The following is a 43,851-nucleotide window of genomic DNA, read 5'->3' on the forward strand; positions in this document are numbered from 1 at the left end:
CTGGCCGAGATGGCGGCGGGCGCGGCGCAGGCGTGGCTCGATCCCGCCGAGCCGAGTCTGCTGATGATCGGCGACGCGTTCGCCGAACGGGGCGAGGCCGCGAAGGCCGCCGCGCGGGCGATGCGCGACGCGGCGTGACGGCCCGCGCAAAGCCTGCCGAAGCGGTGCGTAATGATGGCAGGACGTCGTGTTGAGCGGTAACGGTGGGCCGTAGCGGCAAGCCGTAGCGGCGAGCCGTAACGGCGAGCCGAAACAAAAAGCGCCGGCGTGTGAACTGCCCCACGAAAGTGGACAGTCGAAGGTCGGGTGCCGGAGGGCTGAGTCCTGTATTGCACGGGACCCAGCCCTTTTTGTTTATGGCGCTGCGGCGCGCCTACGCGCCGTCGCCGGCCTGATCGAGGCAGTAGCGCGCGATCGCGTCGAGCACGCCGTCGTCCTCGCCGACCGCCGTCGCGCAGCGTATCTCGACGCCCGGATGCGCGGCGCGGCACGCGTCGATCAACTGCGGCAGGTCGCGGCGGATATGTCCGCCCTGGCCGAAGAACACCGGCACCACGGTGATGTGCGTGCAGCCCGCCGCGGCCTGCGCGGCGATGGCCGCGTCGAGCGGTGGCGTCATCAGTTCGAGAAACGCGAGCGACACGGGCGCGTCGCCGCGCGCCGCGCGCAGCCGGGCGGCGAGCCGCTCGAACGGCTCCGCCCAGCGCGGATCGCGCGCGCCGTGACCGAACAGGATGATGCCGTGCGAATTCATCGCGAATGCCTCACGAACCGGCGCTCAATGCCGGTCGACCCACTTGAGCGCGAACAGGCCGAGCCCGAGGTAGAGCAGGCCGGGGACCGCGGCCGTCAGCGGCGCGGGCCAGGTGTTCAGCATGCCGACGTGCGAGAACAGCGTGTTGAGCAGCTGGAAGCTCATGCCGAGCATGATGCCGCCGAACACCTTGACGCCGACCACGCCCGCGCGCGTGTGCAGGTACGCGAACGGCAGCGACAGCACCAGCATCACGAACACTGCGAACGGATACAGCAGCTTGCGCCACAGCGCGATGTCGTAGCGCTGCGTGTCCTGCTGATTCTCCCGCAAGTGCTGGATGTAGCGGAACAGGTTGATGATCGACATGCGTTCCGGCGACACCAGCAGCACCGACAGGATCTGCGGCGTGAGATCCGAGCGCAGCCGGTATTCGGACATCGTCACCTGCTTCGACGCGTACACCGGATTCAGCGAATCGGCGGGCTGGCCGGCGGGCGCGATCGACGACAGCGCGGTATCGGTGACGCCCGTCAGCAGCCAGTGGCCCGGCGGCTCGTAGCGGCCGGTCTGTGCGATCCGCACGTTCTGCAGCTGGAATTTCGAATCGAACTCGTAGATCCGCACGTCGCTGATCGTCGAATCGGGCGACAGCCGGCCGACGTTGACGAAGCGCGTGACCTGCTCGCCGTTGTCGCGCGCGGCGAGCGTGTCCTTCACCCAGACGCCCGACACGAAATTCGACGACACCGACGAGCCGAGCGCCTGGAGCCGCACGCGCTCCGACAGCTGGTCGGAATACGGCCCGACGAACTCGCCGATCAGGTAGGTGATGATCACGAGCGGCACGCCGATCTTCAGCAGCGAGCGCAGCGCCTGGCCGGTCGCGAGGCCCGACACGCGGAAGATCGTGAATTCCGAGCTCGCCGCCATCTGCGCGAACACGTAGATCGCGCTGATCAGCGCCGCGACCGGGATGATCTCGTAGAAGCGCGACGGCGTCTGCAGCGCGACGCGCAGCACCGCGTAGCCGAACTTGTAGTTGCCGTGGCCGACCGTGTTCAGTTCGCTGATCAGGTCGAAGAAGAAGAACAGGCCCGAGAACGCGAACAGGATGAAGATGAACGCGACGTAGATCTGCCGTGCGAAGTATTTTTCATAGAGCCGCATCGGTCATGCCCCCGTCGAGCGGCTGAACAGCGCGCGTGAAATGAGCGGGCGGTTGCGTACCCGGAGCCAGAAGATGAAGCCGACGATCGCCGCGACGACCACGTGCAGTCCGACGAGGCCCACGCCGAACGACAGCTTGCCCTGCTCGATCTGCGCTTGCACGACGTTGAGCAGGTTCGAATAGGTCAGGTAGATCAGTACTGCCATCACGAGGTTGATCGTGCGGCTGCGGCGCGGGTTCTGGTACGCGAGCGGGATGCCGAGCACCATCAGGTTGAGCGCGATCAGCGGCAGGCCCGCGCGCCACGCGAATTCGGCGAGGTTGTCGGCGGTCGGGTTGCGCAGCAGGTCGAGGGTCGGCGTGCTGTTGGTGGCCGTCACGTTGACGAACGGCTTGCTCTGGATCTTCACGCCGTAGCGTTCGAACTCCATGATCTTGACGTTCGGCTGGCCCGGCGTGCCGTCGTAGCGGCGGCCATTCTCCAGCACGATGAAGCGGTCGCCGTGGCTGCTCGTCTCGGTATGGCCCGTTTGCGACACGATGACGTTGACCTTGCCGTTCTCGGTCGACGTCACGAACACGCTCTGCACCTTGCTCTGGTCGGGCGACATCTTCTCGATGAAGAAGACGCGGTGATTGGTCGCGGATTCGCGGAACTGCCCGGGTGCGAGCAGCGAGATCTCGTCGCGCTGCTGGAAGCGCGCCTTGATCAGCTTGCTCTGCTGGTTCGACCACGGCCAGCCGACGAATGCGAAGAACGCGATCAGCAGCACGATCGGCGTCGCGAACACGCCGATCGGCTTGATGAGGCGCGTCAGGCTCACGCCCGACGCGAGCCACACGACCATTTCGGAATCCCGGTACCAGCGGGTCAGCACGAACAGGATCGACACGAACAGCGTGACGACGAGCATCACGGCCAGATAGCCGATCACGGTGAGGCCGATCAGCACGAGCACGTCCTTCGGGTCGATTTCACCGGACGCGGCGAAGCCGATGATGCGGATCATCATCGTCGTGAGCATGATCGTGAGCAGCACCATGAAGACGGCGCCTGCCGTGTACGCAAGCTCGCGCTGGAGGGAGCGTTCGAAGATCATTCTTGATGAGAAGAGGGCGGGAGGCGGAGCGCGCGTGGGCCGGCGCTCACGCCGCCACGGGAAAAATAGCGGATAATTGCGGCTTTCATCCTTAGCCCAGATTTTATCCGAGGACAAGCGCGATGGACTTTAGCATAAAAGGCTGTGATTGGAGCAAAGGGGAGTCCAAGGGCTTCCTGACCGGAAAGTCCGACTGCATCGTGCTCGGCGTGTTCGAGGCGCAGACCCTTTCGGGCGCGGCGCTCGACATCGATGCGGCGACCAAGGGCCTGATCTCGCGCGTGGTCAAGGCCGGCGACATGGACGGCAAGAGCGGCAAGACGCTGTTCCTGCACGAAGTGTCCGGGATCGGCGCGTCGCGCGTGCTGCTCGTCGGGCTGGGCAAGCAGGATGCTTTCAACCAGAAAGCCTATGCGGAGGCGGCACGCGCCGCCTGGCGCGCGCTGCTGGCGACCCGCGTGGCGCAGGTCACCTTCACGCTGGCGCAGCTGCCGGTCGACGAGCGCAGCTCCGACTGGGGCGTGCGCGCGGCGATCCTCGCGCTGCGCGGCGAGACCTATCGCTTCACGCAGCTGAAAAGCAAGCCGGAACCGGCGCCGCACGGGCTCAAGCGCGTCGTGTTCAGCGTGGATCCGGCTGACGAGAAGGCGGCGAAGGTCGCCGTCAAGCAGGCGGCCGCGCTCGCTAACGGGATGGATCTGACCCGCGATCTGGGCAACCTGCCCGGCAACGTCTGCACCCCCGCCTATCTCGCGAAGACCGCGCGGCAGATCGCGAAGGACTGGAACCTGAAGGTCGAGGTGCTGGGCCTCAAGCAGATCGAGGCGCTCAAGATGGGCTCGTTCCTGTCGGTCGCGCGCGCGTCGGTCGAGCCGCCGCACTTCATCGTGCTCCATTATCAGGGGGCGGCGGCGAAGGCCGCGCCGGTCGTGCTGGTCGGCAAGGGCATCACGTTCGATACCGGCGGCATCTCGCTGAAGCCGGGCGAGGGCATGGACGAGATGAAGTACGACATGTGCGGCGCGGGCTCGGTGCTCGGCACGCTGCGCGCGGTCGCCGAAATGGGCCTGAAGATCAACGTCGTCGGCATCATTCCGACCTGCGAGAACATGCCGGCCGGCAACGCGACGAAGCCGGGCGACGTCGTCACCAGCATGAAGGGCCTGACGATCGAGGTCCTGAACACCGACGCCGAGGGCCGCCTGATCCTGTGCGACGCGCTCACCTATGCCGAGCGCTTCAAGCCGGCCGCGGTGATCGACATCGCGACGCTGACGGGTGCATGCATCATCGCGCTCGGCCATCACAACAGCGGCCTGTTCTCGAAGGACGACGCGCTCGCGGGCGAGCTGCTCGACGCGTCGCGCGAGGCGGGCGACCCGGCGTGGCGCCTGCCGCTCGACGACGAGTACCAGGAGCAGCTCAAGTCGAATTTCGCGGACATCGCGAACATCGGTGGCCGTCCGGCCGGCAGCGTGACGGCGGCCTGCTTCCTGTCGCGCTTCACCGACAGCTACCCGTGGGCGCACCTCGACATCGCCGGCACCGCGTGGAAGAGCGGTGCGGCGAAGGGCGCGACCGGCCGTCCGGTGCCGCTGTTGACGCAGTTCCTGATCGACCGCGCCGGGCAGTGATGGCGGGAGTCGGGACAGCACTGCGGCGCGGGCGTAACGGGCGATGACGCGGATCGATTTCCACACCAACGTCGGCGATTCGCTCGCCTACGCGTGCCGGCTGCTGCGCAAGGCCTACCAGGCCGGGCAGCCGGTCGTCGTGCTCGCGGAGCCGGCGCGCCTGCGCGCGCTCGACGAGCGGCTCTGGACGTTCTCGCCGCTCGATTTCATTCCGCATTGCGGCGTCGACAGCCCGCATGCGGCCGAGACGCCGATCGTGCTGGCCGCCGATCTCGAAAAGGCGCCGCATCATCACGTGCTGCTGAACCTCGGCGCGGCGGTGCCGGCGCAATTCGCCCGCTTCGAGCGCCTGCTCGAAGTGGTCGGCAACGAGCCGGACGAACTGACCGCAGGCCGTGACCGCTATCGCTTCTATCGCGACCGCGGTTATGCGCTGAACAACTACAAGCAAGGCAGCTAGCCGATTCCGTCGACGGAGCAATCACGTGGCGCAAGCCGAATCATCCTCGATCCCGATGCTGACCGACGTGCTGGAGACCGGCAAGCCGGTGCTCGCGCGTGAGCCGGCCGCAGCGGGGCAGCCCGACATCTCGGCGATCCCGGTGCTGAGCGACGTGCTGGCGGCCGGCAGTCCGGCGCCAGCGCATGAGCCGGCCTTGGCGGCAGCGCCTGACGACGCGGCGATCCCGGTGCTGAGCGACGTGCTGGCGACCGGCAGTCCGGCGCCGGCGCTTGAGCCGGCCTTGGCGGCAGCGCCTGACACTTCGGCGATCCCTGTGCTGAACGACGTGCTGGAGACCGACAGTCCGGCGCCGGTGCATGAGCCGGCCTTGGCGGCAGAGCCTGACGACGCGGCGATCCCGGTGCTGAGCGACGTGCTGGCGACCGGCAGTCCGGCGCCGGCGCTTGAGCCGGCCTTGGCGGCAGCGCCTGACACTTCGGCGATCCCTGTGCTGAACGACGTGCTGGAGACCGACAGTCCGGCGCCGGTGCATGAGCCGGCTGTGGCAGCAGCGCCTGACGCTTCGGCGATTCCAGTGCTGAGCGACGTGCTGGCGGCCGGCAGTCCGGCGCCGGCGCATGAGCCGGCCTTGGCGGCAGCGCCGGACGCCTCGGCGATCCCGGTGCTGAGCGACGCGCTTGCGCCCGGCAACCCCGCCCATGCGGCGGTTGCGCCGGCGGCGGGTGGCGCGGCCGAGGCGGATGTCGTCGTCGAGGCGGTGCCGACGCCGCACGTGCCTGCCGTCGAATTGCAGCCGTCTGCCGTGGTGGCCGAGGAGGTCGCCGTGATGGCCGCGCCCGTCGCGCACGACGTGCCGCCGGCGTTGACGCCGGAGGACGCGCAGCATGTCGCCGAGCGGCTGCGCGACCGGTTGACGACCTACCTGACGGGCGAGGGGCGCGAAGCGATCGAGGCCCGCTGCCGTGACGCGCTGCACGACCACACAGCGTGGCTCGTCAGCCAGATCACGCGCGAAGTGGCGCTCGCGCTCGAAACGGAAGTGATGGAGTGGGTGCGCGACGCGATCGACGTCGAGATCGCCCGCCGCAGCGCTGGTTGACACGCGGCGTGCTCGCCGCGCGAGCGTTATCTGACGGAGAGCACCCAATGCGCGAGCGCGTGCGCTTCGGTGCCGGTCAACTGCGTGTTCGCGGGCATCGGGACATTGCCCCACACGCCGACACTGCCCTTCACGATCGTCTGCGCGAGGTAATCGCCGGCGTCCGCGCGCGCGGCATATCTGGCGGCGATATCGTGGAACGACGGTCCCATCAGCGGCTTGTTCACCGCATGGCAGGCCATGCAGTTCTTGCGTTGCGCGAGCGTGAGGCCGTCGGCCTGCTCGGCGTGCGCGGCGGCGATGCTGCCCATGAGCAGGGCCACGAGCGCCGCGCGCAGTATCGTTCGTTTCATGGAGGTCTCCGCCGGCGGATGCGGCCGGGTTGGCGGTGCGCGCATTATAAAAGCAAAGGGGGCACGAGGTCGTCGCGTTCCCCGTTGCATTTGATCGAAGCGGTGCTGGCGGCCAGCCAGGGCCGTGCCCCGCGTGCACCGGCTCTGGCCGATGTCGGCCCGCGACCGCGCCCTCGTGCCGTTGCACGGGCAAGCGCCGCGCACTGCGCGGGTACGCCGCTCGCGATCTTTTCGCTCCGTTTGGCGCCCGGCTTTTATGACATCATTACGGCCTGCTACGCTGAACCCTTCACCACTAACCCATGATCATTCACCCGAATTTCGACCCTGTTGCGATTCACCTGGGGCCGCTCGCCGTGCGCTGGTACGGGCTCATGTATCTCGTCGCGTTCATCGCGGCGATCGTCGTCGCCAGGCTGCGCCTGAAGCTGCCGCACGTCGCCGAGCAGGGCTGGACCGTGAAGGACATCGACGACATGATGTTCTACGGCGTGCTCGGCACTGTGCTCGGCGGTCGTCTCGGCTACGTGCTGTTCTACAAGGCCGACTACTACTTCTCGCATCCGCTCGACATCTTCAAGGTATGGGAAGGCGGCATGTCGTTTCACGGCGGCTTTCTCGGCGTGACGCTCGCGATGACGCTGTTCGCCTGGCAGCGCAAGCGTCATTGGCTGCAGGTCACCGATTTCGTCGCGCCGATGGTGCCGACGGGGCTCGCCGCCGGCCGTCTCGGCAACTTCATCAACGGCGAGCTGTGGGGCCGCGTGACCGATCCGGCCGCGCCGTGGGCGATGCTGTTCCCGGGCGCGACGCGCGACGATGCGGCCTGGCTCGGCGCGCATCCGGAGCTGGCCGCGAAGTGGCATCTGGTCGACGTGTTCATGCAATACCAGATGCTGCCGCGCCATCCGTCGCAGCTCTACGAGATCGTGCTCGAAGGCGTCGTGCTGTTCCTCGCGATGTGGTTCTTCTCGCGCAAGCCGCGGCCGATGGGCGCAGTGTCGGCGCTGTTCCTGATCGGCTATGGCCTCGCGCGCTTCACGGTCGAGTTCGCGCGCGAGCCGGACGATTTCCTCGGGCTGCTCGCGCTCGGCCTGTCGATGGGGCAGTGGCTGTCGCTGCCGATGATCATCGCGGGCATCGCGATGATGGTCTGGGCGTATCGCCGCCGCGCCGCTTCCGCGACGGCGTGACGCAGTTGCCGCGCACGCGCCGCATCGCGCGGGAAAAGCAAAACGCCGGCTCGCGCCGGCGTTTTTCATTGCGGCGATGCAGCCGTCACTTCATCTGGACCGAGCCGTTGACGGTGACCGACACGGTCGCCTTGCCGCCTTCGACGGCGATCGGCGCGCTCATCTTCGCGCTGTCCATTGCGGGCGCAGCCATCGCCATCACGCGCGGATACGGCTGCACGTTGCGGCCGCCGCCGACGTTGACGTCGCGAATCGAGTACGCGTTATAGCCGAACGCTTTCGCCGCTTCGTCCGCGCGCGCGCGGAACGACCGGATCGCTTCCGTCGTGAGCTTCTGCTCGGCCGCGCGCTGCGCTTCCGGCGACAAGGAGAATTCGACGTTCGACACCTGCATCAGGCTGGAAAGCTGACCGGCAAGTTTCGAGGCGGCGGCGAAATCGCGCGACTCCAGCACGACCTCAGTGCGCCCGCGCCATGCGGAGATCTTGCCGTCGCGGTCGGTGGTCGGATAGACGGAGAACGTTCCGGTGCGCGCGGTCACGCCCGCGGCGCTCTTCGCCTGCGCGAGCGCGGCATCGGCGCGCTGGTTCAACGCGGCCGTCAGGCTGCCGGGATCCTTTGCCTGTTCTTCGTAGAACAGCGTGATGTGGATCACGTCCTGCGGCACGTCCGCGCTCGCCTGCGCGGACAGCGACAGCACGCCGGCCGGCTGCGGGAAATGCGGGTTGACGGATTGTGCCTGCGCGGCGGCGGGCGCGATGGCCAGCGTGGCGGGTACGGCAGCGGCAAGAACGAGCGACAGCGCGAGTGCGGATTTTCTGGTCATTGTTGGACTCCTTGTGCGAGGGCGCGCACGCGGATCGCGCGTGCGCGACGCGGGCAGGCCGCGCTTGAGAAAGAACCTTGGCCGGCGGGATTGGCCGGCCGCGGTTGCTTAGGCCATGCGATTTCGCTGCGAGTTCCGAGCCGGCGGCACAGGTTAACCAAATTTGACGTTTGCTCGGGCGTGCTGACTTCTTACTTCATCAGCCGCTCGGTGATGAAGTGCCACTCGGTTCGCGTGACGGGCGTGATCGACAGGCGGTTGCCCTTCGCCAGCACGCGCATGTCGGCCAGTGCGTCGTGCTCGCGCAGCGCGCCGAGCGGAACGAGCGGCGACTTTTTCACGAAGCGCACGTCGACGAGCAGCCAGCGCGGCGTTTCCGGCGTCGACTTCGGATCGTAATAGGGACTCTTCGGATCGAACTGCGTCGGATCGGGGTAGGGCGTCGACGCGACTTCGGCGAGGCCCGCGATGCCGGGCTCGGGACAGCTCGAATGATAGAACAGCACGCCGTCGCCGATCTGCATCGTGTCGCGCATGAAGTTGCGCGCCTGATAGTTGCGAACACCGGTCCACGGCAACGTGCGTTGCGGCGCGTTCGCGAGATCGTCGATGCTCGCTTCGTCCGGTTCGGACTTCATCAGCCAGAATTGCATGGATCGTGATCGACGCAGAAAAAAGGCCGCCGCAAATGAAAACGGCATCGGGAATCGCCCGATGCCGTTGGATAGGTCCCCGCCTTGGCCGCTAGGCCGGCATCCTGAACCGGGGTTCAGAATTGGTCGCAGTTAGCAGCACATCGGGTACGTCAGACAGAGTGACGCGCGCGCCCGTGCTACAAATTTCCGCAACCGTGCACATGGCATTGGTTCAAGGAATATATGACCTTGGCGAACCAGGCAGGGAAGCTGACTGAACTGTGAATCTCGCGCTCAATTTGAACACCGTTGGCCGTTCAGATCAAGTGGAATTCGCGCGAGGATTCGAGGTTACTGCGTCTCGTGCTGTGCGAGCACCGCACCGAGTTGTTCGTTCATCTGGTGCATTGTACGCCGGATTTCTTCCGCCGGAAACGCTTCACCGTGACGCACGCTCTGTTGCAGTTTCAGCAACTCCGACGCGAGCGACAGCGCTGCCATCACGGCGATGCGATCCGTGCCGCGAACCGAGCTGTTCGCGCGGATCTTCGTCATTTCGGCGTCAACGCGCGCCACGGCCTCGACCAGCGCCGCTTCCGTCTCCGCCGAGCAGGCTAGCCGATAGGGCTGGCCGAGAATCGACACTTCGATCTGCTTGGTGGTCATGCATGTTCTCCGTGGCTGGCCGCGTCGTCGTCATTCGCGTGCGCCTGCGCGTCCAGCAGGTCGGGCCCGGTGTCGGCTTCCGCCGCGCCCTTCGTCGCGCGCGGCAGTTTTTCGAGAATCGCGTTCAGCTTCACCTGCGCATCGTCGATCTTCGACGACAGCGTGTCGCGCTCGGCCGCAAGCGCATCGCGCTCCTCGCGCAGCCGGGTGAGCTCGGCGCGCACCGTTTCCGATTCCGCGCGCAGTTGCGTGACCTGCTCTTCGAGCACGATCCGTTCCGAGTGGTAGCGCTTGTTCAACGCGATCAGCCGGCCAATATTTTGAGATAGGGTTTCGAGTTCGTTGAGCATGTGCTGCGTCCTCTAAAGACCCAGCATTTTAGCGCGGAATATCCTGTAATCCGACATCTGTAACGTTTCTAGTCGTAACGCATCGCCTTCTTGTCGCGAAAGCGCGGCGAACGCGCCGAATGTGCGGCGTCCGGCCGCGGCGGGCGTTGGCCGGGCGTTCCTTGACGCTCGCGCGCCCCGCTCCTAAACTGGCGCCGCCTCGGTGCTCGCGCGGGTGACGCGCGGTTAAACGGGAAGCAGGGTGCCGGCTCCGCCAGGAGCGGCCAACCTGCGCTGCCCCCGCAACGGTAAGCGGCCGCATCGGATCGATGCAGGCCGGCTCGGGTGCGTGTCGCGTGCGGTGTTGCGCACGATACGCAGGCCACTGCGCGATTCATGCGCGGGAAGGCGAGCCGGTGTGCCGCCAGCCCGGATACCGGCCGAGGCGGGGAGCCCGCGCGCGGGCTTCGTGACGCGCGGCCTGCGGGGAAGCAGGCGCGCAGTTGCTCACGGGATTTTCTTCGATGCTGACCCCAATCGCCCGCACAGCGCTCGGCGCGCTATGCGGGCTGCCGCTCGCCGCCGCCGCGCAGGCCGCGGCCGCCGCCGACGCGGTGCCAGCCGGCGCGAATGCCGACGGTGCCGCCACGCTTGCCCCGATCGTCGTCACCGCGCAGCGCGGCCCGCAGGCGCTTGCCGACGCGATTCCACAGACAACCGTATTCGACCGGCAGGACATCGCCGCGCATGCGGGCGCGGACCTGCCGAGCCTGCTCGCGTTCGTGCCGGGTGCGCAGATCGTGCGCAACGGCGGGCCGGGCGCGAGCGCGAGCCTGTTCCTGCGCGGCGCGCAATCCACCGAGTCGCTCGTGCTGATCGACGGCGTGCGGATCGATTCGGCGAGCCTCGGGCAGGCGCAGATCAGCCAGCTGCCGCTCGACCAGATCGAGCGGGTCGAAGTGGTGAACGGCAACGTGTCGTCCCTGTACGGCTCGGGCGCGATCGGCGGTGTCGTCCAGGTCTTCACGAAGGACGGCGGCAATCATCCGCCGCGTTTCAACTTCTCGGTCGGCTACGGCAGCTATCACACGCAGACGCAGCAGGCGGGCGTGTCGGGCCGGCTCGACGACGACGGCAGGACGACTTTCAGCGTGTCGCTCGCGCGCGCGAAGGACGATGGCTTTTCCGCGCTCGATCCGGCGAAGCAGCCGAACGCGAACCCGAACGCGAACGGCTACCTGAACGAAAGCGTCGCGGCGTCGCTGCGGCATCGTTTCGACGGGAGCTGGGATGCGGGCGTCAGCTACTTCCAGTCGAGCGGCAACAACAGCTTCGACGATGCGTGGGGCGCGCCGACCGACCTGAACAACCTGTACTCGAAGGTGCAGCAGGTGCGCGCGTTCGCGAACGGCACGGTGCTCGACGGCTGGACGACGCACCTGAGCATCGCGGCCGGCAACGATCGCAGCCAGTCGCGGCTGAACGGCGCCTACACCAACCGCTTCGACACCGACAATCGCCAGTACACGTGGCAGAACGATTTCCGGCTCGCGCCCGATCACACGATCCAGGCCGGCTACGAGCATCTCGACCAGCAGTTCGCGTCGGACGTGTACTCGGCGCCGCAGCGGCACGTGAATTCCGGCTGGCTCGGCTATACCGGGCGCATCGGCCGGCAGCAATTCCAGGCGAACGTGCGGCGTGACCAGTATTCGGATTTCGGCGGCGCGAATTCCTGGTATCTCGGCTACGGCCTCGATCTGACCGACCGCTGGAAGATCACGGCCAGCTACTCCGACGCGTTTCGCGCGCCGAGCTTCAACGACCTCTATTACCCGCTCGCCGGCAATCCGTCGATCCGGCCCGAGCGCAGCCATTCGGTCGAGGCTGCGCTGCAGTACGCGTCCGATGCGCTCGGCGTGCTGCGCGTCACCGCATTCCAGACGGACTACACGGACCTGATCGACTACCGCCCAGACGCGAGCGGCTTCTACTATATTGCGCAGAACGTCGGCAAGGCCAGGGTGCAGGGCCTCGAAGGCTCATGGCAGGGGCACGTCGGCAAGACCGACGTGCGGGTCGCGGCGACCTTGCAGAATCCGGTCGACGAAACGCAGAATCAGGATCTGAACCGCCGCGCACGGCGCTTCGCGTCGTTCGCGGCGAGCCGCGCGTTCGGCGGCTGGCGGGTCGGCGGCGAGTGGCTCGTCAGTGGCGCGCGCAACGACTCCGGCAACACCCTCGGCGGTTACGGGGTCGTCAATCTTTCCGCGCGCTACGACATCACGAAGGCGTGGTACGTGAGCGCGCGCATCGACAATCTTTTCGACAAGGACTACGAGCTTGCCTACGCGTACAACACTCCGCGGCGCGGCGCCTATGTCACGATCGGCTGGCAGCAGCAGTAAGCCGGCGCGGTGCGGGCGTGCACGCGCCGGGCGGCACGCCGCATGAGCGCCGCCCGCGCCGCGGCGATCTGGGCCGCGCTCGCGGCCGCGGTCGCCGCGCTGTTCGTCGCGTCGCTGACCCTCGGCAGCGTGCCGATGTCGCCGCTCGACGCGCTTGCGTCGCTGGTGCCGCATGCGGGCGCCGACGCGCTGCTCGGCGACATCGTCCGCACGCTGCGGCTGCCGCGCGCGCTCGCGGGTTTCGCATGCGGCGCGCTGCTCGCGCTCGCCGGCGCGCTGCTGCAGGTGCTGTTGCGTAATCCGCTGGCCGAGCCCTACGTGCTGGGCGTGTCGGGTGGCGCGGCCGGCTTCGCGCTGGTCGCGATGATCGCCGGCAGCGCGTGGTGGCTCGTCGATGCGTCGGCGTTCGCGGGCGCGCTCGTGTCGATGCTGCTCGTGCTCGGCCTCGCACGGCGCGAACTGTGGCGCGGCGAGCTGCGCGACGCGTCGCCGCGCCTGCTGCTCACGGGCGTCGTGATCGCGGCGGGGTGGGGCGCGCTCGTCACGTTGCTGCTGTCGCTCGCGCCCGATGCGCGGCTGCGCGGCATCATCTTCTGGCTGACCGGCGATCTGAACGGCGTCGCGCCGCCGTGGTTCGCGTGGGGCGCGCTCGCGCTCGCCGCGCTCGTCGCGCTGCCGGCCGCGCCGCAACTGAACGTGCTGCTGCGCGGCGACGCGACGGCGCTCGCGCTCGGCGTGCCGGTCGCGCGGCTGCGCGTGCGGATCTATCTCGTCGCGTCGCTGGCCGCCGCCGCCGCAGTCACGACCGCGGGCACGATCGGCTTCGTCGGCCTGGTCGTGCCGCATGCGCTGCGGCTCGCGTTCGGCAACGACCAGCGCATGCTGCTGCCCGCCGCGATGCTGGCGGGCGGCGGCGGCGTGATGGCGGCCGACCTGCTGGCGCGCACCGTGATCGCGCCCGCGCAGCTGCCGGTCGGCGTGATGACCGCGCTGGTTGGCGTGCCGGTGTTCCTGTGGATGTTGTTGAGGAGGCCGATGCGATGAGCGCCCGATCCACCGATGCCGGCTTTGTCGCGGTCGGCCTCACGCTCGCGGCCGGCGCGCGCACGTTGCTGAGCGGCTTCACGCAGGCGTTCCGGGCTGGCGAGATATGGTGCGTCGCGGGGCCGAACGGTGCGGGCAAGACGACGCTGCTCGCAACGCTCGCGGGGCTGCAGGCGCCGGCTGGCGGGCATGTCGTCGTCGACGGCCGGCCGCTCGGCGCATGGCCGGGCGCGCGACTCGCGCAGCGTCGCGCGCTGATGCCGCAGCAGTTGCACGACGCATTCAGCGCGACCGTGTTCGATACCGTGCTGCTCAGCCGCTTTCCGTATCTCGGCGGCTGGGGCTGGGAGCGGCCCGAGGATCGCGACGCCGCGCGCGCGGCGCTCGCGACGTTCGGCCTGTCCGAATTCGCCGGGCGCGACGTGCTGTCGCTGTCCGGCGGCGAGCGGCAGCGCGTCGCGCTGGCGGCCGCGCTGTGCCAGGGCGCGCCGCTGCTGCTGCTCGACGAGCCGCTCGCGCATCTCGACCTGCATCACCAGATCGACTGTCTGACCGCGTTGACCGCGTGGCTCGACGCTGGCGCGCGCACCGTGCTGTTCTCGTGCCACGACCTGAACCTCGCGCGGCGCTTCGCGACCCACGCGCTGCTGCTCGACGGCCGCGGCCGCGCATGGGCGGGCCCGGTGGCCGACGTGCTGACGCCCGAGCGCGCGAGCGACGCGTTCGGCTATCCGCTCGTGCTGATCCGCGACGGCGGCCGCGACGCGTTGCTGCCCGCGTGGCCGGAGCGGCGATGAACCTTTTTCTGCTGTCTTCCACTGACGACGCGCGGCGGCTGCCGCGCACACCAGGCGACCTTCCGATGAATCCGACCTTTTCCCTGCCCGACGTCGCGCCGCTCGATGCATCGCTGCGCGCCGGCCTGCAACACGCGATCGACCACAAGACCAAGCCGCCGGGCAGCCTCGGCCAGCTCGAGGCGCTCGCGCTGCAGCTCGGCATGATCCAGCGCAGCGGGCGTCCGTCCGTGCAGCGTCCGGTGACGATCGTGTTCGCCGCCGATCACGGCATCGCGGCGGAAGGCGTGAGCCCGTATCCGCAAGCGGTGACCGCGCAGATGGTCGCGAATTTCCTCGCAGGCGGCGCGGCGATCAATGCGTTCTCGGGCGTCGCGAACAGCGAACTCGAGATCGTCGATGCGGGCGTCGCGTCGCCGCTGCCCGTGTCCTCGCAGATGATCTCGCTGCCGGTCGCGCGCGGCACGCGCAATTTCGCGCACGAGGCGGCGATGACGCGCGACGAGCTGCATGCCGCGCTCGCGGCGGGCGCGGCGCGCGTGCGTCATCATGCGGCGCTCGGCACGAACGTGATCGGCTTCGGCGAGATGGGCATCGCGAACACGTCGTCCGCGGCCTGCCTGATGAGTCGCCTGCTTGGCGAGCCGATCGACGTGTGCGTCGGGCGCGGCACCGGCCTCGACGATGCCGGCCTCGCGCACAAGCGCGCGGTGCTGGAGCTCGCGCTCGCGCGTCATCCGCAGGCGAGCGCGCCGCTCGACGTGCTCGCGACCTTCGGCGGCTTCGAGATCGCGATGATGACGGGCGCGTTCCTCGCGGCGGCCAGCGCGCGGATGACGATCCTCGTCGACGGCTTCATCGCGACCTCGGCGTTGCTGGTCGCCGACGCGCTCGCGCCGGCCGTGCGCGAATACTGCGTGTTCTCACACGCATCGAACGAGGCGGGGCACCGGCGCATGCTCGCGCATTTCGATGCGCGGCCGCTGCTCGCGCTCGACCTGCGGCTCGGCGAGGGCACCGGTGCGGCGCTCGCGCTGCCGCTCGTGCGCGCGGCGGCGGCGTTCCTCAACGGGATGGCGAGCTTCGAATCCGCCGGCGTGGACGATCGTGACGCCTGAGCGCGCCGGCGGCATGCGCGCCGAGTTGCGCTACTTCTTCGTCGCGCTCGGCTATTTCACCCGCGTGCCGGTGCCGCGCCGGATCGGCTACGCGGCGGGCGACCTGGATCAGGCCGCGCGCTACTTCCCGCTCGTCGGCGCGTGCGTCGGCGCATGGGGCGCGCTCGTCTACCTCGCGGCGCTGCGCATGTTTCCGGCGTCGATCGCGGCGGGGCTGTCGATGGCCGCGACGCTCGTCGCGACCGGCGCGTTCCACGAGGACGGGCTCGCGGACAGTTGCGACGCGTTCGGCGGCGGCTATACGCGCGACGACGTGCTGCGCATCATGCACGACTCGCGGATCGGCACGTTCGGCGCGGTCGCGCTCGTGATCGCGCTCGGCCTCAAATGGCAGGCGCTCGCCGCGCTGCCGCCGCTGCGCGCCGCGTGGACGCTCGTCGCCGCGCATGCCGCGAGCCGCGCCGCGGCCGTGAGTCTGCTCGTATCGCTCGATTACGTGCGGCCCGAAGGCAAGGCGAAGCCGGTCGCGCAACGGATGCGCGCGCGCACCTGGCTCGTCGCGGCGGCGTTCGGCCTGCCGTGGCTGTTCTGGCCGGACTGGCGCGCGGGGCTCGCCGCGCTCGGGGTGCTGATCGTGTTGCGCGCGTGCGTTGCGCGCTATTTCGTGAAACGGATCGGCGGCTACACCGGCGACTGCCTCGGCTTCGCGCAGCAGCTGAGCGAGCTTGCGATCTATCTCGTGGTGCTGGGATGGACCTCGTCCTGATCCGGCATCCGGCTGTCGATGTCGCGCCCGGCGTCTGCTACGGCCGCAGCGACGTGCCGCTCGCCGCGCCGGCCGACACGGGGGCGCAGGCGGTGCGCGAGCGGCTCGCGGGCCTGCGCGCGCCGCTGCCGGCGTGCATCTGGTCGAGCCCGCTCACGCGGTGCGCGTCGGTCGGCGCGCGGCTCGCGCAGACGCTCGGCGTGCCGCTGCGACGCGACGCGCGCTGGCAGGAGATGGATTTCGGCAGCTGGGAGATGCAGCGCTGGGACGACATCGATCGCGCGGCGCTCGATGCGTGGGCGGCCGACCTGATGCATGCGTGCGCGCATGGCGGCGAGAGCGTCGCGCAGTTCTCCGCGCGCGTCGCGCAGGTGCTCGATGTCTCCGTGCAGGCCGGTGCGCCGCAGTGGGCGGTCACCCATGCGGGCGTGATGCGTGCGTTCGCATCGCACGCGCTGGGCGTGCCGCTCGATGCGCTGCTCGCGCGGCCCGTGCCATTGGGCGGCATCGTCTGGCTGCGCCGCGACGCCGCGCGCGGCATCTGGGAGATCGTGCACTGGGACGCGTGAGCGTGCGTCAACGTGTCAACGTGCCGGCCGCCGCTTGCGCGCGATGTCGAGATCCTCGCACAGCGCCGCCGCGCCCTGCGCGATGCGCGGCGCCGGACGCGTCAGCAGGTCGCCGTCGATCGCGAACAGGTTGCCGCGCGCGACCGCGGTCAGCGAGGGCCACGCCTGCCAGCGCGCGAGGCTGGGCAGCGTGTCGTTCGCGGGTGTCGCACCGGCGCGCGTCGTCACGATCGCTTCCGGATTCGCCGCGAGCACGGCTTCGTCGGAGACGGTCGGCACGAGCGGTTCGAGCGATGCGAACACGTTGCGCCCGCCGCACAGGCGAATCACGTCGCTGACGAGATGCGTGCCGTTGAGGGTCATCAGCGGCCGGTCCCATACCTGAAAGAACACCGTGACGGGCGCGCGCGACGCATAGCGCGCGCGCAGCGCGCCGATCTCGCGCCGGAACGATGCGGCGGCCGCATCGGCGACGGGCTGCGTGCCGAGCAGCATGCCGAGCTGGCCGAGCGTCGCCGCGACGTCGTCGAGCTGCTTCGGCTCGCTGAAGAACAGCGGGATGTGCAGCGCGCGCAGCGCGTCGGTCTGCCGCTCGGCGTTGCCATGACGCCAGACGACGATCAGGTCGGGCTTCAACGCGGCGATGCGCTCGAGGTCGAGCGCCTTGTTGTCGCCGACGCGCGGCACGGCCCGCGCGGCGGGCGGATAGTCGCTGTACGTGACCGTGCCGACCAGCTTCGCGCCGCCGCCCGCGGCGAAGATCAGCTCGGTCGCGTGCGGTGCGAGACTGACGACGCGTTGCGCGGGTGCGGCGAGCGTGACCGTGTGTCCGGTGTCGTCGCGCGCGCTGACGTCCGCGTGCGCGTGCATGGCGCCGCCCAGCGCGAGCAGCGCGGCGGCGAGCGGGGACATGAGCGGGCGGCGCAGGGTCATCGTGCGTCAGCGCGCAGCGACGGCACGCATTGCGCGAGCGCATCCGACAGACGCTGCCATTCGTGTTCGCAGCCCGGCAGGCCGACGCGCACGCTCGACGGCTGCGCGAAGTAGCGCGTCCAGATCCCGTGCTTCGCGAGCGCGTCGTGCAGCGCCGCGGCGCGCGGATCGGCGGTCCAGCTGAACAGCGGCGTCGCGTGGACGTGAAAGCCGTGACCGCGCAACAGCGCCGCGAGCCGGTCGCCGTCGGCGGCGAGCCGCGCGCGCGCCGCGGCCTGCCACGGCGCGTCGGCGAACGCGGCGGCCACCGCGTGACGCGCGGGGCCGCTGACGGTCCACGCGCCGAGCGTGTCGCGCAACGTGGCGATCAGCTCGGGGCAGGCCAGCACGAAGCCGGCGCGGATGCCCGCGAGCCCGAAGAACTTGCCGACCGAGCGCAGCACGACGAGGCCCGCGCGATGCGTGTGCGCGGCGAGCGACCCGCTCGCGCCGGTATCTGCGAATGCCTCGTCGACGATCAGCGTGCCGCCGCGGGCCGACAGCTGCGCGTGCCAGCCGAGCAACCGGCCGGGCTCAACGCGTTCGGCCGTCGGATTGTTCGGGTTCCCGACGATGACGTGGCGCAACGATGCCGGCAACGTGTCCGATGCGATGTCGAGCGGCTCGATCGCATGACCGTGCCGCGCGAAGGCCGGCGCGTATTCGCCGTATGCGAGCGCGGCGACGCCCGCGCCGCCGTGCGACAGCAGCGCCGGCAGCGCGCGGATCGCGGCCTGGCTTCCGGCGACGGGCAGCACGTGCGCCGCGTCGGGCGCGCCGTAATAGCGGGCGGCGCAGGCGGCGAGGCCGTCGCCGTCGTCGGGCAGCCGCCGCCACGCGTCGGCGGGCACGGGCGGCACCGGATAGCCGGCCGGATTGATGCCGGTCGACAGGTCGAGCCATGCGTCGTGCGGAATGCCGTGGCGGCGTGCGGCTTCGTGCAGGTTGCCGCCGTGTGCGATGCGTGTGTCGGACATGTTATGCGCCCATCACGAGTGCGGCGCCGGCGACGAGCAGCGCGAGCCACAGGGCCAGCGTGCGCGCGACGAGCGACAGCGCGGCGACGATGTGCGCGGCGCTGGCGGGGGCGCCGGCGCCGAGCGAGGGACGCACCTCGACCGTGCCGTGATAGACGGCCGGCCCGCCGAGCTGCACGTTCAGGCTGCCCGCGCCTGCGGCCATCACCGGGCCGGCGTTCGGGCTGTCCCAGTGGCGCGCCTGCGTGCGCCAGCAGCGCCACGCGGTGGCCGTGTCGCCGAGCAGCGCATAGCTCGCGGCGGTCAGGCGCGCGGGGGCCAGATTCAGCACGTCGTCGATTCGCGCCGCCGCCCAGCCGAAACGCAGAAAACGCGCCGTGCGGTAGCCCCACATCGCGTCGAGCGTGTTCGCGAGCCGGTACAGCAGCGCGCCGGGGCCGCCCGCGACGACGAACCAGAACAGCGCGCCGAAGATCGCGTCGTTGCCGTTCTCGAGCGCCGATTCGACGGCCGCGCGCGACAGCGCCGCTTCGTCGGCGGCACGCGTGTCGCGCGACACGATCCGCGCGGTCAGCGCGCGCGCGCCGGGCAGGTCGTGCCGGCGCAATGCGTCGGCGATCGGCGCGAGGTGATCGGCGAGGCTTTTTGCGCCGAGCGCGAACCACAGCAGCGTGACGTGCAGCGCGGCGGCGAGCGGCGCGGGCAGGGTGGCTGCCAGCCAGAACGACACCGCCACCGGCGGCGCGACGGCGACGAGCCACGCGGCGATGCCGGCGAGGCGGCCGAGCGTGCCGGTGTTCAGCGCGCGTTCGAGGTGGGTGGCAATCCGTCCGAATGCCACGAGCGGGTGCGCGTTGGCCGGCTCGCCGAGCTTGCGGTCGACGAGCGCGCCGATCACCGCGAGCATCGCGACGGCGGGCAGCGACAGCATCAGCATGGCGAGGCTCCCGGCTTGATCGCGACGGGCAGGCCCGCAACCAGCAGCGTGACGCGCGTTGCGCGCGCCGCGACGCGCTGGTTGAGGCGGCCGAGTTCGTCGACGTAGCGGCGCGTCATCGCGCCGAGCGGCACGACGCCGAGCCCGATCTCGTTGCTGACGACGATCAGCTTCGCGCGCGCGCGGCACAGCGAGCCGTCGAGCGCATCGACGCGCTGCGCGCAGGCCGCGTCGTCGAGCGGCTCGCCGTCGGCGGGGCACAGCAGGTTGGTGAGCCACAGCGTCAGGCAATCGACGAGCAGGCACGCGCCCGGATCGTCGAGCCGCGCGAGCGTGCCGGCGAGGTCGAGCGGCGCGTCGGCGAAGCCCCACTCGGCGGGCCGCCGCGCGCGGTGATGCGCGATGCGCTGCGCGAATTCGTCGTCGAGCGCGCGCGCGGTCGCGACATAGGTGACGGGGCGGCCGCTGTCGGCGGCAAGGCGCTCGGCATACGCGCTCTTGCCCGAGCGGGCGCCGCCGAGGACGAAGGTGAGGTCGTGCGGAATCATCGCGTGATTGTAACGGCGCGGGCGATAATGCGGCCTTCGCTTTGCCATGCCTTTGACACGATGAATGCACCCGATGCGCGGCCGGCCGGCACGCTGATGATCCAGGGCACGACCTCCGACGCGGGCAAGAGCACGCTCGTCGCGGGCCTGTGCCGCCTCGCGCGCCGCGCGGGCGCGCGCGTCGCGCCGTTCAAGCCGCAGAACATGGCGCTCAACAGCGCGGTGACCGCCGACGGCGGCGAGATCGGCCGCGCGCAGGCGCTGCAGGCGCTCGCGGCCGGCGTCGCGCCGCATACCGATTTCAATCCGGTGCTGCTCAAGCCGACGAGCGACCGCGGCGCGCAGGTCATCATCCACGGCAAGGCCCGCGCGAACCTGAATGCGCGGGCGTATCACGACTACAAGCCGGTCGCGTTCGACGCGGTGCTCGAATCGTATGCGCGGCTGCGCGCGGCCTACGACACCGTGATCGTCGAAGGCGCAGGCAGCCCCGCCGAAATCAACCTGCGCGACGGCGACATCGCGAACATGGGCTTTGCCGAGCGTGTCGACTGCCCGGTCGTGCTCGTCGCCGACATCGACCGCGGCGGCGTGTTCGCGCATCTGGTCGGCACGCTCGCGTGCCTGTCGGACAGCGAGCGCGCGCGCGTGCGCGGCTTCGTCATCAACCGCTTCCGCGGCGATTTCGGGCTGCTGAAGCCGGGGCTCGACTGGCTCGAGGCGCAGACCGGCAAGCCGGTGTTCGGTGTGCTGCCTTACCTGCACGGGCTCACGCTCGACGCCGAGGACATGTTGCCCGCGCAGGCCCGAAGCGGCGCCGCACATGAAGGCGGGGACGTGCTGCGCGTCGTCGTGCCGGCGTTGCCGCGTATCAGCAACCACACCGATTTCGATCCGCTGCGCGTGCATCCGCAAGTCGAGTTCACGTACTGGAAGAGCGGGCCGGTGCCCGCGGCCGACCTTCTGATCCTTCCCGGCTCGAAGAGCGTGCAGCGCGACCTGGCCTGGCTCAGGGCGGTGGGCTGGGAGGACGTCGTCAAGCGGCACCTGCGCTATGGCGGCAAGGTGATCGGCATCTGCGGCGGCATGCAGATGCTCGGCCGCGCGCTCGACGATCCGCTCGGCCTCGAGGGCGCGCCGGGCAGCGTGCCGGGCTTCGGTCTGCTCGATTTCACGACCACGCTGCAGCCGGACAAGACGCTGAAGAACGTCGCCGGCCGTCTCGCGCTGCCGGGCGGCGCGGCCGTGCGCGGCTATGAGATCCACATGGGCGAGACGCGCGGCCCCGCGCTCGCGTCGCCGGCCCTCGCGCTGGCGGCCGACGGCGAAGGTGAAGGCGAGGGCTGCGAGGGCGAAGGCAGCGCGGACAACGCGGGCGGCACGCGCGCGGACGGCGCGTTGTCCGGCGACGGGCAGATTCTCGCGACCTACGTGCACGGGCTGTTCGACGCCCCCGATGCGTGCGCCGCGCTGCTCGCGTGGGCCGGCCTCGACGGGGCCGCGCGGATCGACTATCCGGCGCTGCGCGAGGCGTCGCTCGAGCGGCTCGCGGACACGATCGCCGCGCACGTCGACCTGCCGGCGCTGTACGCCGCGTTTCGCTGATGCGGGCCTCGCATTTTTCGCTGCGTGACGTACAACCAAAGCAGGGCGGAAGTCCGCCCGGAGGAGCGCGATGATGAAGGCTCGCTGGTGGTGCGTGTTGTTGGCGGGATGGCTGGCGTGGACCCCGGTTCATGCGTGCGATTCGTACAGCCCGGGCAGTGACAGCGGCACGTCGTCCAGCCATTCCGGCCCCCCGCAGGGCCGGGGCGGCTATTGACCGGATCGGGAGCGGGGCATGTGCAGTCATGCCCCTTTTTTTGCTCAAATTGATTCCAATAGGGCGTCAATTTAAGAAGGTTGACGTATTTATCGGCGATTTTGGTTTGAATTGGTGCGTGTCATCCCGACACATTTCGCATGGCATCCGACATGAACCCGAGCCGCTTGAACGATTTTGCGGCCACGCCGCTGCGCGTCGCGCTCGACGGGCAGGCCGCCGTCGCCCGCCAGGTCGCCTGACGCGGCGCCATCCCGCGGCAGCCTCGCGGCCGCCGTGCGGTTCCGGTCGCGCCGCATTTCCCGATATCATCGCTCCCTGCATCCGCATTCTGGCGGCGCCTGCCCGACGGCCGGCGCCGCACGGCTTTTCCGGGAGAATTCATGACGGTGATCGTAGTGGCGAATCCGAAGGGCGGCGTGGGCAAGAGCACGCTGTCCACCAATCTGGCCGGTTATTTCGCGGCGCAAGGCGCGTGGGTCGCGCTCGCCGATCTAGACCGGCAGCAGTCCGCGCACGCGTGGCTCGACCTGCGCCCGGCGACGCTGCCGCTCATCGAGAGCTGGCAACTGGAACCGGATTCGTCGGCGAAGCCGCCGCGCGGCCTCGAATACGCGGTGATCGACACGCCGGCCGGCCTGCACGGCAACCGGCTCAATGTCGCGCTCCAGCTGGCCGACAGGGTGATCGTGCCGCTGCAGCCGTCGATGTTCGACATCCTCGCGACCCAGCATTTTCTCGAGCGTCTGGCCGGCGAGAAGGCGGTGCGCAAGGGCAAGGTCGAGATCGGGATCGTCGGGATGCGGGTCGATCCCCGCACGCGTTCGGCCGAGCAGCTGCACCGGTTCGTCGAGGGACTGAAGCTGCCGGTGCTCGGCTACGTGCGCGACACGCAGAATTACGTGCAGCTCGCCGCGCACGGGCTGACGCTCTGGGACGTCGCGAAGAGCCGCGTCGAAAAGGATCTCGAGCAGTGGCGCCCGATCGTCGAATGGGCCGAGCGCCGGGCGTGACCGTGCGCGCCGGCCGGGTGGCCGGGACGACGCACGCGCACTGATTCGCGGCCGCGATGAAAAACACCCCGGGGGCGGGATCGCCGTTCGGGGGGGCGGTTCTTCGGATCGGGCCTGGCAGGCCGGGGCACGCCGGCCGCGTCGCGCACCGGCCTATGCGCTGCGCGACTTACGACCAGCTTTGCGTCGGCACGTGGTCGCGGCTGCCCTTGATCTTGTTGTTGTCGTCGACGAACACGAGGTCCGGCTTCCAGCCTGCCTTCAGCTCTGCCTCGTCGACCACCGCGAACGCGGCGATGATGACGAGATCGCCGAGTTGCGCGCGGCGCGCAGCCGAGCCGTTCAGCGAGATCATCCCGCTGCCGCGCTCACCCTTGATCGCGTACGTCGAGAAACGCTCGCCGTTGTTGATGTTCCAGATGTCGATCCGCTCGTTTTCCGCGATGTTCGCGGCTTCGAGCAGGTCTTCGTCGATCGCGCACGAGCCTTCGTAGTGCAGCTCGCAGTGCGTGACCGTCACGCGATGGATCTTCGATTTCAGCATGTGGCGCTGCATGGTGACTCCTTGATACGTGGTGTTGCACTGGCGGGCGGCGCCCGTCAGATCTCCAGGTTGTCGATGAGGCGGGTTGCCCCGAGCTTCGCGGCGGCCAGCACGACGAGCGGCTCGCCGGCCTCCAGTTCGGCCGCGCTCGGCGCGACCAGGTTCGCGCGCCGGCGGATCGACACGTAGTCGGGCTGCCAGCCGCGGCCGGCGAGGTGCTCGCGGGCCTGTTGCTCGATCTTGCCGAGGTCGCGTTCGCCGCCGAGCACGCCTTCGCGCACGCGCGCGAGCGTCTTCGCGAGCTCCGGCGCTTCCTGTCGCTCGGCGGGCGCGAGATAGCGGTTGCGCGACGACAGCGCGAGGCCGTCTTCGTCGCGCACCGTCTCGGCGGCGAGGATGTCCACCGGCAGCGCGAGCTGCTGGCACATGCGGCGCACGATCATCAGCTGCTGGTAGTCCTTCTTGCCGAACACCGCGACGCGCGGCTGCACGCACGCCATCAGCTTGGCGACGACCGTACAGACGCCGGTGAAGAAGCCGGGCCGGAACTCGCCCTCGAGGATGCCGCCGAGATCGTCCGGTGGCTGCACGCGGTATTCCTGCGGCTGCGGGTACATGTCGCGCTCGGTCGGCGCGAACAGCACGTAGACGTTTTCCTTCTGCAGCTTCTCGATGTCGTCCTGCAGCGTGCGCGGGTACTTGTCGAAATCCTCGTTCGGCCCGAACTGCAGCCGGTTGACGAAGATGCTCGCCACGACAGGGTCGCCGTGCTGCCGCGCGAGCCGCATCAGCGACAGGTGGCCTTCATGCAGGTTGCCCATCGTCGGCACGAAGGCGGTGCGATTCTGTCCGCGCAGCTGGTCGCGCAGTTCCTGGATCGAGCTGATGACTTTCATGATCGGTTAGCGAGTTCCTCGCGCACATGCGCGTTGGCGCCGCGGCGGGCGGCGTCGGGGTCGGATCGGTGAAAACGACCGCGCGCGGGACGGCGCGTCGGGCGTCGGCGGATTGTAGTGGATTTGGCCGCGTAACGCACCGAAAAAAGCACGATCGTTCACTTTTTTACGCGTGGGCGAGCGCAAGCCTCGGTGGCTATTCGGGCGCGTCAGGCGGGCAGGTACGCGAGCCGCACGTAGATCGGCGCGAACGGCTCGGGCTGGGTGATCTCGACGAGCGATTCGCGTGCGAGCTCGAGCATCGCGATGAAGTTCACGACGACGACCGGCACGCCGCGCGACGTGTCGAACAGTTCGGCGAATTCCATGAAGCGCGCGTTCTGCAGCTTGCGCAGGATCAGGCTCATGTGCTCGCGCACCGACAGCTCCTCGCGGGAGATCTTGTGATGCTGGACGAGCTTCGCGCGCTTGAGCACGTCGGCCCACGCGGCGCGCAGGTCGGCCGAGTCGACGTCCGGGAAGCGCGGCGTGATGCTCTGCTCGATGTAGACCTCGGCGCGCAGGAAGTCGCGGCCGAGCTGAGGCAGCCGGTCGAGGCGTTGCGCGGCGAGCTTCATCTGCTCGTATTCGAGGAGACGCCGCACCAGCTCGGCGCGCGGATCCTCCGCTTCCTCGCCGGTGTCGGCCTTCTTGACGGGCAGCAGCATCCGCGATTTGATCTCGATGAGCATCGCGGCCATCAGCAGATACTCGGCGGCAAGCTCCAGATTCGTCGTGCGGATCTGGTCGACGTAGCCGAGATACTGCGCGGTGACCTGCGCCATCGGGATGTCGAGGACGTTGAAGTTCTGCTTGCGGATCAGGTAGAGCAGCAGATCCAGCGGGCCTTCGAACGTTTCGAGGAAAACCTCGAGCGCGTCCGGCGGGATGTACAGATCCTGCGGCAGCTTGAAGAGCGGCTCGCCGTACAGGCGCGCGAACGCCGCGATGCCGTCGACCGTGTCGGGCGTCGAGTCGGCGCCCGCCGGCGCGGCGACCGCGTGTTCCGGCGGGGCGGCGCTGGCCTCGTCGGCGGCGCTCACGGCGTCAGAAGTTCTGGTAGTAGACGTACGACGTCTGCTTCACGCGCGACGTCTGTTGTGCCGAGCGCTCGTCCAGGTCGATCGGCTGCTTGTCCCACAGCAGTGCGCGGCCCTTGCGCTGCTCTTCTTCGAGCGTCGGCTTCTGTTGCTTGAGCTGGTTCAGGAATTGCGTGACGTCGGATTGGTACGGCATGGCTTGGCTTTCCGTTTCAGGCGGCGCGGATGCGCCGGGATGGACGATGGCGGGATTTTACCGCAACGCGCGGAACAGCCGGTGCGAATCGCGCGTCGAACCCGCGGGCCGGCGCCTGCGGCGGGGCGTTGCGCGCAAGCGTCACCGCGGCGCGCAGGCGGGCGCGGCCGCCGGGGTGTGGTCAAATACAGGGTTTTGTAATCCAACCGGCAGCGAGGTCTTATTTGGCAGGACAGGCGAGACAGCAACGACAGCAACGGGCCGCCGCGCGTGGTGCCGATCGATCCGCGGCCCGTGCCGCGCGCCGTGCCGCGCGCGCCGTCCTCGCCGGCTGTCTGACCCTGCTCGCCGCGCTGCCCGCGTACGCGAAATACGATGTCGAGATCGACGCGCCGCGCGCGATCCGCAAGCTGCTCAAGCAGCACCTCGACATTGCGCGCTTCGCGAAGCGCGATGATCTCGGCAGCGACCAGTTCGACTTCCTCGTCACCGCGACGCCGCAGCAGGTGCGCGACCTGGTTGCGACGGAGGGCTACTTCTCGCCGGTCGTCCGCACCGACGTGCGCACGCGCGACGGCAAGCGCCGCGTGACGGTCGCGGTCGACCCGGGACAGGAGACGCGCGTGGCGTCGGTCGACCTGACCTTCACCGGGCCGGTCGAGACCGAAGACCCGAAGCAGGAGGCCGCGACGCGCTTCGCGTTCTCGCTGAAGGCGGGCGAGCCGTTCACGCAGGGCGCCTGGGACGACGCGAAGCATGCGGCGCTGAAGCAATTGCAGTCGCGCCGCTATCTCGGCGCGAAGATCACCGCGTCCGAGGCGCGCATCGACCCGCTCACGCGGCGCGCGACGCTCGCGGTCACGTTCGACAGCGGGCCGACCTTCACGATCGGCGAGCTCGACGTGGACGGCGTGCGCCGCTATCCGGAGAAGATCGTCACCAACGTGAATCCGCTGTCGGCCGGCGCGATCTACGACGTGCAGCGGATCGCCGAACTGCAGCGCCAGCTGCAGAGCACCCCGTACTACGCGAGCGTGGCGATCGACGTCGCCGACGACCGCGAGAAGCCGGAGCGCACGCCGGTGCACGTGAAGGTCAGCGAGTATCAGTACAACAGCGTGCGCGGCGGGGTCGGCTACGCGACCGACACCGGGCCGCATATCCAGGGCGCGTACACGTACCTGGACACCTTTGGCGCCGCGTGGCCGCTGACCGTGTCGGGCCGCATCGACCAGATCCAGCAATACGGGCAGATCCAGCTGTCGATGCCGCCCGGCACGCGCGCGTGGACCAACAGCGCGCTCGCGTCGTACACGAACACGAACGTCGCCGGCACGCACATCTATAGCGCGCGGGGCGGCGTGCAGCGTACCCGCAGCGGCCAGTACATCGACTATGCGTATTCGCTGATGTTCTATCAGGACCGCCTCGACCAGAACGGCGCGGGGCCGACCACGAGCCGCGCGCTGGTGCCGCAGTGGGCGTGGACGCGGCGCAACGTCGACGACCCGCTGTTCCCGCGCTCGGGCAACCTGATTCACGCCGAGGCAGGCTTCGCGATCAAGGGCGCGCTGACCGACCAGACCTTCATCCGCGGCTACGCACGCGGCCAGCAGTACCTGCCGCTCGGCAAGCGCGACCTGTTCGTGTTTCGCGCGGAGCTGGGCGGCGTGTTCACCAGCGGCAGCTCGTCGGGCGTGCCGGCCTCGCTGCTGTTCCGCGCGGGCGGTTCGAATTCCGTGCGCGGCTACAGCTACCAGAGCATCGGCAACAGCGTCGACGGCTCGGTGCTGCCGAGCAAGTACCTGCTGACCGGCACGGCCGAGTACCAGCACTGGTTCAACCGCGACTGGGGCGCGGCGACGTTTTTCGACATCGGCACGGCGGCCGACGCGTGGGGCGAGAAGGTGTTCTACCCGGGCGTCGGCATCGGCGCGCGCTGGCGCAGCCCGGTCGGGCCGATCAACTTCGACCTGGCTTACGGGCTGCGCAACCGGAGCGTGCGCCCGTACCTGACGCTCGGCGTCGCTTTCTGACCGAACCGGTTCATTCACCACGACACGCATGACGAAGGACGCACCCGACACCCCGCCGCCTCACGATCCGGAACCGCCCGCCGGCGCGGATGCGCCGCGCGCGCCCCGCGGGCCGCGCGTCGTTCGCGGCCTCGCCCGGACGCTCGCCGGCATCGCGGTCATCGTCGTCCTGGCCGCGGGCCTCGTGCTGGCTGCCGTGACGACCGAGCGCGGCACGCGGCTGGCGTGGCAGGCGGCCGTGAGCGTGCTCGGCGGGCGCTTGTCCGGCACGCTCGAAGGCGGCGCGCTCGCGACGGGCGTGCGTCTGTCGGATTTCGCATGGACCAGCCCGGGCGGCACCGGCACCGAAGTGCGGATCGATCGCGTCGCCGGCCGCTGGGCGCTGACCCGCGCGCCGTTGCGCCTGACGGTCGGCTCGTTGCGGGCCGGCACGATCGACGTGCGGATCGCGCCGGGGCCGTCGACGCCGGCCGTGCTGCCGCAGGATCTGCGCGTGCCGCTGCAGCTGAGGATCGACGATCTGCGCGTCGAGCGCCTGACGATCCACGATGCCGGCTCGACCACCGAACTGGACAACCTGGCGTTGCGCGCGCGCAGCGACGGCCGTCGCCACACGCTTGCGCTGGAGCGGCTCGATACGCCGTTCGGCGCGCTCACCGCCCGCGCGACGCTCGACGGCGTGCGGCCGTTCGCGCTCACCGGCGATGCGACCTACGCGGGCAAGCTGGCCGACGAGCCGGTCGACGCGCGGGCGCGCGTGTCCGGCTCGCTGGAGGCGCTCGTCGCCGATGTCGACGCGAGCGGGCTCAAGCTGGCCGGCCGCGCGCACGTCGAAGCGTCGCCGTTCGCGCCGGTGCCGCTCACGCGCGCGTCGATCGCGTTCGACCACGTCAATCCGCAGGCGATCGCGCCGGGCGCACCGGCCGCCGATCTTGCCGTGCGCGCCGATCTGGCGCCGGCGCCGCCCGATCCGGCCCATCCCGGCGCGTTTGCGGTGACCGGCCCGGTGTCGATCGTCAACGCGAAGCCCGGCGTGCTCGGCGAGCATCTGCTGCCGCTCGTCGACGCGCGCGCGAACGTGCGGCTCGACGCGCATGCGCAGCGCATCGACGGTCTGGCGCTGCGGCTGGTCCGCGACGGCAGCGTGACCGGCGGCGGCGCGCTCGCGGGCGGCAAGGGCCGCTTCGACCTCAAGGTCGCCAACCTCGACCTGAACGCGTTCGTGGCCGAGCTGCGGCCGATGCGGCTGGCCGGGCCGCTCGCCGTGACGCTCGCGCCCGGCGCACAGACCGTCGATTTCGCGCTGGCCGACCCGAAGCTGGCGCTCGGCGCGCGCGCGAAGGTCGTGCTGACGCCGCAGCAGACCGTGGTGACGGACGCGCGCGTGACGGCGGGCAAGGGGCGCATCGACCTGACCGGCGTGTTCCGCCACGATGCGCGCGCGAGCTACGACGCGAAGGCGACGCTGACCGAATTCGATCCGCTGCTGCTCGCCGCGATGAGCGCGCCGAAAGCCGGCGCGGGCCGTGCGCCGGCGGCGCAGGGGCCGCGCGGCGCCACGCGCGTGAACGGCACGCTGACGGCATCGGGCGGCTTCGCGCCGGCGCTCTCGACCCGGGCGGCCTTCAAGCTCGGCGACAGCGTCTACGACGGCGTGCCGCTGACCGGGCAGGGCGTCGTGCAGCTGGCGGGCGCGCGCATCCTGCCAAGCAATGCGAACCTGTCGATCGCGGGCAACCGCGTCGAGCTGCACGGCAGCTTCGGTGCGCCCGGCGACCGGCTGCGTTTCGCCGTCGACGCGCCGCAGCTCGACCGCCTCGGCTTCGGCGTCGCCGGGCTGGTCAGGGCCCAGGGCGATCTGACGGGCAGCTTCGCGCATCCGAACGTCAGCGCGACCTACACGGCCCGCGGCGTCGTGTTCGGCGAGAACCGGATCGGCGCCGCGCAGGGCCGCGCGGACATCCGCGACGGCGCGCACGGCGCCCTCGTGTTCTCCGCCGACGCGAGCGACGTCGAGCTCGGCGCGCTGCAGCTCAAGACGCTGCGCGCGAATCTGGACGGCACCCGCGCGAAGCACACGCTCGAAGCGTCGGCGCTCGGCGCGGCCGGCGGCCGCGTGATCGACGTCACGCTCGCGGCGAACGGCGGCCTGACCGAGGGTCGCGACGGGATGCGCTGGGACGGCACCGTGACGCGCCTCGCGAACCGCGGCACCCCCGCCGTCGCGCTGCAGACGCCGCTCGCCGTGTCGGCGGCCGGGCAGCGGGTGACGCTCGGCGCGTCGCGGCTCGTGCTCGAAGGCGCGGCGATCGACCTGAAGTCGTTCGTCTACGATCATGGCCAGCTGCGCTCGGCCGGCTCGGTGAGCGGCCTGTCGGTCGCCCGCTTCCTCGACGTCCGCCAGGAACTGACCGGCAAGCGGCCGCCCGTGCGCACCGACGTCATCCTCGATGCAGACTGGGATTTCTCGGTCGGCGCGACGGCGAGCGGCTCGCTGCAGGTCCGGCGCCGCAGTGGCGACGTGACCGTCGAGACCCTGCGTGGCGTCGCGTCGCTCGGGCTGACCGACCTGTCGGCGCGTGCGGCGTTCGGCGCGGGCAACCGGTTGAACGTGACGCTGCGCGGGCACGCGAGCCGCGTCGGCACGCTCGACGCGAGCGTCGCGGTGCCGTTCGCGCTGCGCGGCGGCGCGCTGGCGCCGGCCGACGACGGGCCGCTGTCGGGCCGCATCGACGCCGACGTGCCGTCGCTGAAGGCCACCGGCAGCCTGTTCGGGCCGAGCTACCTGCTCGGCGGGCGCGCGGCGCTGAAGCTCACGGTGGCGGGCACGCCGGCAAAGCCGAACCTGTCGGGAATGCTGACGGGCGACGACCTGTCGGCGACACTGGTCGACCAGGGCGTGCAGTTGAAGGACGGCATCGTGCGCGTGAAGCTGTCGGAGAACCTCGTCGAATTCCAGCAGGTCGAGTTCCACGGCGGCAGCGGCACGCTGCGCGCGATCGGCCGTGTGCGGCTCGACGGCGAGGCGCCCGACCTGACGGCGAGCATCGTCGCGGACAAGCTCGACCTGTTCGCCGCGCCGGACCGCAAGCTGTCGCTGTCGGGCAAGGCGACGGTCGCGAACGAGGGGCCGCACGGCGCGATCGGGATCGACGGCAAGTTCGTCGTCGACCGGGCGCTGTTCGACCTGCCGGAGCAGTCGGCGCCGCATCTGTCCGACGACGTCGTGATCGAGCGTCCCGGCGGCGGCACCGTGCGCGGCGAGACCAAGACCGGCACCGCGATCGCGAAGCCTCAGCCGGCGACGGAGAAGCCGGCGCCGTCGCTCGCGCCGCGCGCGAACGTCGACATCGATCTCGGCAACAACTTCCGCTTCAAGGGCCACGGCGCGGATCTCGGGCTGCGCGGGACGATCACCGTGATGAACGCGCCCGGCGTGCCGCTGCGCGCGGTCGGCAACGTGCGCGTGACCGAAGGCTCGACCTATACGTCGTTCGGCCGCAAGCTCGCGATCGAGAACGGCTTCTTCACGTTCAACGGGCCGGTGTCGAATCCGGGCATCAACATCCTCGCGATGCGCCGCAACCAGGAGGTCGAGGCGGGCGTGCAGGTGACGGGCACGATCCAGACGCCGACCGTGAAGCTCGTGTCGGAGCCGAACGTGGCGGACAACGAGAAGCTGTCGTGGCTGCTGTTCGGGCACGGCACCGACCAGGGCAACAACCTTGGCCAGCAGAACGCGATGACGGAGGCGCTCGCGCTGCTCGGCAGCGCGACCGGCAAGCGCGTCGCGCAGACCTTCGGTCTCGACGAATTCTCGATCGGGCGCAGCGAGGTCGGGCTGACGGATTCGCAGGTCGTGCAGGTGTCGAAGGCGATCAACGAGCGGCTCGTGCTCGGCTACGAGCAGGGGCTGGAGTCGGCCAGCAACGCGTTCAAGGCGACGCTCAACCTGTCGCGCTTCTGGTCGGTCTCCGCGTACGGCGGCACCTTCGAGGGCGTCGACCTGAACTACACGCGGCGCTTCGATCGCTGGTGGCGCAGCCACTGACGACGGCGCGGCGGACGGACCCGCCGCTGCCCGGACAACAAAAAACCCCGCGCGGATGCGCGGGGTTTTTGGCGGCTGGCACGCGGGTGCGCGGACGCACCCGCCGGCGCTGTTACTTCACGCGCATGCCGGGCTTCGCGCCGCTATGCGGCTCGAGGATGTAGAGGCCCGGCTCGGCCTTCTCGTCCGTCGCCGACGCGGCCAGCACCATCCCTTCGGACAGGCCGAACTTCATCTTGCGCGGCGCGAGGTTCGCGACCATCACCGTCAGCTTGCCGACGAGCTGCTCGGGCTGGTAGGCGGACTTGATGCCGGAGAACACGTTGCGGGTCTTCTCCTCGCCGACGTCGAGCGTGAGCTGCAGCAGCTTGTCGGAGCCTTCGACCGCCTGGCACGCGACGATCTTCGCGATCCGCAGGTCGATCTTCGCGAAATCGTCGATCGAGATGTGCGGCTCGCCGTCGTCGGCACCGTTCGCGCCGGCGGCCGGCCTGGCCGCCGCCTTTGCGGCCTTGGCGCCGCCGGCCTTCGCCGCGGCCGCGCCTTGCTGCTCGGCCTGCAGCGAATCGCGGTTCGCGGCGAGCAGCGCTTCGATCTGCTTCGCGTCGACGCGCGTCATCAGGTGCTGATACGCGTTGATCGGCTGCTGCGACGACAGCGGCTTGTCCGCGTCGGCCCACGCGAGCGGCGCGATGCCGAGGAAGGCCTCGACCGCCTGCGCGACGCGCGGCATCACCGGCTTGAGCGCGAGCGACAGCAGGCGGAACGCCTCGAGGCTCACGCTGCAGGTCTCATGCAGCGCGACCGCGTTCGCCGGATCCTTCGCGAGTTCCCACGGCTTCGCGCCGTCGACGTACGCGTTGACCGAATCGGCCAGTTCCATCGTGTGGCGCAGCGCGCGGCCGTATTCGCGCGCTTCGTAGTGCGCGGCGATGTCCGGAATCGCCGCGCGCAGCGTCGCGACGAGCGGATGGTTCATCGCGCTGTCCTGCACGCGGCCGTCGAAGCGCTTGATCAGGAAGCCCGCCGCGCGGCTCGCGATGTTCACGTACTTGCCGACGAGGTCGCTGTTGACGCGCGCCTGGAAGTCGTCGAGGTTCAGGTCGAGGTCTTCCATCGTCGCGTTCAGCTTCGCGGCGAAGTAGTAGCGCAGCCACTCGGGATTCAGGCCCGTGTCGATGTAGCTCTGCGCGGTGATGAAGGTGCCGCGCGACTTCGACATCTTCGCGCCGTCGACCGTCAGGAAGCCGTGCGCGAACACGTTGGTCGGCGTGCGATGGCCGGAGAATTCGAGCATCGCGGGCCAGAACAGCGTGTGGAAATAGAGGATGTCCTTGCCGATGAAGTGATACTGCTCGGCCTTCGTTCCCTTGCCGATCCACGCGTCGAAATCGATGCCGCGCTGGTCGCACAGGTTCTTGAAGCTCGCGTAGTAGCCGACCGGCGCGTCGAGCCACACGTAGAAATACTTGCCGGGCGCGCCCGGGATCTCGAAGCCGAAGTACGGCGCGTCGCGCGAGATGTCCCAGTCGGCGAGCTTCGCTTCGCCGGCGTCGCCGAGCCATTCGCGCATCTTGTTGGTCGCCTCGGGCTGCGCGAGGCCGCTGACCCAGTCGCGCAGGAAGGTCTCGCAGCGCGGATCGGACAGGCGGAAGAAGTAGTGCTTCGAGATCTTGCGCACCGGCGTCGCGCCGGACACGACCGAATACGGATTCAGCAGCTCGGTCGGCAGGTAGGTCGCGCCGCACACTTCGCAGTTGTCGCCGTACTGGTCCTTCGCGTGGCACTTCGGGCACTCGCCCTTGATGAAGCGGTCCGGCAGGAACATTTCCTTGACCGGGTCGTACGCCTGCTCGATCTCGCGCTCGGCGATCAGCCCGTTTTCCTTGAGCGCGAGGTAGATCTTCTCGCTCAATACGCGGTTCTCGTCCGAATCGGTCGAGTAGAAATTGTCGAACGACACGCCGAAGCTGTCGAAGTCGCGCTTGTGCTCGGTCCAGACGCGGTCGATCAGCTGCTTCGGCGTCAGTCCTTCCTTCTCGGCGCGCAGCATGACCGGCGTGCCGTGGGTGTCGTCGGCGCCGATGTAGTAGACCTCGTGGCCGTGCATTCGCAGCGTCCGCACCCAGATGTCGGTCTGGATGTACTCGACCAGGTGGCCGATGTGGATCTGCCCGTTGGCATAGGGCAGCGCGGACGTGACGAGGATCTGGCGGCGGCCTTGCGGCTCGCCGGCCTGCACGGAGGTGAGGTCGGATGCGGACATAGGGTCTGTAGAGGAACGGCGGGAAATCTGCTGGAAACTGCGATTCTAGCAGGGGCGCCCGCTCGGCAGGCACGCGCGGGCGGCGTCGCGCGCGCGGCGCGCAGCGCGAACGGCGCGGGGTGGCGCTCGATGGGCGGGGAAGGGGGCTGCGCCGCAGCACGGCTCGCGCGGGCAAAAAAAACCGGGGCGGATATGGCCCCGGAGCAACAACGACAAGAGGAGAATGGTGACGCGCCGGCAACACCAGCCGCGTACCGAAAATAGAGACAACGGTGCGCGGCGGAAGTTCGAAAATTTTTTCGAGTGGTGACTTGCCCCGCCGAACGCGTTGTCCGGCGGGGCCGTGCGGGCGGCGCGCCCGCGCATTCCCGGTCGTGTGCGTTTAGTGCTGGGCGCGCAGGTAGATCTCGACGCGGCGGTTCTGCGAGCGGCCGGCTTCGGTCGCGTTGTCCGCGATCGGGTTCGACGCGCCCATGCCTTGCGCCGACAGGCGGCCGCCCGCGACGCCGCGCTGCGCCAGCGCATTCACGACGCTCTGCGCGCGGTTTTGCGACAGCGTCTGGTTGTACGCCGACGAGCCGGTGCTGTCCGTATAGCCGACCACCGACGCCGTGATCTGCGGGTTCTGGTTCAGCGTCGAGGCCAGGTCGTTCAGGAGCGGCGTGAAGGCCGGCGTGACCGCGTACTGGTTGGTCGCGAACGTCACCGAGCTCGGCACGTTCAGCTTCAGCGAGCCGTCCGGCTGCTCGGTCACCTGCGTGCCCGTCTGCGCGGCCGACGGCGCGAGCTTGTTCCTGATCGCCTGCCAGTTGTAGCCGGTTACGCCGCCGACCAGCGCGCCCGCGCCTGCGCCGATCGCCGCACCCTTGCCGCCGCCGACCAGCGCGCCGATGCCCGCGCCGAGTGCTGCGCCCGCGCCCGTGCCGACCGCCGTGTTGCTGCCTTGCTGCGTCGCGCAGCCGGCCAGGAGCGCGCCGGCCAGCGCGAAGACGGACAGGCGAGTCGCGATTTTGGTGTTCATCTTGAATTCCTCTCAGTGGTTGAACGAGTCGACAACGACAAAAAATGTGTGATTGCGCTATGGCCGGCCCGCCCGCTGGCAGAACCTGGCCACCGAGCCGCCGGCGCATGCGGCCGCAACGGCCGCATGCCCTGCCTGGCAGCGTGGCTGTTCGGGCAGCGACACGCGTCAGCCTCTACAATATAGGCGGTAAGCGGCCGATGTGGCCCCATAGCATGCTGCACGCGAAGATTGCGCCGGCTCCGGCGTTCGCGCAATGGCATGCAATAAATTCTTTCACTTTTCCCGATTTTCGCGGCGTAATTTGATCATTCTTGACGTTTGAGCGCGAAAACCACGTTTCCTCGGAGTTTCGATGAGCATTGACCGGGCACTCGTCGACGCCGCGCTGGCGGCTGTCGCTGACCCCAATACCGGCCGTCCGTACGCGGCCAGCAAAGGCGTGCGCAACGTCGCGATCGACGGCGAGACCGTCTCGGTCGACATCGTGCTCGGCTATCCGGCGAAGAGCCAGCACGGCGACGTGCGCGCGCGCGTCGCCACCGCGCTCGCCGCCGTGCCGGGCGTGCGCGATGTCCGTATCAACGTCTCGCAGGAGATCGTCGCGCACACCGTGCAGCGCGGCGTGAAGCTGCTGCCCAACGTGAAGAACATCGTCGCGGTCGCGTCCGGCAAGGGCGGCGTCGGCAAGAGCACGACGGCCGTCAACCTGGCGCTCGCGCTCGCCGCCGAAGGCGCGTCGGTCGGCATTCTCGACGCCGACATCTACGGCCCGTCGCTGCCGACGATGCTCGGCATCCACGGCCAGCGCCCCGAGTCGCCCGACAACCAGTCGATGAACCCGCTCGTCGGGCACGGGCTGCAGGCGAACTCGATCGGCTTCCTGATCGACGAGGACAACCCGATGGTGTGGCGCGGCCCGATGGCGACGTCGGCGCTCGAGCAGCTGCTGCGCCAGACCAACTGGCGCGACCTCGACTACCTGATCGTCGACATGCCGCCGGGCACAGGCGACATCCAGCTCACGCTCGCGCAGCGTGTGCCGGTGACGGGCGCCGTGATCGTCACGACGCCGCAGGACATCGCGCTGCTCGATGCGAAAAAGGGCCTGAAGATGTTCGAGAAGGTCGGCATCCCGATTCTCGGGATCGTCGAGAACATGAGCATCCACGTCTGCTCGAACTGCGGGCACGAGGAGCACATCTTCGGCGCGGGCGGCGCCGAGCGGATGTCGAAGGATTACGGCGTGAGCGTGCTTGGCAGCCTGCCGCTCGACATTGCGATCCGCGAGCAGGCCGACAGCGGCGTGCCGACGGTGGTCGCCGATCCCGATGGCAAGGCCGCCGGGCGTTATCGCGCGATTGCGCGCGGGGTCGCGCTCGCGATCGCCGAGCGTACGCGCGACATGACGTCGAAATTTCCGACGATCGTGGTTCAAAATACGTAAAAAGGCCCGGCCGGAGGGGGGTGGCCGTGTTTCCGGCGGCGCGAGGCGCGGTATCATGGCGACTTTTCCAGGGTATTCCTGACCCGTCCGGCGCGCGCGGCCCACAAGGCCCGCCGCCGGCATGAGGATCGCATGAAACAACGACTTCACGGCGCGTGCGCCGGCGGCGCGCGGCGCGCGCTGCTGGCGGGCATCGTCCTGGGCCTGTTGGCCGGCTGTACTTCCTTTTTCCCGCCGCACGAGAAGCGGGCCGACGCGGCGCTGCAGCCGACGGTCGGCGCGCAGGCGCGCGGCACCGTCACGTTCGTCGAACGTCCCGACGGCGTGCAGGTCACCTACAACCTCGTCGGCCTGCCGCCGAACAGCGAGTACGCGCTGCAGGTGCACGAGCGCGGCGACTGCAACGCCGGCGACGGCTCGAGCGCCGGCCAGGTGTTCGCGCCGGCCGCCGACCGGCTGCGCGCCGGCGCGCGCGTCGGCGGCGATCTCGGCAACATCCACGCGGACGCGAACGGCGTCGCCGCCGGCTTCATCGTCGCGCCGGATCTGGCCCTCGACGGCGTGCGCTCGGTGTTCGGCCGCGCGGCGCTCGTGCACCGCGACCCGAGCGATCCGGCCTTCCCGCAGCACGGCGCGGGGCCCGCGCTCGCGTGCGGGGTGATCCGTTGACGCGGGCCGGCATGCGCGCGCCCGTGACACGCTCGCGATCGCGTAAAATGTGCGCCTTTCTCGGCCGCCGGGTTGTCCGGGCGGCCATCGTCTACCGTCACGCAGCGTTTTCTGGCGCCCCGATATGAAACGACCCCCACGCTTACTTCGTTTGCTGCCCCTCGCGCGGGCTGCCCGGCGGAGGGTGGCATGACCATCAAGTCCGACAAGTGGATTCGGCGCATGGCCGACGAGCACAAGATGATCGAGCCGTTCGTGCCCGACCAGGTCCGCTCGGCCGAGGACGGCCGCCGGATCGTCAGCTACGGCACGTCCAGCTACGGCTACGACATCCGCTGCGCCGACGAATTCAAGATCTTCACCAACATCAATTCGACGATCGTCGATCCGAAGAACTTCGACGAGGGCTCGTTCGTCGATTTCAAGGGCGACGTGTGCATCATCCCGCCGAACTCGTTCGCGCTGGCCCGCACCGTCGAATACTTCCGCATTCCGCGCACGGTGCTGACCGTCTGCCTCGGCAAGTCGACCTACGCGCGCTGCGGGATCATCGTCAACGTGACGCCGTTCGAGCCCGAGTGGGAAGGCTACGTCACGCTGGAATTCTCGAACACCACGCCGCTGCCCGCGAAGATCTACGCGAACGAAGGCGTCGCCCAGGTGCTCTTCTTCGAGAGCGACGAAGTGTGCGACGTGTCGTATGCGGATCGGGGCGGCAAGTATCAGGGCCAGCACGGTGTCACGCTGCCGAAAACCTGATCTGGTTGGATATCGACGCACCAGTTACCGGGTGACCGCCGCGTGTGATGCGCCGCGGTCGTTCTTTTTGGAGAATCGCCCATGAAGTTTCGTTTTCCCGTCGTGATCATCGACGAAGATTTCCGCTCCGAGAACATCTCGGGCTCCGGCATCCGGGCATTGGCCGAAGCGATCGAGAAGGAGGGCGTCGAGGTCCTCGGTCTCACGAGCTACGGCGATCTCACGTCGTTCGCGCAGCAGTCGAGCCGCGCGTCGTGCTTCATCCTGTCGATCGACGACGACGAACTCATGCTCGGTGAAACCGGCCCGGACGGCGAACTGCCGGAGCTCGCGACCGCGATCATCGAGCTGCGCGCGTTCGTCAGCGAAGTGCGCCGCCGCAACGCGGACATTCCGATCTTCCTGTACGGCGAGACGCGCACGTCGCGCCACCTGCCGAACGACATCCTGCGCGAGCTGCACGGCTTCATCCACATGTTCGAGGACACGCCGGAGTTCGTCGCGCGCCACATCATCCGCGAGGCGAAGGTCTATCTCGACTCGCTGTCGCCGCCGTTCTTCAAGGAACTGGTCAAGTACGCGGACGAAGGCTCGTATTCGTGGCACTGCCCGGGCCACTCGGGCGGCGTCGCGTTCCTGAAGAACCCGCTCGGCCAGATGTTCCACCAGTTCTTCGGCGAGAACATGCTGCGCGCGGACGTCTGCAACGCGGTCGACGAGCTCGGCCAGCTGCTCGACCATACGGGGCCGGTGGCCGCGTCGGAGCGCAACGCGGCGCGCATCTTCAGCGCCGATCATCTGTTCTTCGTGACCAACGGCACGTCGACGTCGAACAAGATCGTCTGGCATGCGACGGTCGCGCCGGGCGACATCGTGCTGGTCGACCGCAATTGCCACAAGTCGATCCTGCACGCGATCACGATGACGGGCGCGATCCCCGTGTTCCTGACGCCGACGCGCAACCACTTCGGCATCATCGGGCCGATCCCGCGCGACGAATTCAAGCCGGAGAACATCCGCCGGAAGATCGAGGCGAACCCGTTCGCGCGCGAGGCGCTGCGGCAGAACCCGAATCTGAAGCCGCGCATCCTGACGATCACGCAGAGCACCTACGACGGCGTGATCTACAACGTCGAGATGATCAAGGACCTGCTCGGCGACCTGCTCGACACGCTGCACTTCGACGAAGCGTGGCTGCCGCACGCGACGTTCCACGACTTCTACCGCGACATGCACGCGATCGGCGACGGGCGTCCGCGCACCGGCGCGCTGGTGTTCGCGACGCACTCGACCCACAAGCTGCTCGCCGGCATCTCGCAGGCGTCGCAGATCGTCGTGCAGGATTCGGAGAACCGCACGTTCGACAAGCACCGCTTCAACGAGGCGTACCTGATGCACACGTCGACGAGCCCGCAGTACGCGATCATCGCGTCGTGCGACGTCGCCGCGGCGATGATGGAGCCGCCGGGCGGCACCGCGCTGGTCGAGGAGTCGATCGCCGAGGCGATCGACTTCCGCCGCGCGATGCGCAAGGTGGACGCCGAATACGGCGACGACTGGTTCTTCTCCGTGTGGGGGCCGGACACGCTGTCGGCCGAGGGCATCGGCTCGCGCGACGACTGGATGCTGAAGCCGAACGACCACTGGCACGGCTTCGGCCCGCTCGCCGAAGGCTTCAACATGCTCGACCCGATCAAGGCGACGATCATCACGCCGGGCCTCGACGTCGACGGCGAGTTCGGCGAGACGGGCATCCCGGCCGCGATCGTCACGAAGTATCTGGCCGAGCACGGCATCATCGTCGAGAAGACGGGCCTGTACTCGTTCTTCATCATGTTCACGATCGGCATCACGAAGGGCCGCTGGAACTCGATGGTGACGGAGCTGCAGCAGTTCAAGGACGACTACGACAACAACCAGCCGCTGTGGCGCGTGCTGCCGGAATTCGTCGCGCAGCATCCGCGCTACGAGCGGGTCGGCCTGCGCGACCTGTGCACGCAGATCCACGACGTCTATCGCGCGAACGACATCGCGCGCCTGACGACCGAGATGTACCTGTCGGACATGGAGCCGGCGTTGAAGCCGTCGGACGCATTCGCGAAGCTCGCGCACCGCAGCATCGACCGCGTGCCGCTCGACGAGCTCGAAGGCCGCGTGACGAGCATCCTGCTGACGCCGTACCCGCCGGGCATCCCGCTGCTGATCCCGGGCGAGCGCTTCAACAAGACGATCGTCAACTACCTGCGGTTCGCGCGCGACTTCAACGAGCGTTTCCCGGGTTTCCACACCGACATCCACGGCCTCGTCGCGGAAGAGGTGAACGGGCGCGTCGAGTACTTCGTCGACTGCGTGCGCGATTGACGATGGGGCAGATGCGATTCGGGACGATGCGCGCGGCGGTGGCCGCGCTCGTTGCCTGGGCGGCATGCTCGGGCGCGGCGCACGCGGAAGTCGCCGCGGCCGATCCGGTCGACGTCGCGATGCGGCAGTGCCTCGCGCGGCGCGACCGCTCGTCGACGGCCGGGCAGATCCAGTGCATGGACGAGGCGCGGCAGCAGTGGCAGGCGGTGATGGACGGCGCGTACCAGCGGCTGGCGACCGGCCCGGCGCCCGCCGATGCGAAGCGCGGCTGGCAGGAGAGCCAGCGGCGCTGGCTCGCGTGGCGCAAGGACGAGGTGCACCTGCTGAAGGCCGTCTACGAGACGACGCGCGGCACGATGTACGCGATGGCCGGGGCGGACATGCAGCTTCAGCCGGTGCGCGAACGCGCGCTCGCGCTGCGGGCGGCGGCGGATCGCAACGCGCAGCCCGTGGCGCCGGCCGGCGCGCGGAGCGGCGGGCAGGGCGGTTCGCCGAATGACGACCCGGTACGCCGCGTGCGGCCGTGCGAGCAGGATGCCGCGTGCGAGCATGCGCTGTTCGACCTGAACCGCTATTACCAGAAACTGCGGCGCAAGATGCCCGCGCATTCGGCATCGACGCTGATGCGCGCGCAGCGCGCGTGGGTCGCGTATCGCGACGCGACGACGCCGCTGGTCGGCGAGGACGGCCGCATCGACCTGATCGGTGCGCGCATTGCGACGATGAAGCGGCTGTCGGAGACGGCGGGCAACAAGTAAGTGACGCACGCGCGCGGCGCGACGATACGGAAAGGAACAACGGGCACCGCGAGGTGCCCGTTTGCATTGGACGACGCGTCGAGCGCGTCCCGGCCGCGCGGCCCCGGCCTGTTCAGGCTCGTCGCATGCGTCGCGCGCGGCCCTTCCGGCGGCCGGCGCAAGCCCGTTACTAGTGTGAACGAGCCCTATGCGGCGCGCGCGCCGAACCAGGCCGGCATGAGCGCGAGCGCGTCGTCGAGCGAGCCGAGCACGTGCAGGCTCAGCGCGACGATTTCCGGCGTCGGCGCCTTCAGGTCGGGCACGGTGACGACGGACGCCCCTGCGCCCGCCGCGGACTGCGCGCCGAAATCGCTGTCCTCGAACGCGATGCACGCGTGCGCCGGCACGTCGAGCCGCTCGGCCGCGAGCCGGTAGACGGCCGGGTCGGGCTTGCCGCGCGAGACCTCGTCGCCGCCCGCGATCGCGCGGAAGAACGGCAGCACGCCGACCGCGCCGAGCCGCGCATGGATCACGTCGCGCGCCGACGACGACGCGACCGCGCAGGGGACGCCGGCCCGCACGAGCGCGCTCAGCAGCGCATGCGCGCCGGGCTTGAGCGGAAATTTCGGGTGCGGCGTCGGCGCGGCGAGCCGTTCGCGCACGCGCGTGCGGACCGCATCAAACGTGTCGGCGTCGCCGAGCAGCCCGGCGAGGATCGTCTGGCCTTCGGCGAACGAGCGGCCGACGATCTGCAGGTAGTCGGCGGCGGACAGTGCGACGCCATGCGCGCACGCAACGTCGATCCAGGTGTCCATGATCGTCCGCTCGGAATCGACGAGCAGGCCGTCCATGTCGAAGATCGCGGCGGAGAAGGTCATCGGGGGTGTCCGGAGGAGCGTAGGGTGCGCGCGGCAAGATGGAGCCGCGTCGCATGAGAAAACGGACGCCGCAGGCGTCCGTTCGATGGGCGGCGGCTTACTTGCCGAGCGCCGCGCGTGCAGCCTTCACGGCCGCCCGCACCTGGTCCGGCGCGGTGCCGCCCGGGTGATTGCGGCTTGCGACCGAGCCTTCGAGCGTCAGGTAGCCGAACACGTCGTCGCCGATCAGGTGCGCGACGTTCGGCAGCTCCTGCTTCATCTCGTCGAGCGTCAGGTCGGCGAGGTCGCAGCCGCGCTGGTCGCAGATCCGCACCGCGTGCGCGACCGCTTCGTGCGCGTCGCGGAACGGCAGGCCGCGCTTGACCAGGTAGTCGGCGAGGTCGGTCGCGGTCGAGAAGCCCTGCAGCGCCGCCGCGCGCATCGCGTCCGGCTTCACGGTGATGCCCGCGACCATCTCGGCGAAGATGCGCAGCGTGTCCGCGACGGTATCGACCGTGTCGAACAGCGGCTCCTTGTCTTCCTGGTTGTCCTTGTTGTACGCGAGCGGCTGGCCCTTCATCAGCGTGAGGAGCGCCATCAGGTGGCCGTTGACGCGGCCCGTCTTGCCGCGCGCCAGTTCGGGCACGTCCGGGTTCTTCTTCTGCGGCATGATCGAGCTGCCGGTGCAGAAGCGGTCCGCGATGTCGATGAAGCCGACGCGCGGGCTCATCCACAGCACCAGTTCCTCCGAGAAGCGCGACACGTGCGTCATCACGAGCGCGGCCGCCGCGGTGAATTCGATCGCGAAGTCGCGGTCGGAAACCGCGTCGAGCGAGTTCGCGCAGATGCCGTCGAAGCCGAGCGTCTTCGCGACCGCGTGGCGGTCGATCGGATAGCTGGTGCCGGCGAGCGCGGCCGCGCCGAGCGGCAGGCGGTTCACGCGGGTGCGGCAGTCGCGCATGCGTTCCGCGTCGCGCGAGAACATCTCGACGTACGCGAGCAGGTGATGGCCGAACGTGACCGGCTGCGCGACCTGCAGGTGCGTGAAGCCTGGCAGGATCGTGTCGGCATGCTGGTCCGCGAGGTCGAGCAGCGCGCCGCGCAGGTCGCCCAGCAGGCCGCCGATGCGGTCGATCTCGCCGCGCAGCCACAGGCGGATGTCGGTCGCGACCTGGTCGTTGCGCGAGCGGCCGGTGTGCAGGCGCTTGCCGGCGTCGCCGATCAGCGCGGTCAGGCGCGCCTCGATGTTCAGGTGGACGTCCTCGAGGTCGAGCTGCCACTCGAATTCGCCGCGCTCGATTTCGCCCTGGATCTGCGCCATCCCGCGCTCGATCGCGGCGAGGTCGTCGGCGCTGATGATCTTCTGCGCGGCGAGCATGTTCGCGTGCGCGAGCGAGCCGGCGATGTCGACGAGCGCGAGACGCTTGTCGAAAAACACCGACGACGTGTAGCGCTTGACCAGTTCCGACATCGGTTCCGAGAAGCGGGCCGACCAGGCCTCGCCCTTTTTGTGCAGTTGGGACGTCATGGCGATTCTTAGAAGGGGAGTGAGGCAGCGTGCGCCGCCAGGGAATTCCGCGATTTTAGCATTGGCGGGGCGGCACGCCGCGCGGGTCGGGCTCGTCCCGGCTCAGCTCAGCCCGGCGCGGCTCAGCCCGGCGCGGCCCACGCGCGCCGCTCAGGCAGGTGGGCGGGGTGCGCCGCGCGCAGCCGGTCAGTCGCGCACCAGCACGACGAG

40 protein-coding genes, 1 other RNA gene and 1 riboswitch (1 of these 42 cut by a window edge) are annotated in these 43,851 nt (G+C 69.5%); of the genes, 20 read left to right on the top strand and 21 right to left on the bottom strand.

Annotation, left to right across the window (positions count from 1 at the left end; translation table 11 throughout):
• On the top strand, positions 1–138 hold the final stretch of the coding sequence (cobA, locus tag LIG30_RS06380; protein ID WP_038710613.1) for a uroporphyrinogen-III C-methyltransferase. It extends 615 nt beyond the left edge of the window; 138 of the gene's 753 nt are visible here — the last part of the coding sequence; its start codon lies off the left edge, out of view; the stop codon is at positions 136–138.
• A 235-nt stretch (positions 139–373) separates the two neighbouring features.
• On the opposite strand, the gene LIG30_RS06385 is transcribed toward cobA, so the two are convergent.
• From LIG30_RS06385 to lptF, 3 genes are read right to left on the bottom strand one after another with little or no spacing between them, the layout of a single operon-like run.
• Complete coding sequence (locus LIG30_RS06385) at positions 374–754, bottom strand: sirohydrochlorin chelatase (RefSeq protein WP_038710614.1); 381 nt, start codon at positions 752–754, stop codon at positions 374–376.
• 24 nt (positions 755–778) lie between these two features.
• Positions 779–1,924, bottom strand: coding sequence for an LPS export ABC transporter permease LptG (gene lptG / locus LIG30_RS06390; RefSeq protein WP_038710617.1), 1,146 nt, complete (start codon positions 1,922–1,924; stop codon positions 779–781).
• Positions 1,925–1,927: 3 nt separating this feature from the next.
• The gene (lptF, locus tag LIG30_RS06395) at positions 1,928–3,025 is read right to left on the bottom strand and encodes an LPS export ABC transporter permease LptF (RefSeq protein ID WP_038710619.1); all 1,098 of its coding nucleotides are present in this window, start codon (positions 3,023–3,025) and stop codon (positions 1,928–1,930) included.
• Between the two features lie 122 nt (positions 3,026–3,147).
• Here lptF and LIG30_RS06400 point away from each other — a divergent pair, with 122 nt between their 5' ends.
• The 3 genes from LIG30_RS06400 (at position 3,148) to LIG30_RS27615 (ending at position 6,221) form a co-directional block, all read left to right on the top strand.
• Entirely contained in the window at positions 3,148–4,659 is a 1,512-nt protein-coding gene (locus tag LIG30_RS06400) for a leucyl aminopeptidase (RefSeq protein WP_038710620.1), read from the top strand.
• A 43-nt stretch (positions 4,660–4,702) separates the two neighbouring features.
• Complete coding sequence (locus tag LIG30_RS06405) at positions 4,703–5,119, top strand: DNA polymerase III subunit chi (protein ID WP_038710621.1); 417 nt, start codon at positions 4,703–4,705, stop codon at positions 5,117–5,119.
• A gap of 592 nt (positions 5,120–5,711) precedes the next feature.
• Complete coding sequence (locus LIG30_RS27615) at positions 5,712–6,221, top strand: DUF2486 family protein (protein WP_442856845.1); 510 nt, start codon at positions 5,712–5,714, stop codon at positions 6,219–6,221.
• A gap of 26 nt (positions 6,222–6,247) precedes the next feature.
• On the opposite strand, the gene LIG30_RS06415 is transcribed toward LIG30_RS27615, so the two are convergent.
• Entirely contained in the window at positions 6,248–6,574 is a 327-nt protein-coding gene (locus tag LIG30_RS06415; protein ID WP_038710622.1) for a c-type cytochrome, read from the bottom strand.
• A 302-nt stretch (positions 6,575–6,876) separates the two neighbouring features.
• On the opposite strand from LIG30_RS06415, the gene lgt reads away from it, so the two are divergent.
• Positions 6,877–7,767, top strand: coding sequence for a prolipoprotein diacylglyceryl transferase (lgt, locus tag LIG30_RS06420; RefSeq protein WP_038710623.1), 891 nt, complete (start codon positions 6,877–6,879; stop codon positions 7,765–7,767).
• Positions 7,768–7,852: 85 nt separating this feature from the next.
• Here the strand turns inward: lgt and LIG30_RS06425 are convergent, their stop codons facing one another.
• The 5 genes from LIG30_RS06425 to LIG30_RS06440 all read right to left on the bottom strand — a co-directional run bounded on the left by LIG30_RS06425 (position 7,853) and on the right by LIG30_RS06440 (position 10,244).
• On the bottom strand, positions 7,853–8,593 hold the full coding sequence (locus LIG30_RS06425; protein WP_038710624.1) for an SIMPL domain-containing protein: 741 nt from the start codon (positions 8,591–8,593) through the stop codon (positions 7,853–7,855).
• Between the two features lie 191 nt (positions 8,594–8,784).
• Positions 8,785–9,246, bottom strand: a complete 462-nt coding sequence (locus tag LIG30_RS06430; RefSeq protein ID WP_038710626.1) for an EVE domain-containing protein — start codon at positions 9,244–9,246, stop codon at positions 8,785–8,787.
• Positions 9,247–9,318: 72 nt separating this feature from the next.
• A non-coding RNA gene (gene ssrS / locus LIG30_RS25100) (6S RNA) lies at positions 9,319–9,499 on the bottom strand.
• 80 nt (positions 9,500–9,579) lie between these two features.
• Positions 9,580–9,894 carry a cell division protein ZapA gene (locus tag LIG30_RS06435; protein ID WP_038710627.1) on the bottom strand — a complete coding sequence of 105 codons (315 nt, stop codon included), beginning with the start codon at positions 9,892–9,894 and terminating at the stop codon, positions 9,580–9,582.
• Entirely contained in the window at positions 9,891–10,244 is a 354-nt protein-coding gene (locus LIG30_RS06440; protein ID WP_038710629.1) for an ATPase, read from the bottom strand. Before LIG30_RS06440 ends, LIG30_RS06435 begins: the two co-directional genes overlap by 4 nt.
• A 183-nt stretch (positions 10,245–10,427) precedes the next feature.
• A riboswitch (cobalamin riboswitch) is annotated at positions 10,428–10,682 on the top strand.
• Between the two features lie 65 nt (positions 10,683–10,747).
• On the opposite strand from LIG30_RS06440, the gene LIG30_RS06445 reads away from it, so the two are divergent.
• From LIG30_RS06445 to cobC, 6 genes are all read left to right on the top strand, one after another.
• Positions 10,748–12,631 (top strand): TonB-dependent receptor domain-containing protein, encoded by a 1,884-nt coding sequence (locus LIG30_RS06445; protein ID WP_038710630.1) that lies wholly within the window; start codon positions 10,748–10,750, stop codon positions 12,629–12,631.
• A 42-nt stretch (positions 12,632–12,673) separates the two neighbouring features.
• Positions 12,674–13,675 carry a FecCD family ABC transporter permease gene (locus tag LIG30_RS06450; protein WP_038710669.1) on the top strand — a complete coding sequence of 334 codons (1,002 nt, stop codon included), beginning with the start codon at positions 12,674–12,676 and terminating at the stop codon, positions 13,673–13,675.
• Positions 13,672–14,472 carry an ABC transporter ATP-binding protein gene (locus LIG30_RS06455; protein ID WP_038710631.1) on the top strand — a complete coding sequence of 267 codons (801 nt, stop codon included), beginning with the start codon at positions 13,672–13,674 and terminating at the stop codon, positions 14,470–14,472. Before LIG30_RS06450 ends, LIG30_RS06455 begins: the two co-directional genes overlap by 4 nt.
• 65 nt (positions 14,473–14,537) lie before the next feature.
• Positions 14,538–15,590: a nicotinate-nucleotide--dimethylbenzimidazole phosphoribosyltransferase gene (gene cobT / locus LIG30_RS06460; protein WP_038710671.1), complete on the top strand. Its 1,053-nt coding sequence runs from the start codon at positions 14,538–14,540 to the stop codon at positions 15,588–15,590.
• A gap of 13 nt (positions 15,591–15,603) precedes the next feature.
• Entirely contained in the window at positions 15,604–16,356 is a 753-nt protein-coding gene (locus LIG30_RS06465; protein WP_038710672.1) for an adenosylcobinamide-GDP ribazoletransferase, read from the top strand.
• Positions 16,341–16,925 carry an alpha-ribazole phosphatase gene (cobC, locus tag LIG30_RS06470; protein ID WP_038710632.1) on the top strand — a complete coding sequence of 195 codons (585 nt, stop codon included), beginning with the start codon at positions 16,341–16,343 and terminating at the stop codon, positions 16,923–16,925. Before LIG30_RS06465 ends, cobC begins: the two co-directional genes overlap by 16 nt.
• A 15-nt stretch (positions 16,926–16,940) precedes the next feature.
• Here the strand turns inward: cobC and LIG30_RS06475 are convergent, their stop codons facing one another.
• Genes LIG30_RS06475 through cobU form a run of 4 tightly spaced genes read right to left on the bottom strand, consistent with a single transcriptional unit; the run spans position 16,941 to position 20,359 of the window.
• Positions 16,941–17,837 (bottom strand): cobalamin-binding protein, encoded by an 897-nt coding sequence (locus LIG30_RS06475; RefSeq protein ID WP_235510218.1) that lies wholly within the window; start codon positions 17,835–17,837, stop codon positions 16,941–16,943.
• A gap of 17 nt (positions 17,838–17,854) precedes the next feature.
• Positions 17,855–18,874: a threonine-phosphate decarboxylase CobD gene (gene cobD / locus LIG30_RS06480; protein WP_038710635.1), complete on the bottom strand. Its 1,020-nt coding sequence runs from the start codon at positions 18,872–18,874 to the stop codon at positions 17,855–17,857.
• 1 nt (position 18,875) lies between these two features.
• The gene (gene cbiB / locus LIG30_RS06485) at positions 18,876–19,811 is read right to left on the bottom strand and encodes an adenosylcobinamide-phosphate synthase CbiB (protein ID WP_038710636.1); all 936 of its coding nucleotides are present in this window, start codon (positions 19,809–19,811) and stop codon (positions 18,876–18,878) included.
• Positions 19,805–20,359, bottom strand: a complete 555-nt coding sequence (cobU, locus tag LIG30_RS06490; protein WP_038710674.1) for a bifunctional adenosylcobinamide kinase/adenosylcobinamide-phosphate guanylyltransferase — start codon at positions 20,357–20,359, stop codon at positions 19,805–19,807. Before cobU ends, cbiB begins: the two co-directional genes overlap by 7 nt.
• A 60-nt stretch (positions 20,360–20,419) precedes the next feature.
• On the opposite strand from cobU, the gene LIG30_RS06495 reads away from it, so the two are divergent.
• Positions 20,420–21,964 carry a cobyric acid synthase gene (locus tag LIG30_RS06495; protein WP_038710638.1) on the top strand — a complete coding sequence of 515 codons (1,545 nt, stop codon included), beginning with the start codon at positions 20,420–20,422 and terminating at the stop codon, positions 21,962–21,964.
• A 600-nt stretch (positions 21,965–22,564) separates the two neighbouring features.
• Complete coding sequence (locus tag LIG30_RS06500; RefSeq protein WP_038710639.1) at positions 22,565–23,194, top strand: ParA family protein; 630 nt, start codon at positions 22,565–22,567, stop codon at positions 23,192–23,194.
• 169 nt (positions 23,195–23,363) lie between these two features.
• Here the strand turns inward: LIG30_RS06500 and panD are convergent, their stop codons facing one another.
• The 4 genes from panD to LIG30_RS06520 all read right to left on the bottom strand — a co-directional run bounded on the left by panD (position 23,364) and on the right by LIG30_RS06520 (position 25,909).
• Complete coding sequence (gene panD, locus LIG30_RS06505; RefSeq protein WP_038710641.1) at positions 23,364–23,750, bottom strand: aspartate 1-decarboxylase; 387 nt, start codon at positions 23,748–23,750, stop codon at positions 23,364–23,366.
• Between the two features lie 44 nt (positions 23,751–23,794).
• Positions 23,795–24,634, bottom strand: coding sequence for a pantoate--beta-alanine ligase (gene panC, locus LIG30_RS06510; protein ID WP_038710642.1), 840 nt, complete (start codon positions 24,632–24,634; stop codon positions 23,795–23,797).
• 209 nt (positions 24,635–24,843) lie between these two features.
• Entirely contained in the window at positions 24,844–25,716 is an 873-nt protein-coding gene (locus tag LIG30_RS06515; RefSeq protein WP_038710643.1) for a segregation and condensation protein A, read from the bottom strand.
• 4 nt (positions 25,717–25,720) lie between these two features.
• Positions 25,721–25,909, bottom strand: a complete 189-nt coding sequence (locus LIG30_RS06520; protein ID WP_038710646.1) for a DUF3460 family protein — start codon at positions 25,907–25,909, stop codon at positions 25,721–25,723.
• 224 nt (positions 25,910–26,133) lie between these two features.
• Here LIG30_RS06520 and LIG30_RS06525 point away from each other — a divergent pair, with 224 nt between their 5' ends.
• Positions 26,134–27,945: an autotransporter assembly complex protein TamA gene (locus LIG30_RS06525; RefSeq protein ID WP_038710647.1), complete on the top strand. Its 1,812-nt coding sequence runs from the start codon at positions 26,134–26,136 to the stop codon at positions 27,943–27,945.
• Positions 27,946–27,973: 28 nt separating this feature from the next.
• On the top strand, positions 27,974–31,996 hold the full coding sequence (locus tag LIG30_RS06530) for a translocation/assembly module TamB domain-containing protein (protein WP_038710648.1): 4,023 nt from the start codon (positions 27,974–27,976) through the stop codon (positions 31,994–31,996).
• 112 nt (positions 31,997–32,108) lie between these two features.
• On the opposite strand, the gene metG is transcribed toward LIG30_RS06530, so the two are convergent.
• Complete coding sequence (gene metG / locus LIG30_RS06535; RefSeq protein ID WP_038710650.1) at positions 32,109–34,262, bottom strand: methionine--tRNA ligase; 2,154 nt, start codon at positions 34,260–34,262, stop codon at positions 32,109–32,111.
• Positions 34,263–34,644: 382 nt separating this feature from the next.
• Complete coding sequence (locus LIG30_RS06540; RefSeq protein WP_038710652.1) at positions 34,645–35,283, bottom strand: OmpA family protein; 639 nt, start codon at positions 35,281–35,283, stop codon at positions 34,645–34,647.
• 355 nt (positions 35,284–35,638) lie between these two features.
• On the opposite strand from LIG30_RS06540, the gene apbC reads away from it, so the two are divergent.
• The 5 genes from apbC to LIG30_RS06565 all read left to right on the top strand — a co-directional run bounded on the left by apbC (position 35,639) and on the right by LIG30_RS06565 (position 41,277).
• The gene (gene apbC, locus LIG30_RS06545; protein WP_038710654.1) at positions 35,639–36,730 is read left to right on the top strand and encodes an iron-sulfur cluster carrier protein ApbC; all 1,092 of its coding nucleotides are present in this window, start codon (positions 35,639–35,641) and stop codon (positions 36,728–36,730) included.
• 132 nt (positions 36,731–36,862) lie between these two features.
• Positions 36,863–37,399 carry a superoxide dismutase family protein gene (locus LIG30_RS06550; protein WP_038710655.1) on the top strand — a complete coding sequence of 179 codons (537 nt, stop codon included), beginning with the start codon at positions 36,863–36,865 and terminating at the stop codon, positions 37,397–37,399.
• A gap of 189 nt (positions 37,400–37,588) precedes the next feature.
• Entirely contained in the window at positions 37,589–38,158 is a 570-nt protein-coding gene (gene dcd, locus LIG30_RS06555) for a dCTP deaminase (protein WP_038710656.1), read from the top strand.
• A gap of 81 nt (positions 38,159–38,239) precedes the next feature.
• Positions 38,240–40,519, top strand: a complete 2,280-nt coding sequence (locus LIG30_RS06560) for an arginine/lysine/ornithine decarboxylase (RefSeq protein ID WP_038710658.1) — start codon at positions 38,240–38,242, stop codon at positions 40,517–40,519.
• An 11-nt stretch (positions 40,520–40,530) separates the two neighbouring features.
• On the top strand, positions 40,531–41,277 hold the full coding sequence (locus LIG30_RS06565) for a lysozyme inhibitor LprI family protein (RefSeq protein ID WP_442856844.1): 747 nt from the start codon (positions 40,531–40,533) through the stop codon (positions 41,275–41,277).
• Positions 41,278–41,462: 185 nt separating this feature from the next.
• Here LIG30_RS06565 and LIG30_RS06570 read toward each other — a convergent pair whose 3' ends face one another.
• Complete coding sequence (locus LIG30_RS06570) at positions 41,463–42,134, bottom strand: HAD family hydrolase (RefSeq protein ID WP_038710661.1); 672 nt, start codon at positions 42,132–42,134, stop codon at positions 41,463–41,465.
• A gap of 97 nt (positions 42,135–42,231) precedes the next feature.
• On the bottom strand, positions 42,232–43,641 hold the full coding sequence (gene argH, locus LIG30_RS06575; protein WP_038710662.1) for an argininosuccinate lyase: 1,410 nt from the start codon (positions 43,639–43,641) through the stop codon (positions 42,232–42,234).
• Between the last annotated feature and the right edge of the window lie 210 nt (positions 43,642–43,851).

Origin of the sequence: Burkholderia sp. lig30 (genome assembly GCF_000687455.2) — a bacterium.
Taxonomy (GTDB): Bacteria; Pseudomonadota; Gammaproteobacteria; order Burkholderiales; family Burkholderiaceae; genus Burkholderia.

Excerpts from the sequence above, each read along its gene's own strand:
- LIG30_RS06385 (WP_038710614.1), bottom strand. The coding sequence starts at position 754 with ATGAATTCGCACGGCATCATCCTGTTCGGTCACGGCGCGCGCGATCCG.
- lptG (WP_038710617.1), bottom strand. The coding sequence starts at position 1,924 with ATGCGGCTCTATGAAAAATACTTCGCACGGCAGATCTACGTCGCGTTC.
- lptF (WP_038710619.1), bottom strand. The coding sequence starts at position 3,025 with ATGATCTTCGAACGCTCCCTCCAGCGCGAGCTTGCGTACACGGCAGGC.
- LIG30_RS06400 (WP_038710620.1), top strand. The coding sequence starts at position 3,148 with ATGGACTTTAGCATAAAAGGCTGTGATTGGAGCAAAGGGGAGTCCAAG.
- LIG30_RS06405 (WP_038710621.1), top strand. The coding sequence starts at position 4,703 with ATGACGCGGATCGATTTCCACACCAACGTCGGCGATTCGCTCGCCTAC.
- LIG30_RS06415 (WP_038710622.1), bottom strand. The coding sequence starts at position 6,574 with ATGAAACGAACGATACTGCGCGCGGCGCTCGTGGCCCTGCTCATGGGC.
- lgt (WP_038710623.1), top strand. The coding sequence starts at position 6,877 with ATGATCATTCACCCGAATTTCGACCCTGTTGCGATTCACCTGGGGCCG.
- LIG30_RS06425 (WP_038710624.1), bottom strand. The coding sequence starts at position 8,593 with ATGACCAGAAAATCCGCACTCGCGCTGTCGCTCGTTCTTGCCGCTGCC.
- LIG30_RS06430 (WP_038710626.1), bottom strand. The coding sequence starts at position 9,246 with ATGCAATTCTGGCTGATGAAGTCCGAACCGGACGAAGCGAGCATCGAC.
- LIG30_RS06435 (WP_038710627.1), bottom strand. The coding sequence starts at position 9,894 with ATGACCACCAAGCAGATCGAAGTGTCGATTCTCGGCCAGCCCTATCGG.
- LIG30_RS06440 (WP_038710629.1), bottom strand. The coding sequence starts at position 10,244 with ATGCTCAACGAACTCGAAACCCTATCTCAAAATATTGGCCGGCTGATC.
- LIG30_RS06445 (WP_038710630.1), top strand. The coding sequence starts at position 10,748 with ATGCTGACCCCAATCGCCCGCACAGCGCTCGGCGCGCTATGCGGGCTG.
- LIG30_RS06450 (WP_038710669.1), top strand. The coding sequence starts at position 12,674 with ATGAGCGCCGCCCGCGCCGCGGCGATCTGGGCCGCGCTCGCGGCCGCG.
- LIG30_RS06455 (WP_038710631.1), top strand. The coding sequence starts at position 13,672 with ATGAGCGCCCGATCCACCGATGCCGGCTTTGTCGCGGTCGGCCTCACG.
- cobT (WP_038710671.1), top strand. The coding sequence starts at position 14,538 with ATGAATCCGACCTTTTCCCTGCCCGACGTCGCGCCGCTCGATGCATCG.
- LIG30_RS06465 (WP_038710672.1), top strand. The coding sequence starts at position 15,604 with ATGCGCGCCGAGTTGCGCTACTTCTTCGTCGCGCTCGGCTATTTCACC.
- cobC (WP_038710632.1), top strand. The coding sequence starts at position 16,341 with ATGGACCTCGTCCTGATCCGGCATCCGGCTGTCGATGTCGCGCCCGGC.
- LIG30_RS06475 (WP_235510218.1), bottom strand. The coding sequence starts at position 17,837 with ATGTCCCCGCTCGCCGCCGCGCTGCTCGCGCTGGGCGGCGCCATGCAC.
- cobD (WP_038710635.1), bottom strand. The coding sequence starts at position 18,874 with ATGTCCGACACACGCATCGCACACGGCGGCAACCTGCACGAAGCCGCA.
- cbiB (WP_038710636.1), bottom strand. The coding sequence starts at position 19,811 with ATGCTGATGCTGTCGCTGCCCGCCGTCGCGATGCTCGCGGTGATCGGC.
- cobU (WP_038710674.1), bottom strand. The coding sequence starts at position 20,359 with ATGATTCCGCACGACCTCACCTTCGTCCTCGGCGGCGCCCGCTCGGGC.
- LIG30_RS06495 (WP_038710638.1), top strand. The coding sequence starts at position 20,420 with ATGAATGCACCCGATGCGCGGCCGGCCGGCACGCTGATGATCCAGGGC.
- LIG30_RS06500 (WP_038710639.1), top strand. The coding sequence starts at position 22,565 with ATGACGGTGATCGTAGTGGCGAATCCGAAGGGCGGCGTGGGCAAGAGC.
- panD (WP_038710641.1), bottom strand. The coding sequence starts at position 23,750 with ATGCAGCGCCACATGCTGAAATCGAAGATCCATCGCGTGACGGTCACG.
- panC (WP_038710642.1), bottom strand. The coding sequence starts at position 24,634 with ATGAAAGTCATCAGCTCGATCCAGGAACTGCGCGACCAGCTGCGCGGA.
- LIG30_RS06520 (WP_038710646.1), bottom strand. The coding sequence starts at position 25,909 with ATGCCGTACCAATCCGACGTCACGCAATTCCTGAACCAGCTCAAGCAA.
- LIG30_RS06530 (WP_038710648.1), top strand. The coding sequence starts at position 27,974 with ATGACGAAGGACGCACCCGACACCCCGCCGCCTCACGATCCGGAACCG.
- metG (WP_038710650.1), bottom strand. The coding sequence starts at position 34,262 with ATGTCCGCATCCGACCTCACCTCCGTGCAGGCCGGCGAGCCGCAAGGC.
- LIG30_RS06540 (WP_038710652.1), bottom strand. The coding sequence starts at position 35,283 with ATGAACACCAAAATCGCGACTCGCCTGTCCGTCTTCGCGCTGGCCGGC.
- apbC (WP_038710654.1), top strand. The coding sequence starts at position 35,639 with ATGAGCATTGACCGGGCACTCGTCGACGCCGCGCTGGCGGCTGTCGCT.
- LIG30_RS06550 (WP_038710655.1), top strand. The coding sequence starts at position 36,863 with ATGAAACAACGACTTCACGGCGCGTGCGCCGGCGGCGCGCGGCGCGCG.
- dcd (WP_038710656.1), top strand. The coding sequence starts at position 37,589 with ATGACCATCAAGTCCGACAAGTGGATTCGGCGCATGGCCGACGAGCAC.
- LIG30_RS06560 (WP_038710658.1), top strand. The coding sequence starts at position 38,240 with ATGAAGTTTCGTTTTCCCGTCGTGATCATCGACGAAGATTTCCGCTCC.
- LIG30_RS06565 (WP_442856844.1), top strand. The coding sequence starts at position 40,531 with ATGCGATTCGGGACGATGCGCGCGGCGGTGGCCGCGCTCGTTGCCTGG.
- LIG30_RS06570 (WP_038710661.1), bottom strand. The coding sequence starts at position 42,134 with ATGACCTTCTCCGCCGCGATCTTCGACATGGACGGCCTGCTCGTCGAT.
- argH (WP_038710662.1), bottom strand. The coding sequence starts at position 43,641 with ATGACGTCCCAACTGCACAAAAAGGGCGAGGCCTGGTCGGCCCGCTTC.